The 55,081-nt window shown below is 64.0% G+C and carries 58 protein-coding genes and 1 pseudogene (2 of these 59 only partly in view); 21 read left to right on the forward strand and 38 right to left on the reverse strand.

The genetic code is table 11. The features are described from left to right. From ACSVHC_RS06595 to ACSVHC_RS06605, 3 genes are all read right to left on the reverse strand, one after another. Positions 1 to 273, reverse strand: partial view of a motility protein A gene (locus ACSVHC_RS06595; protein WP_437772540.1) — the beginning only. It extends 555 nt beyond the left edge of the window; 273 of the gene's 828 nt are visible here — the first part of the coding sequence; the start codon lies at positions 271 to 273; its stop codon lies beyond the left edge, outside the window. 3 nt (positions 274 to 276) lie between these two features. Beyond that, positions 277 to 531, reverse strand: coding sequence for a flagellar FlbD family protein (locus ACSVHC_RS06600; RefSeq protein WP_437772539.1), 255 nt, complete (start codon positions 529 to 531; stop codon positions 277 to 279). Between the two features lie 89 nt (positions 532 to 620). Beyond that, positions 621 to 1,370, reverse strand: coding sequence for an ABC transporter permease (locus tag ACSVHC_RS06605; protein WP_437772538.1), 750 nt, complete (start codon positions 1,368 to 1,370; stop codon positions 621 to 623). A 218-nt stretch (positions 1,371 to 1,588) separates the two neighbouring features. Between ACSVHC_RS06605 and ACSVHC_RS06610 the strand changes: the two genes are divergently transcribed. The 3 genes from ACSVHC_RS06610 to ACSVHC_RS06620 are packed head-to-tail and all read left to right on the forward strand — an operon-like array spanning position 1,589 to position 5,425. Then, on the forward strand, positions 1,589 to 2,659 hold the full coding sequence (locus ACSVHC_RS06610) for an iron ABC transporter substrate-binding protein (RefSeq protein ID WP_437772537.1): 1,071 nt from the start codon (positions 1,589 to 1,591) through the stop codon (positions 2,657 to 2,659). A 4-nt stretch (positions 2,660 to 2,663) separates the two neighbouring features. Further along, entirely contained in the window at positions 2,664 to 4,274 is a 1,611-nt protein-coding gene (locus tag ACSVHC_RS06615; protein WP_437772536.1) for an ABC transporter permease, read from the forward strand. Further along, positions 4,271 to 5,425 (forward strand): ABC transporter ATP-binding protein, encoded by a 1,155-nt coding sequence (locus ACSVHC_RS06620; protein ID WP_437772535.1) that lies wholly within the window; start codon positions 4,271 to 4,273, stop codon positions 5,423 to 5,425. Before ACSVHC_RS06615 ends, ACSVHC_RS06620 begins: the two co-directional genes overlap by 4 nt. A gap of 46 nt (positions 5,426 to 5,471) precedes the next feature. On the opposite strand, the gene ACSVHC_RS06625 is transcribed toward ACSVHC_RS06620, so the two are convergent. Continuing rightward, the gene (locus ACSVHC_RS06625) at positions 5,472 to 6,242 is read right to left on the reverse strand and encodes a peptidase M56 family protein (RefSeq protein ID WP_437772534.1); all 771 of its coding nucleotides are present in this window, start codon (positions 6,240 to 6,242) and stop codon (positions 5,472 to 5,474) included. Further along, a complete protein-coding gene (locus ACSVHC_RS06630) occupies positions 6,239 to 6,829 on the reverse strand; it encodes an RNA polymerase sigma factor (protein ID WP_437772533.1) in 591 nt (196 codons plus the stop codon). The genes ACSVHC_RS06625 and ACSVHC_RS06630 overlap by 4 nt, the downstream gene beginning before the upstream one ends. Positions 6,830 to 7,099: 270 nt before the next feature. Between ACSVHC_RS06630 and ACSVHC_RS06635 the strand changes: the two genes are divergently transcribed. Continuing rightward, the gene (locus ACSVHC_RS06635; RefSeq protein WP_437772532.1) at positions 7,100 to 8,014 is read left to right on the forward strand and encodes a patatin-like phospholipase family protein; all 915 of its coding nucleotides are present in this window, start codon (positions 7,100 to 7,102) and stop codon (positions 8,012 to 8,014) included. Between the two features lie 798 nt (positions 8,015 to 8,812). Beyond that, a complete protein-coding gene (locus ACSVHC_RS06640) occupies positions 8,813 to 9,385 on the forward strand; it encodes an MOSC domain-containing protein (RefSeq protein WP_437772531.1) in 573 nt (190 codons plus the stop codon). Between the two features lies 1 nt (position 9,386). Here ACSVHC_RS06640 and ACSVHC_RS06645 read toward each other — a convergent pair whose 3' ends face one another. Next, positions 9,387 to 10,661, reverse strand: a complete 1,275-nt coding sequence (locus tag ACSVHC_RS06645) for an MFS transporter (RefSeq protein WP_437773960.1) — start codon at positions 10,659 to 10,661, stop codon at positions 9,387 to 9,389. A 257-nt stretch (positions 10,662 to 10,918) separates the two neighbouring features. After that, positions 10,919 to 11,164, reverse strand: coding sequence for a hypothetical protein (locus ACSVHC_RS06650; RefSeq protein ID WP_437774113.1), 246 nt, complete (start codon positions 11,162 to 11,164; stop codon positions 10,919 to 10,921). Here ACSVHC_RS06650 and ACSVHC_RS06655 point away from each other — a divergent pair. Beyond that, positions 11,127 to 11,798: pseudogene (locus ACSVHC_RS06655) on the forward strand (HNH endonuclease); the annotation flags it as partial. The gene ACSVHC_RS06650 and the pseudogene ACSVHC_RS06655 overlap by 38 nt on opposite strands. On the opposite strand, the gene ACSVHC_RS06660 reads toward ACSVHC_RS06655, so the two are convergent. The 4 genes from ACSVHC_RS06660 to ACSVHC_RS06675 are packed head-to-tail and all read right to left on the reverse strand — an operon-like array spanning position 11,795 to position 14,973. Continuing rightward, on the reverse strand, positions 11,795 to 12,820 hold the full coding sequence (locus ACSVHC_RS06660) for a sensor histidine kinase (protein ID WP_437772530.1): 1,026 nt from the start codon (positions 12,818 to 12,820) through the stop codon (positions 11,795 to 11,797). The pseudogene ACSVHC_RS06655 and the gene ACSVHC_RS06660 sit on opposite strands and share 4 nt — an antisense overlap. Positions 12,821 to 12,831: 11 nt before the next feature. After that, a complete protein-coding gene (locus ACSVHC_RS06665; protein WP_437772529.1) occupies positions 12,832 to 13,506 on the reverse strand; it encodes a response regulator transcription factor in 675 nt (224 codons plus the stop codon). A gap of 5 nt (positions 13,507 to 13,511) precedes the next feature. Next, positions 13,512 to 14,165 carry a DedA family protein gene (locus ACSVHC_RS06670; protein ID WP_437772528.1) on the reverse strand — a complete coding sequence of 218 codons (654 nt, stop codon included), beginning with the start codon at positions 14,163 to 14,165 and terminating at the stop codon, positions 13,512 to 13,514. Between the two features lie 10 nt (positions 14,166 to 14,175). Further along, a complete protein-coding gene (locus ACSVHC_RS06675) occupies positions 14,176 to 14,973 on the reverse strand; it encodes a phosphatase PAP2 family protein (RefSeq protein WP_437772527.1) in 798 nt (265 codons plus the stop codon). Positions 14,974 to 15,144: 171 nt separating this feature from the next. On the opposite strand from ACSVHC_RS06675, the gene ACSVHC_RS06680 reads away from it, so the two are divergent. Genes ACSVHC_RS06680 through ACSVHC_RS06690 form a run of 3 tightly spaced genes read left to right on the forward strand, consistent with a single transcriptional unit; the run spans position 15,145 to position 17,747 of the window. Continuing rightward, the gene (locus tag ACSVHC_RS06680; RefSeq protein ID WP_439180675.1) at positions 15,145 to 15,930 is read left to right on the forward strand and encodes an alpha/beta fold hydrolase; all 786 of its coding nucleotides are present in this window, start codon (positions 15,145 to 15,147) and stop codon (positions 15,928 to 15,930) included. A gap of 19 nt (positions 15,931 to 15,949) precedes the next feature. Further along, positions 15,950 to 16,846 carry a hypothetical protein gene (locus ACSVHC_RS06685; RefSeq protein WP_437772525.1) on the forward strand — a complete coding sequence of 299 codons (897 nt, stop codon included), beginning with the start codon at positions 15,950 to 15,952 and terminating at the stop codon, positions 16,844 to 16,846. Between the two features lie 58 nt (positions 16,847 to 16,904). Continuing rightward, positions 16,905 to 17,747: an IclR family transcriptional regulator gene (locus ACSVHC_RS06690; RefSeq protein ID WP_437772524.1), complete on the forward strand. Its 843-nt coding sequence runs from the start codon at positions 16,905 to 16,907 to the stop codon at positions 17,745 to 17,747. Between the two features lie 360 nt (positions 17,748 to 18,107). Here ACSVHC_RS06690 and ACSVHC_RS06695 read toward each other — a convergent pair whose 3' ends face one another. After that, positions 18,108 to 19,589 (reverse strand): purine-cytosine permease family protein, encoded by a 1,482-nt coding sequence (locus tag ACSVHC_RS06695; RefSeq protein WP_437772523.1) that lies wholly within the window; start codon positions 19,587 to 19,589, stop codon positions 18,108 to 18,110. A 135-nt stretch (positions 19,590 to 19,724) separates the two neighbouring features. Beyond that, positions 19,725 to 20,495 (reverse strand): FadR/GntR family transcriptional regulator, encoded by a 771-nt coding sequence (locus ACSVHC_RS06700; RefSeq protein ID WP_437772522.1) that lies wholly within the window; start codon positions 20,493 to 20,495, stop codon positions 19,725 to 19,727. A 93-nt stretch (positions 20,496 to 20,588) separates the two neighbouring features. Between ACSVHC_RS06700 and ACSVHC_RS06705 the strand changes: the two genes are divergently transcribed. The 4 genes from ACSVHC_RS06705 (at position 20,589) to ACSVHC_RS06720 (ending at position 25,190) form a co-directional block, all read left to right on the forward strand. Continuing rightward, a complete protein-coding gene (locus tag ACSVHC_RS06705; RefSeq protein WP_439180676.1) occupies positions 20,589 to 21,467 on the forward strand; it encodes a carbon-nitrogen hydrolase family protein in 879 nt (292 codons plus the stop codon). Positions 21,468 to 21,477: 10 nt separating this feature from the next. Then, on the forward strand, positions 21,478 to 22,827 hold the full coding sequence (locus ACSVHC_RS06710; protein WP_437772520.1) for an APC family permease: 1,350 nt from the start codon (positions 21,478 to 21,480) through the stop codon (positions 22,825 to 22,827). Positions 22,828 to 22,873: 46 nt separating this feature from the next. Next, positions 22,874 to 23,656: a carbon-nitrogen hydrolase family protein gene (locus ACSVHC_RS06715; RefSeq protein WP_439180677.1), complete on the forward strand. Its 783-nt coding sequence runs from the start codon at positions 22,874 to 22,876 to the stop codon at positions 23,654 to 23,656. Between the two features lie 82 nt (positions 23,657 to 23,738). Continuing rightward, positions 23,739 to 25,190 carry a purine-cytosine permease family protein gene (locus tag ACSVHC_RS06720; RefSeq protein ID WP_437772518.1) on the forward strand — a complete coding sequence of 484 codons (1,452 nt, stop codon included), beginning with the start codon at positions 23,739 to 23,741 and terminating at the stop codon, positions 25,188 to 25,190. Between the two features lie 28 nt (positions 25,191 to 25,218). Here ACSVHC_RS06720 and ACSVHC_RS06725 read toward each other — a convergent pair whose 3' ends face one another. The 4 genes from ACSVHC_RS06725 to ACSVHC_RS06740 form a co-directional block, all read right to left on the reverse strand. Next, a complete protein-coding gene (locus tag ACSVHC_RS06725; protein WP_437772517.1) occupies positions 25,219 to 26,793 on the reverse strand; it encodes an arylsulfotransferase family protein in 1,575 nt (524 codons plus the stop codon). 90 nt (positions 26,794 to 26,883) lie between these two features. Beyond that, positions 26,884 to 27,741 carry an aldo/keto reductase gene (locus ACSVHC_RS06730; RefSeq protein ID WP_437772516.1) on the reverse strand — a complete coding sequence of 286 codons (858 nt, stop codon included), beginning with the start codon at positions 27,739 to 27,741 and terminating at the stop codon, positions 26,884 to 26,886. Positions 27,742 to 27,766: 25 nt separating this feature from the next. After that, positions 27,767 to 28,177: a (R)-mandelonitrile lyase gene (locus tag ACSVHC_RS06735; RefSeq protein ID WP_437772515.1), complete on the reverse strand. Its 411-nt coding sequence runs from the start codon at positions 28,175 to 28,177 to the stop codon at positions 27,767 to 27,769. A 114-nt stretch (positions 28,178 to 28,291) separates the two neighbouring features. Then, complete coding sequence (locus ACSVHC_RS06740; RefSeq protein WP_437772514.1) at positions 28,292 to 29,326, reverse strand: NAD(P)-dependent alcohol dehydrogenase; 1,035 nt, start codon at positions 29,324 to 29,326, stop codon at positions 28,292 to 28,294. Positions 29,327 to 29,466: 140 nt separating this feature from the next. Here ACSVHC_RS06740 and ACSVHC_RS06745 point away from each other — a divergent pair, with 140 nt between their 5' ends. The 3 genes from ACSVHC_RS06745 to ACSVHC_RS06755 all read left to right on the forward strand — a co-directional run bounded on the left by ACSVHC_RS06745 (position 29,467) and on the right by ACSVHC_RS06755 (position 32,758). Beyond that, positions 29,467 to 30,135 (forward strand): TetR/AcrR family transcriptional regulator, encoded by a 669-nt coding sequence (locus tag ACSVHC_RS06745; RefSeq protein ID WP_437772513.1) that lies wholly within the window; start codon positions 29,467 to 29,469, stop codon positions 30,133 to 30,135. Between the two features lie 7 nt (positions 30,136 to 30,142). Next, positions 30,143 to 31,384, forward strand: coding sequence for an FAD-dependent oxidoreductase (locus ACSVHC_RS06750; protein WP_439180678.1), 1,242 nt, complete (start codon positions 30,143 to 30,145; stop codon positions 31,382 to 31,384). Positions 31,385 to 31,528: 144 nt separating this feature from the next. After that, positions 31,529 to 32,758 (forward strand): S53 family peptidase, encoded by a 1,230-nt coding sequence (locus ACSVHC_RS06755; RefSeq protein WP_437772511.1) that lies wholly within the window; start codon positions 31,529 to 31,531, stop codon positions 32,756 to 32,758. Between the two features lie 124 nt (positions 32,759 to 32,882). Here ACSVHC_RS06755 and ACSVHC_RS06760 read toward each other — a convergent pair whose 3' ends face one another. From ACSVHC_RS06760 to ACSVHC_RS06835, 16 genes are all read right to left on the reverse strand, one after another. After that, entirely contained in the window at positions 32,883 to 34,055 is a 1,173-nt protein-coding gene (locus tag ACSVHC_RS06760; RefSeq protein WP_439180679.1) for a flagellar hook protein FlgE, read from the reverse strand. Between the two features lie 41 nt (positions 34,056 to 34,096). Next, complete coding sequence (locus ACSVHC_RS06765; RefSeq protein WP_437772509.1) at positions 34,097 to 34,534, reverse strand: flagellar hook assembly protein FlgD; 438 nt, start codon at positions 34,532 to 34,534, stop codon at positions 34,097 to 34,099. 16 nt (positions 34,535 to 34,550) lie between these two features. Further along, positions 34,551 to 35,996 carry a flagellar hook-length control protein FliK gene (locus ACSVHC_RS06770; RefSeq protein WP_437772508.1) on the reverse strand — a complete coding sequence of 482 codons (1,446 nt, stop codon included), beginning with the start codon at positions 35,994 to 35,996 and terminating at the stop codon, positions 34,551 to 34,553. Further along, entirely contained in the window at positions 35,993 to 36,679 is a 687-nt protein-coding gene (locus ACSVHC_RS06775; protein ID WP_437772507.1) for a C40 family peptidase, read from the reverse strand. The genes ACSVHC_RS06770 and ACSVHC_RS06775 overlap by 4 nt, the downstream gene beginning before the upstream one ends. Further along, on the reverse strand, positions 36,676 to 37,101 hold the full coding sequence (gene fliJ, locus ACSVHC_RS06780) for a flagellar export protein FliJ (protein WP_437772506.1): 426 nt from the start codon (positions 37,099 to 37,101) through the stop codon (positions 36,676 to 36,678). Before fliJ ends, ACSVHC_RS06775 begins: the two co-directional genes overlap by 4 nt. Beyond that, the gene (locus ACSVHC_RS06785; protein ID WP_437772505.1) at positions 37,098 to 38,429 is read right to left on the reverse strand and encodes a FliI/YscN family ATPase; all 1,332 of its coding nucleotides are present in this window, start codon (positions 38,427 to 38,429) and stop codon (positions 37,098 to 37,100) included. Before ACSVHC_RS06785 ends, fliJ begins: the two co-directional genes overlap by 4 nt. Then, complete coding sequence (locus ACSVHC_RS06790; RefSeq protein ID WP_437772504.1) at positions 38,426 to 39,040, reverse strand: FliH/SctL family protein; 615 nt, start codon at positions 39,038 to 39,040, stop codon at positions 38,426 to 38,428. The genes ACSVHC_RS06785 and ACSVHC_RS06790 overlap by 4 nt, the downstream gene beginning before the upstream one ends. Beyond that, positions 39,030 to 40,058 (reverse strand): flagellar motor switch protein FliG, encoded by a 1,029-nt coding sequence (fliG, locus tag ACSVHC_RS06795; protein ID WP_437772503.1) that lies wholly within the window; start codon positions 40,056 to 40,058, stop codon positions 39,030 to 39,032. Before fliG ends, ACSVHC_RS06790 begins: the two co-directional genes overlap by 11 nt. Continuing rightward, positions 40,055 to 41,689: a flagellar basal-body MS-ring/collar protein FliF gene (fliF, locus tag ACSVHC_RS06800; protein WP_437772502.1), complete on the reverse strand. Its 1,635-nt coding sequence runs from the start codon at positions 41,687 to 41,689 to the stop codon at positions 40,055 to 40,057. The genes fliG and fliF overlap by 4 nt, the downstream gene beginning before the upstream one ends. After that, positions 41,689 to 42,024, reverse strand: a complete 336-nt coding sequence (gene fliE, locus ACSVHC_RS06805) for a flagellar hook-basal body complex protein FliE (RefSeq protein ID WP_437772501.1) — start codon at positions 42,022 to 42,024, stop codon at positions 41,689 to 41,691. The genes fliF and fliE overlap by 1 nt, the downstream gene beginning before the upstream one ends. Further along, entirely contained in the window at positions 42,024 to 42,416 is a 393-nt protein-coding gene (locus ACSVHC_RS06810) for a flagellar basal body rod protein FlgC (RefSeq protein WP_236815521.1), read from the reverse strand. The genes fliE and ACSVHC_RS06810 overlap by 1 nt, the downstream gene beginning before the upstream one ends. After that, on the reverse strand, positions 42,416 to 42,757 hold the full coding sequence (locus tag ACSVHC_RS06815) for a flagellar basal body rod protein FlgB (RefSeq protein ID WP_437772500.1): 342 nt from the start codon (positions 42,755 to 42,757) through the stop codon (positions 42,416 to 42,418). Before ACSVHC_RS06815 ends, ACSVHC_RS06810 begins: the two co-directional genes overlap by 1 nt. Positions 42,758 to 42,892: 135 nt before the next feature. Then, on the reverse strand, positions 42,893 to 43,183 hold the full coding sequence (locus ACSVHC_RS06820; protein ID WP_437772499.1) for a hypothetical protein: 291 nt from the start codon (positions 43,181 to 43,183) through the stop codon (positions 42,893 to 42,895). Beyond that, positions 43,173 to 43,613 carry a flagellar export chaperone FliS gene (fliS, locus tag ACSVHC_RS06825; protein ID WP_437772498.1) on the reverse strand — a complete coding sequence of 147 codons (441 nt, stop codon included), beginning with the start codon at positions 43,611 to 43,613 and terminating at the stop codon, positions 43,173 to 43,175. The genes ACSVHC_RS06820 and fliS overlap by 11 nt, the downstream gene beginning before the upstream one ends. 12 nt (positions 43,614 to 43,625) lie before the next feature. Beyond that, positions 43,626 to 45,005 (reverse strand): flagellar filament capping protein FliD, encoded by a 1,380-nt coding sequence (fliD, locus tag ACSVHC_RS06830; protein WP_437772497.1) that lies wholly within the window; start codon positions 45,003 to 45,005, stop codon positions 43,626 to 43,628. 117 nt (positions 45,006 to 45,122) lie between these two features. Beyond that, positions 45,123 to 45,989, reverse strand: a complete 867-nt coding sequence (locus ACSVHC_RS06835; RefSeq protein WP_284982081.1) for a flagellin N-terminal helical domain-containing protein — start codon at positions 45,987 to 45,989, stop codon at positions 45,123 to 45,125. A gap of 300 nt (positions 45,990 to 46,289) precedes the next feature. Between ACSVHC_RS06835 and ACSVHC_RS06840 the strand changes: the two genes are divergently transcribed. From ACSVHC_RS06840 to ACSVHC_RS06860, 5 genes are all read left to right on the forward strand, one after another. Next, positions 46,290 to 46,790, forward strand: a complete 501-nt coding sequence (locus tag ACSVHC_RS06840) for a flagellar protein FlgN (protein WP_437772496.1) — start codon at positions 46,290 to 46,292, stop codon at positions 46,788 to 46,790. A gap of 65 nt (positions 46,791 to 46,855) precedes the next feature. Beyond that, a complete protein-coding gene (gene flgK, locus ACSVHC_RS06845; protein ID WP_437772495.1) occupies positions 46,856 to 48,292 on the forward strand; it encodes a flagellar hook-associated protein FlgK in 1,437 nt (478 codons plus the stop codon). Between the two features lie 3 nt (positions 48,293 to 48,295). Then, positions 48,296 to 49,183 carry a flagellar hook-associated protein FlgL gene (flgL, locus tag ACSVHC_RS06850; protein ID WP_437772494.1) on the forward strand — a complete coding sequence of 296 codons (888 nt, stop codon included), beginning with the start codon at positions 48,296 to 48,298 and terminating at the stop codon, positions 49,181 to 49,183. Next, a complete protein-coding gene (locus tag ACSVHC_RS06855; protein WP_437772493.1) occupies positions 49,180 to 49,581 on the forward strand; it encodes a flagellar assembly protein FliW in 402 nt (133 codons plus the stop codon). The genes flgL and ACSVHC_RS06855 overlap by 4 nt, the downstream gene beginning before the upstream one ends. A gap of 373 nt (positions 49,582 to 49,954) precedes the next feature. Further along, complete coding sequence (locus ACSVHC_RS06860) at positions 49,955 to 51,520, forward strand: APC family permease (RefSeq protein WP_345452559.1); 1,566 nt, start codon at positions 49,955 to 49,957, stop codon at positions 51,518 to 51,520. 63 nt (positions 51,521 to 51,583) lie between these two features. On the opposite strand, the gene ACSVHC_RS06865 is transcribed toward ACSVHC_RS06860, so the two are convergent. The 5 genes from ACSVHC_RS06865 to ACSVHC_RS06885 all read right to left on the reverse strand — a co-directional run. Next, positions 51,584 to 52,129, reverse strand: a complete 546-nt coding sequence (locus ACSVHC_RS06865; RefSeq protein ID WP_437772492.1) for an AMIN-like domain-containing (lipo)protein — start codon at positions 52,127 to 52,129, stop codon at positions 51,584 to 51,586. Positions 52,130 to 52,547: 418 nt separating this feature from the next. Further along, positions 52,548 to 52,850, reverse strand: a complete 303-nt coding sequence (locus tag ACSVHC_RS06870) for a DUF4193 domain-containing protein (RefSeq protein ID WP_059388261.1) — start codon at positions 52,848 to 52,850, stop codon at positions 52,548 to 52,550. 142 nt (positions 52,851 to 52,992) lie between these two features. Further along, the gene (locus tag ACSVHC_RS06875) at positions 52,993 to 53,169 is read right to left on the reverse strand and encodes a hypothetical protein (protein ID WP_236815494.1); all 177 of its coding nucleotides are present in this window, start codon (positions 53,167 to 53,169) and stop codon (positions 52,993 to 52,995) included. Between the two features lie 56 nt (positions 53,170 to 53,225). After that, positions 53,226 to 54,071, reverse strand: coding sequence for a DUF6454 family protein (locus ACSVHC_RS06880; protein WP_437772490.1), 846 nt, complete (start codon positions 54,069 to 54,071; stop codon positions 53,226 to 53,228). Beyond that, positions 54,055 to 55,081, reverse strand: partial view of an inositol monophosphatase family protein gene (locus ACSVHC_RS06885; protein ID WP_439180680.1) — the 3' portion only. Its footprint extends 518 nt past the window's final position; the window shows 1,027 of its 1,545 coding nt (coding positions 519–1,545); its start codon lies off the right edge, out of view; it ends in the stop codon at positions 54,055 to 54,057. The genes ACSVHC_RS06880 and ACSVHC_RS06885 overlap by 17 nt, the downstream gene beginning before the upstream one ends.

The raw sequence follows: 55,081 nt of genomic DNA on the forward strand, positions 1-55,081 counted from the left end.
TTCGCTCCGCGCCTTCTCGGCAAAGCCGATCAGCTGGTCGATGCTGTCCTGCGGCTTGTCCGTCTTTCCCTTGAACGCTTTGGGGAGGTCCTTGAACGCCCGCACGGTGTCCCGGAACGTGTTTCCGGCCAGGCCTACGGCCAGGGTTGCACCGAAAACCAGGACCATGGGCGCGGGAAGCAGGAGGGCCATGAGGTTGGCGTCTTCGAGGGTCACCATGGCGACCACCGAGCCGAAGGCCAGGAACAGCCCGATTATTGTCGAGGGATCCATGGCTTACCTTCCATCCGGGTCCGGCGTGCGCACGAGGCTCAAGGGATAGCCCGTCACGGTGGGGAGATCCTGTGCCCGCCGAAGAATATAGGCCCGGTAGTTCGCGATCAGTTCCACGACGTCCGCGAGGCTTTCCTGCACCACGTACGTAGCGCCGTCGAGGGTCACCAGATGGGTGTCCGGGCTTTCGTGGATCCGTTCAATGATGTCCGGATTCACGGCAAAGCGGGTGCCGTTCAGGCGGGTGACAACGATCATGGGCCGTTTCTGCTTTAGGTAGGGAGGCGCTTGTAGGAGTGCGGTTCAATTCCTACTGTCGGCCGGCGGCAGGCTCCCGTTAGGCAGTGTCAGCGTAGCGTCGCTGGACGCACACGTACCGGCGCAAGGATTCCGATGATCATGACGGCGGTGATGGAACCTGCCGCCATGATTGCCGCGAGCACCACTATCTGGAAGCGGCCTGCCTCAAAGGGAGAAACCCCACCAAAGATGGCCCCGACGAACGCGCCGGGCAAGGTGACTAGTCCCGTGGTCTTGGTTTGATCGGTTGACGGGATCAGGGCCGAATAGACGGTCCGCCTGGCAAGGTCCAGGGTTGCCTGCCTCGGAGTGGCGCCAAGTGCCAGCCACCCCTCCACTTCCTCCCAGTGCTCGTAAACGGATTCCTTGAAGCGCCGGCCGGCCAGGACTGCGATGGTCATGCCGTTGCCAATGACGATCCCGCCGATCGCGAGCGCGTACCGGGGGGTGAACGCGATGGCTCCCGTCGCGAAAATGACGGCGAGCGTTATTCCGATGCCAGCAGCCATGGAGCCGCTGACCAGGCCCAAATGGGGCAGGCTCCAGCCAATGCGTCGCGTGGCACTCATCGCGGCTACTGCGAACATCACAAGAAGTGCGACGGCCACCCACAGCGGGCTAGTGATCACACCGCCCAGGACAAAACTGATCGCCGCGAGCTGCACCGCTCCGCGGAGGATGGCTAGTGCAGGCGCGAAAGGGTGCGGGATCCGGAACACCAAGAGCAGCGCCAACGTGGCCGCCATCAGAACGCCGACGCCGACGAAGGTCGGCAGGAATTCGGCGAGACCGGGCATGGAGCCAGCTTATCGACTGCCGCAAGGCACTCGCTCAAACGACGACACGCCGCCATTCGCGTATTAGGTCATGTAAATCTTTCGTAATGCATGTGATTCCGGTCACGATGGGGTGTTCTGGATGGAAATTTAGGTATGGCTAACCTAAAGTTTCAAGCTGTGAGCCCGCATTTCCTTCCCCCGGGCTCCCTTGGATTTGCTCGCAGAAAGAAGCCCTCATGAAGATTCGCGCAAATGCGCTGGCCGGCATCGCACTCGCCGCCACTGCAGCCCTCAGCCTGACCGCTTGCGGCAACGGCACCGCCTCCTCGGCAGCCACCGGCTCCGCCTCCGCCGACGCTGCTACTTCCACTAAAGTGGCCGGGGAAATCACCGTCTACAACGCCCAGCACGACACCCTGACCAAGGAATGGGTGGATGCGTTCACCAAGGAGACCGGCGTCAAGGTCACCATCCGGCAGGGGTCCGACACCGAGCTCTCAAACCAGATCATCCAGGAAGGTGCGGCATCCCCGGCCGACGTCTTCCTGACGGAGAACTCCCCGGCCATGGCCCAGGTTGAGAACGCTGGCCTCTTCGCGGACATCGACAAGGCCACCGTGGACCAGGTCCCGGCCGCGTACCGTCCGTCCACCAACAAGTGGACCGGCATCGCCGCCCGCTCCACCGTCCTGGTCTACGACAAGACCAAGATCAGCGACGACAAGCTGCCCAAGTCCATGCTCGACCTGGCCAAGCCGGAGTGGAAGGGCCGGTGGGCCGCTTCGCCGTCGGGTGCTGACTTCCAGGCCATTGTTGCCGCGCTCCTCGAGCAGAAGGGCGAGGCCGCCACCACTGAGTGGCTCAAGGGCATGAAAGACAACTTCAAGGCATACAAGGGCAACAGCACCGCCATGAAGGCGGTCAACGCCGGAGAAGTCGACGCCGCGTTGATCTACCACTATTACTACTACGGCGACCAGGCCAAGACCGGCGAGAACTCCAACAAGGTCACCCCGTACTTCTTCAAGAACCAGGATCCCGGCGCCTTCCTGTCCGTCTCCGGCGGCGGCGTGCTGAAATCCTCCAAGAACTCCGCGGCTGCCCAGGCCTTCATCAAGTTCATCACCGGCAAGCAGGGCCAGGAAGTCCTCAAGAACGGGACCTCCTACGAATACGCCATCGCCTCCAACGTGGACTCGAACGCTAAACTCGTTCCCATCAAGGATCTTCAAGCTCCCACCGTGGATCCGGCCAAATTGAACTCCGCAAAGGTCACCGACCTGATGACCAAGGCAGGACTGCTGTAATTCTGTGACCACTGATCTATCGGCCCGCATCTCCCCGGAAGTTCCCGAGGCTTCGGCGAGCACGACGACGGCGGGCAGGGGCAAGCGCCCCCGCCCGCCTTTCGGCGTTTCTGCAATATCCCTCCTGGCCGTGCTGATCGCACTGTTTTCGCTCATCCCGCTCGGATACGTCGCTTACATGACGGCCGCGACCGGGTGGGACACCGCCGTCGCGCTCATCTTCCGGCCCCGCGTTGGCGAACTGCTCCTCAACACCGTCATGCTGGTGGTCTTCACGGTCCCCATCTGCCTGGTGTTGGGAGTCGGTGGCGCGTGGCTCGTGGAGCGGACCAAGCTGCGAGGGCATCGCTGGTGGGCCGTGGCGCTGGCAGCCCCACTGGCCATCCCGGCCTTCGTCAACAGCTATGCGTGGGTGACTGCAGTCCCATCGCTTGAGGGCATCTGGTCCGGCGTGCTTATCGCCACCCTGTCCTATTTCCCCCTCGTCTACATTCCCGCGGCGGCGACGCTGGGGCGTCTCGACCCCGCGATTGAGCAGTCCGCGGCCTCCCTCGGTTTGGGACCATGGGCCATCTTCTTCCGGGTTGTCCTGCCACAACTACGGATCGCCATGACTGGTGGCGCGCTCCTGGTGTCGCTGCACCTGCTGGCTGAATACGGCGCGTTCGCGATGATCCGCTTCGACACGTTCACCACTGCGATCATGACCCAGTTCCAATCCACGTTCAACGGCACCGCCGGAAACATGTTGGCAAGCGTCCTGGTGTTCTTCTGCCTCATCCTGCTCTTGGCCGAAGTCAGGAGCCGCGGTAACGCACGCTACGCCCGCATCGGTTCCGGTGCCCAGGCCAAGCCGATCAAGCTTCCCCTGCACCACTACCAGATTCCGTCCCAGCTCGCCCTGCTTGCCCTCACCGTTTTGGCCTTCGGATTGCCGATCTTTTTTGTCCTGCGCTGGGTGGTGGCCGGTGGCGCCCGCGTCTGGTCAGCCGACGAATTCCTTCCGGCGCTGCTCCAGACCCTCGCTTATGGCACGGTAGGCGCCGCGGCGACAATCGTCGTCGGCTTCCCCATGGCCTATCTGGCCGTGCGGCACCCGAGCTGGTTCAGCAAGATGCTTGAACTCTCCAATTACGTCACCAGCTCCCTGCCCGGCATCGTGGTGGGCCTCGCCTTCGTGACCGTGAGCATCCGGATGGTTCCAGGCGTGTACCAGACGTCCGGGGTCCTGATTGCTGCCTACGTGCTGCTGTTCCTGCCGCGGGCCCTAGTCAACATCCGCTCCGGACTGGCCCAGGCTCCCAAGGAACTCGACGAGGCCGCGCAATCGCTCGGCAAGGCCCCGCTGGTGTCCTTCCTGAAGGTGACGCTGCGCCTCACAGCTCCGGCCGCCGCCGGCGGGGCCGCGCTTGTGTTCCTCGCCATCGTCAACGAGCTGACGGCAACACTGCTGCTGTCCCCGAACGGCACGCACACCCTGGCCACCGAATTCTGGAGCAAGAGCAGCGAGATCGACTATTCGGGCGCGGCACCCTACGCCCTGCTCATGATCCTGTTGTCTGCCCCCATGACGTACTTGCTTTTCCAACAGTCCAAGAAAGTAGCCGGACAGTGACCGAACAATCCCCCTCAAGGCTTCCGTCACCCCGCGTAGCGGCTTCGGTGGCTCCCACCACCAACACGCATCTGGACATCGCCGAGGTCACCAAGAACTTCGGCTCGCAGGCCGTGCTGAAGGGCGTGAACCTCTCCGTGGCCAAGGGCGGAACAACCGCCATCGTCGGTCCTTCCGGTTCCGGCAAGACCACACTGTTGCGCCTCATCGCCGGCTTTGAGCACCCGGACACCGGCTCCATCAGCCTCAGCGGAAACAAGGTAGCCGGAAACGGGATCTGGGTACCTGCCCACAAGCGGCACGTCGGCTATGTTGCCCAGGACGGCGCGCTTTTCCCGCACCTCACGGTGGGGCAGAACATCGCATTCGGGCTGGACAAGTCAGCGCTCGACGGCGGCCGCCGCGCCGTGAAGACGCGCGTCCAGGAGCTGCTCGACATGGTTTCCCTCGATGCGGACATGGCAAAGAGGCGGCCCCACCAGCTTTCGGGAGGCCAGCAGCAACGGGTGGCACTCGCCCGCGCCCTGGCCCGCGAACCCCAACTCATGCTGCTCGACGAGCCGTTCTCCGCGCTCGACGCCGGCCTCCGCGTGGCCACCCGGCGGGCCGTGGCGAAGGTCCTGAACGAAGCCGGAGTGACCACCATTTTGGTGACCCACGATCAAGCCGAGGCCCTGTCCTTCGCGGATCAAGTGGCGATCATGCGCGGCGGAAAGCTGGCGCAGATCGGCAATCCCTTCGTTGTGTACACGCGTCCTGCAGACCGGGCAACGGCCGAGTTCCTCGGTGACGCCGTCATCCTGGACGCTTGGATGGAAGGCTCCCTGGCCACGTGTTCCCTGGGCGGTATACCCGTGCGCCGTCCCCCGGCACAAGGCCTCGTCCAATTGATGCTCCGCCCGGAACAGATCCGGATTGCCCCCGACGGCCCCATCCGCGGAGTGGTTGTCGATACCGACTACTTCGGCCCCGAGACGACAGTTCGGATCAAGCTCGCTCCGCGCGTTCCCGCCGAAAGTACAGCCCGGACCTACCCGGGAGGCGGCGAAGTCATTACCATCCGCCACTGGAACGCTTCCATCACCAGGCCAGGCACTGAACTGTGCCTCCGCGTGGTGGGCGAAGGCGTGGCGTTCCCTGTGGAGGGTTAGGGAATCGGCGTGATGCCGACGCCGCCATTGGACCCGATGGCTGCCTTCACTTAATCACGAATTCCCCGATGATGGTCTTGCCGTCGGACTCGTAAACAGGTACGGGAAATGACTTTCCCCGTCGGGCCTCTTGCCAGGCGAGTGCATCCTCCGGGCTCTTGAAGGTCTTCATGGCCGCCGTCCCGTCGGCTTCGTCGAGGTCCGTTTTGTAGGCGTACCCGGACTGACCATTGCTTGCCATCACGGCAACAAGGTCAGGACTGCCGTTCTGGTTCTCCGCACCGAACGTGTTCCCGCCAAGGTTCACGCCCCACCCTGTTGCTTCCCGCTTAATGTATTTGGCTGTGAGGCGCCAACTGTTTGCCGGATCTGTCTTGATCGTCACGCTGCGTTGGCCTGGGAGGAGCTTGATCGTGTAGCCGGACCAGCTGGCGCTTGTTCCGACGTCGGGGGCCGCGCAAGTGCTGCTTGCTCCGTCTTCGTATTCAAATCTTCCCGGCGTCAGGCATGTTAGTTCCAGCCCAACTGCATTGGCTCCGACCGGTGGAACGCCAAGTGTCACGGATGCCGTTCCGGTGTGCGTTTCGGTCACGGCAGGGGCGAGCGTGGTGATGCGGTCTCCGCCGGGAATTGTGAGGAATCCGGCGGCCGCAGCACCGACGCCGCCCAGGACTCCTGCGCCAGCCAACGCGACTCCCCCGATCCACAGGCGCCGGGTTCGTTTCCGAGAGCGGACGGGGGACGCAGTCTGCACCCGGGAAACCAGTTCTGCACGCAATGCTTTGCTGAACGCTTCGTCCAGAGGGAGTCCGTTCATCGTTTGCCTCCTTCGAAGGCTGGAATGGATTTCGCATCAACTGGCCCGGTGATCGCACTTTTCATCCGCTGACGCGCCCGGTGCATCCGAACTTTGGCGGTCCCAGGAGTCATTTTCAGGATCCCTGCAGCGGCAACAACCGAATACCCCTCGAAAATCACCAGACTGACCAGTTGCAAATCGACTTTGCCGAGCGTTCCCAAGGCTTTGGCTGCATCCCCGGAGATGTCCTTCTGCAAGTACGCCGACTCACTGGACTCAGCGGGCTCCGGTGTTCGCTCGATTGACGCCAAGAGCTTTCGGTACCGAGCGGTGGCTCTCGCCGTGTTCCTGGCCGCGTTGGTCGTGGTCACGAGCAGCCATGGAAGAACTGAACCATCGACGATGCGCACCCGGTGCCTCTTCCGCCACAATTCCAGGAACGCTGCGGCAAGAACGTCTTCAGCATCATGACGGTTGGCGGTCAGCCGATAGGCGTGACGGAAGACTCTCTCACGGTATCGGTCGAACAATTTCCCAAAAGCGTCTGCGTTGCCCTGTACGCTTTCCGCCCAGAGCGCCCGCTCGTCAGATTCAACGTTCCCCATGCACTGTATTGTCCGCGACGGGCCAAAAGGTTACGTCGAACAGTGAGATCTCGGGAAAGCGGCTGCTACGGATGCATCGGAAACTGACAGGCCGACGATTGCGCACCGCAAGCGGGCGTGCTACCGTGGCGGCGATCGTGATCTATCAGCAGGAGGTGAGTCCCATGAACGCAGTATCCGCAATGGGTGCTCCCCTGCAGTCCACGATCGCGCGACTGACCTAGTCGCCACCGGGAGCGCCAAACAGGCAATTCGCGAAAGGCGACTCCCATGAACACAAACCCTTCTTTACCTCTGCACTCCCGCGAACGGGCGTTGGTCCTCGGCGGCGGCGGATCGACAGGCAATGCCTGGCTGATCGGCGTCGTCGCCGGCCTCTTTGATGCCGGGCTCGATGTGACCGACGCCGATCTGACCATCGGTACGTCAGCCGGATCGACGGCCGCGGCCCAGATAGCTGGCGCGACCCCAACCGAGCTGCTCGCCAACATCCTTGACGCTGTTCCACAGCAACGGTCCGCTCCGGTCGGGTCCGGACCGGGACGCGCACCGGCCAGGCCGGTAGTGAACCACCTGGAGCGGATCAACAAGATCATCGCTGATGCCCAGGACGTGGCTGACATGCGCCGGCGACTGGGCGCGGCAGCGCTCGAGATGGATGCGGCGTCGGATGGCTCCTGGTCAACACAATGGCGCAGTACCGTCGCCACCCGGCTACCCAACCAGCACTGGCCGGAACGACCGGTGCTCATCACGGCGGTCGATGCCCGTACCGGAGAACCGGTCGCGTTCGACCGCCATAGCGGGGTCGACGTGGCGGACGCCATCGCCGCCAGCTGTTCCAGCGGGTTGCCTTACAGGATCGGAGACAAGCGGTACCTCGACGGCGGTTACCGCTCCAACGCCGAGAACGCCGATCTGGCAGCCGGATACGGACGGGTTCTGGTGCTCTCCCCCTTCGGTGGCAGATCATTGCAACCGCTGAAGTGGGGCACGCATCTGGCAACGCAGGTCGACGAACTCCGTGCACGCGGCAGCAGGGTCGAAACGATCTTCCCGGACGGCAGCTCCGAGCACATGTTCGGCGCCAATGCCATGGATCTGTCACTGCGTCCGCCTGCGGCTCGGGCGGGTTACGAGCAAGGCAGAGCCCTTGCCGGGCAGCTCTCCGGGTTCTGGAGCTGACGCCGGCGAAACCTCCAGGAGGTCGACCGAGGCGATGAAGAGCCGCCTCGGTCGGCCATCGCGGCTCAGCCTTCGGCTGCATCATCGATCATAAGAGTCGCATTAATGTCAAGAGTTTTTGCTCCTATTGAGTGATGGATATCTGAAATTGAGTGGTCAAAAGTCAAAAATTGAGTGGCGACTGACTGTGGATTGAGTATTGAGACATACGAGAGGAATGTAATCCGTGATTCCCATTTTGGAATATCTAAATAATTCCCTCGACCTGTTTAATAAAAACTCTTGCCCCAATTTGCTTCATATGCATAATTTGATTATGAAACGCCTATCGCTCACTGAAGGGTGATCCATGTCAAACGCGTCGAAGCTAGGTTCAATCGGAAGGGCTCTACTCGTCGGACTTGTCGTCGGTGGGGTCACGGCGTCGAGTGCGGGGGTTGCCCAAGCATCGCCAGCTCCTTTAGGTGAAGGGGTTCATTCGCCAAGTAAAGTCAGTACTGTTGCTGTCCCCGGAACAAACGATTCTAGGCATCTCCGCGATCAAGGAAGCATGCTTTGACTCCTAAACGTACTCGTGACATTCCCATTTCCCTGGTTCTATTTGCGCTAGTAGCAGTCCTGCTATTCATAAAGGCTGCCGGAAGCATGCAGCCATGGTGGGCAATACTTGCCGGCATCGCCCTTGTGGGAACCGGCATCGGAGCGTTCGCTGATTTCCAGCGTCGCAAGAATTAGCTTTAAAGACTGAGGTTTGAGTGGGCCGGGGTTACTGACCCGGGATAGGCATAGCCTTATGGCATGACCGCAAGCTACAGATACGACGTGGAGATCCTGCATCTGCTCGTGTCCTCCGGCCACGCCTACTTCGGCCGTGCACGCGATGGTGCCGCCGAGGTGCCCACCACGGATGCCGAGCAGGTCGACGTCGTAAGCGGAAAGGGCATCGTCGGCGACCGGTTTTTCGGCAAGGCCGCGCACATGGATGCAGCAGTCACCCTGATGGCCATCGAGTCGCTCGAAGCGATGGCCGCCGAGTTGGGCGTCGCACCCTTTGACCCGCTCCTCACGCGCCGGAATGTAGTCCTCCGGGGAGCCCATCTGGCTCCCCTGCTGGGCGGGGAGTTCGCGTTGGAGTCCGGCGGCGGCCTTATACGGTTCCGGGGCGGACGGCCTGCCCACCCCTGCGCTTGGATGGACCAAGTCCTGGCTCCGGGCGCGCATGCCGCCATGCGAGGCCGCGGCGGCGTGCGCTGCCAACCGCTTTCGGATGGCACTCTGCATCGTGGCCCAGCTGTGCTAATTAGCCCTGTACCGCTTGATCCTGACAAGGCCGGCCAACCCACGCTCCTCCGGGCTTCACGGCTTCCGTAGGTCAATTCCTACGGGGTTCCGCGTCCGATGCAGCGATCGAGGCGTTGGCCTGATCGGCCAAAGAGCCCTGCCGACGACTCGCCAAGAGGAACGGCACCGCGATCAACTCGATGACGCCGCTGATCGCCAACGAAATGGAGTAGCCGTACACATCGGCCGCCCGGCCGAGCAGCGGCTGCACCACCACTCCGCCGCTTGATCCCATCAGCGAGTCGAAGCTAAGCACTGTTGCCCGCTGCTTCGACGGGATCATGTCGTTAACGTAGGCCTGCCGCACCGGTGTGGCGGCCGAGTCGACCATGGCCCAGAACGTCAATAAGGCCAGCGCCACCCAGAAAATATTCGTGAACCCCAGCACCACCAGAATCGATGCGCTCACCCCTCCGCTCAGAATCAACACGGTGGTGCGTTTGCGCACGAGACGCCGGATACGCGGTGCAAGCCACCCGCCCAACACCTGCGCTCCGGCCACGATGGCCGCCGCCAGCCCGGCCGCGGAGTACGCGTGCCGGTCACCGAAGAGCTGAAGCAGGTACGGCTGCAGGGCATAGAACACATAGATCCCGACGCCGGCGCTGAACGGCGCTGCCAGCATCACGTACCGTACGGGTGGATTTTTCAAACCGTTCTCGATCGAGGCGTCGAGGACGGCGCGGGTCGCCTTGAGTGGATGGGCAGAGCGTTCGGGGGTGAACCCGACGTCGCGCATGAGCAAGAAGGCCACGACGAACATCGCGAGGAGCACGCCGACGCGGATCAGGAACGGCACTCCCAGGTTGGTGGCCTGCGCGATCACCCCGCCAGCCACTGAGCCCGCAAGCATGGCGGCACCCGACACCATCTGTCCGCGCCCGAGCACCGTCTCCAAGCCGCCCTCATATCCAGTGAAGCGCAACGCGTCGACGAGCCAGGCCTCCACGGCACCCGAGAAGAAGGTGAAGCCCAGACCGAGCAATACCGATACCACGGCCCACCACCAGAACGGGGCGGAAAGCTGCCAGAGCAGAAAGTAGAGGTAGGTGGATCCGGCCAGCGTCACAGTGCCAAGAAGGAACGAAACGCGGCGTCCCCACCCATCGGCCACCACTCCTGTCGGCACTTCGAAGACCACCATGCCGGCTGTGAAGAAGGCGTTCGCTGCAAAGGCCTCGAGGTTGCTGAGTCCCGCATCCAGCAGGAAGAGGGTATTGATCCCCCAAATGAACGAGGCCGCAAGGGTATTGCCAAGGGTCAACGTGAGAAAGATGCTTTGAATCTTTCTGGCAGCGGGGTTCATCAAGGTGCTGTCCCCGCTAGGACGAGGGGGAACCACGAAGCCATTCTCGTCTGCTTCGGCGACGCACGCCAGAGCTGGGCGGGAGCGGTCCGCTATGAAAAAGTTCTGCCGATTTCCGGGTTTTTTGGCTGCCAGACGATCTTCGACCTAATACTGTCGTAGGTCCCTGAAATGCTTTGGTTATGGCCGGGAACCGGGGAACGCAGCTGATCGGAGCAGGCGCGCCGTTCGGCGATGCGGTTCCGGAGGCTCGGGTGTCAGGTGCCTGGGTGCGGGAATTGATCGATACCGTTGCCTCGTTCAGGCCATACGCCGGCGGCACCGAACCGGCCGACCGCGCAGAGTTGATTGACCAGTTGCGTGCTCTGGAGGATCTGAAGTCCGCGGCCGCAGCCCCGCAGGCCCGGATCGCCGTCGCCTTCGATACCGCCCAACGCAGCGCCGACGCGGCCGCCGGTGTACCGGCCGACAGGCATCAGCGGCGTGGAAGTCCAGCTCGTCATGACCGACCGGGCCCTGTTCCAGGGCGATGCCGAACCGGCACGCCTGCCCGGCTACGGCATCGTCCCCGCCGCCTGGGCCAGGACACTGCTCAACGGCGGCAGCGGCAAGACCAAACGCGGCCAGTCCGAGGATCACGATTTGAAGGTCTGGCTCCGGCGCCTCTTCACCGCCCCCGCAACCGGGGACCTGGTCGGCGTCGACTCCCGCGCCCGGCTGTACCCGCCCGGGCTGCGGCGCTTCATCGAGGCCCGGGACGACACCTGCCGGACACCGTACTGCGACGCGCCGATCCGGCATTTCGACCACATCATCCCTTGGCACGACGGCGGCTCCACCAGCCTGACGAACGGGGCGGGCGTGTGCGAAGCCTGCAACCACACCAAAGAGCTCCCCGGCTGGACAGCAAAAGCCGGGTCGGCACGAACCGGAGCAGCATAAACCGGCCCCGGGACACGGCACGTCCTCGACATCCGCACCCCGACCGGCCACCTGTATCGATCAACAGCGCCGCACCTGCCCGGAACCCAGGAACCGGAAATTCAACCTGCGCGTTCCAGGCACCACCGCCGCAGGCTACGACACCACGCCAAAGCTCTCAAATACGCCCGCGTCACCAACCTGCAGGCCGCCTAAGAAGGCAATGCCGAGCCTGGCGCCGTGTCATTCGGAGCCGTGTCCTTCGGGGCGAGTGGCAGCGTGATCCTCATGACCGTTCCCCTCGGACCGCTGCGCTCAACCTCCACAGTGCCGCGGGCCCCGGTGATGATTTCACGGACCAACGCCAAGCCGATTCCGAAGCTGCGCTGGCCCGGTGCGCCGTCGGGGCTGTGTGTCCTCACGAAGCGGTCGAAGATCCGTGTCTGGTCAACTCCGTTGATCCCGGCCCCGGAATCCGAGACGGTGACCACTGCGCGGTTGCCGAGCACCGCCGTCGTGATCCCCACTTGGCCGCCAGCGGGGGTGTGCGCCAGAGCATTGTCGGCCAGGGCAAGGAGGGCGCGGCGGAAGCCATTGGCGTCAATGAGTGCGAAGGGGCGGTCCTTTTCCGTCAGGGCGACTCGGACGTTTTTCTCCCCTGCGAGCTGCTGCAAGCTCTCGACGACGGCGCCTGCCACCTTGGCGAGATCGCTCGGCTCTGCGGCAGCATCCGGACGCGAGCCGGTGGCCGCCACAAGCAATTCGTTGACGATGCCCGTGAGGGTCGCAGTGTCATTGCGGATGCGGGCGAGCGCTTCCCCGGTTTTGGAGTCCGCCGGGGCATCGCGCTGGGCCAGCTGGACCCGTGCATCCAGGATGGCCAGGGGTGTGCGCAATTCGTGGCTGGCGTCCTGGACGAAGCGTCGCTGCAGTGCGAGCGCTTCTCCCAGGGGCCTGATGGCACTCCGCGAACTGAGCCAGCCGATGGCCCCGGCAAGGAAGATCCCTGCCACGCCCGCAACGATCATGGCCTTGAGGAGGTCCTTCAAGTCGAGGTAGGCGAAGACAGAGTCGGCCTCTTTGGATCCTGGTAATCCGGGCTGGAGCGGCTGGTTGAAAAGATAGAACGCCGCGGCCGCCAACAGGCAGAGCACCAAAACCGCGCATGCCGCGCTGATCCGCACCGCGATCTTCAGGGATGCTTTGCGCAGTGTCGCTTGGTCCGGGTTCTCACTCATGGGAATTTTTCTTAGTCATGGGGGTCGCCGATCTGGTATCCGAGGCCGTGGACCGTCCGGATCACCGTTTTGGAGATCTTACGGCGCAGGTGGTGGACGTAGGTGTCGATCACGCCGGGCTGGTCCGTGGGGTGGAACAGGGTGTTGATGAGGTCTTCACGGGTAAAGACACGTTCCGGCTCACCGGCCAAGGTTTCGAGGAGCCCGGCTTCCTTCGCCGTCAGGGTGACCACGGAACCGTACACGGAGCGCATGGAGCGGGCGCCGGCGTCGAGCTCCCAGTCCCCGATTCCCAGAGTCGTGGGCAGATGGGCATACGTTCTGGTCAGGGCTCGCAAGCGTGCGGCCAGCTCCATGGCGTCGAACGGTTTGCTCATGTAGTCGTTAGCCCCGGCGTCGAGGCCCCGGATCTTCTCATCGGTGGCACCGAGCGCCGTCAGGATGAGGATCGGGGTGGCGATCCCCTTGGCCCGAAGGGCTTTGATCAAGGCGATGCCGTCCATGATGGGCAGCCCGCGGTCAATAACCATCGCATCCCAACTCCGGGTCAATCCGAGGTGGAGGCCGTCGTGCCCATTGACTGCCAGGTGAACGGAGAAGTCCGGCTCCAGGAGTTCGCTGATGAGCGGCCCCAGGGCCGCGTCGTCTTCGACCAGGAGGAGGGACGGCCGCTCAGCTGTTGTCATGCTGTCTATTCTTCCCCGGCGTGCCCGTTCGCGGCGCCCACCTTGGCCTTGCGCCGTTTTTTGAGGAACTCGGCTCCCCACGGCAAGACGGAGACCAAAACCATGATCACGGCGATGGCGTCAATGTTGTTCGCGATGAACTCGTAGTGTCCCAACCAGGAGCCGAGGAGCGTCACGGAGGTTCCCCAAATGACGGCGCCGGCGATGTTCCACAGGGTGAACGATTTGTAGTTGTAGCGGGCGATGCCTGCGCTCAGCGGCGCAAATGTCCGCACGATGGGGACAAAGCGGGCCAGGACAATCGCGGGGCCGCCGCGGCGCTTGAAGAATTCCTCGGCCGTATCCAGGTGCGCGGTCTTCAGGACCCTGGCATCATCCTTGAACCAGCGCCGCCCGAACTTGCGCCCGAGCATGTAGCCGATCTGGTCTCCGGCGATTGCAGCGGCGGAAACGACGGCGATCAACACCGGCAATTCGAGCTGCAGTTGCTGGTGAAGCAGGCCGGTAGTGAATAGCAAAGAGTCCCCGGGCAGGAACGGGAAAAGGAGACCGGATTCGATGAAGACGATCAACGCCACGACGCCGAGCGCCGCGGGTCCCAAGCCCTGAAGGAGGGTGGTGGGATCAAGGAATGCGGGCATGGCAGATAGTACGTGCATGGGGTCCTCCTCAGGATCCGTGTGCTTGGGTTGCGGCCGCGTCCGAGGCGGTTGCTTCTGACGAGGTTGCTTCTGAGGCAACGCCAAATGGCAGCCGCCCGATGACTCGCGGTACGTACCGGTTCCAGAGCCCGGCCAAAACGATGACTATGGCGGTGGTGGCCAGGAACGACGCCACAACGTCGCTGGGGTAGTGGACTCCGATATAGATCCGGGACCACGCCACCACCACGGCCAGGACGGCGCCGGCCCACGCGGTGATGACGCCCCATCGTGTGCCCCTGACCAGGAAGTACAAGGCGAAGGCGAGCGCTACGGCGAAGGCGGTGTGGCCGCTGGGAAAGCTGTTGGAACCCGTTTCCGGGGCCAGTGGGTCGAAAAGAAGCGCAGGATTGGGCCGGTGGCGGGCAACGATAAGTTTGAACACCTCGCTGGCAACCCAGCCCGAACATGCGAAGAGCACAAACATGACCGCCCGTACGAAGGACTTCCGAACCAGGAAAACGAACAAGCCGATCACCAGGACAATGCACGCTCCGGCTACCGGGGCGAAGAGGAAGTTCAGTGCCATGGCCACGGTGGTCAGTGCGCCCACGTGATGGCGGCTGAGTTCCTGGTCAACTCCGAATTCGCTGGTGGTCACGCCTGCTACCGACTGCACGCTGAAGCCAATGGCAAGGACTGCCGCGGCGAGCACAATGCCCCACAGGAGCCAATACCGAGGCTGTGGAAGCAACGGCACACTGTGACCGACGACGGCGGAAGTGCGGACTTCCGCGGAAGTGTTCTGCTTGGCGTGCGATGACATGAAATCTCCGGTTCGGGGTGTGGAGGCCGTTGTGCGGTCTGCTTCCACTCTCGCGTGCGGCATTTAAGAAGCTCTTAAGAACTCCTGCTAAGAGCCCCTCTCCCCTTGACCCGCAAGTGGCTGAGCCCCAGAGTTTAGGAACCTACTGTCAGCCAAATCAAAGGATCTGGGATGTCCGAAATTGCGATCTCGAAAGACGGTACCCGCATTGGGTATGACCAATACGGCGAGGGACCTGCCGTGATCCTGGTTGGCGGTGCGATGCAATTCAGGGGTTTCGACCCCAACACCGTGGAAATGGCCAAGCTCCTGGCCGCCAAGGGGTTCACGGTCCTCAATTACGACAGGCGCGGCCGCGGGGAAAGCGCTGAGGCTCCGTCATTCAGCCTTAAGGACAACATCGACGATCTCGCAACGCTCATCGACATCGCAGGAAGCAAGGCTGCGCTCTTCGGGAGCTCTTCCGGTGGCTCGATCTCCCTGGCAGCGGCGGCGGCCGGCCTACCCGTCACGAAGCTGGCCCTGTGGGAGACTCCCTTGAGCGACGAACTCGGGACCGGCGGGGCTGAATTCTTCGCAGGGCTCCAGGAACGGATCGCATCCGGCGACAAGGCCAGCACCATCGAGTACTACATGAAGGACATGCCGCCGGAGTGGCTGGCCGGCGCCAAGAACAGCCCAGGATGGCCCATCATGCTCGAAATGGGCCCCAGCCTTTCAGCCGACGCCGAATCGCTCGCGTGGACCCAGTCCGCGCCACGCGCCCAGCTATGGTCCGGCATCACCCAGCCCACCCTTGCGATCGTCGGCGAGCAAACCATCCCGATCATGCCGAAAGCGGCCGACTCCATCGTGGCCAATATCCCGAGTGCCCGGAAAGCCACCATTCCGGGCGCCAACCACGGCTGGGAACCTGGAGTCATGGCTGACGCACTCGCTGAATTCCTCGCCGAGTAATACGGCACACGCTTCCACTATGGAACTAGCCGCGATCGCCGTCGAACTTTACACACTGGTTCCCTCGGCCTTCACGGCGGCCCGCACCGCGCGGGCCAAGGAAGCCAAGTCCGCGGGGGACGCCGAACTGGCGAAACAGATCGCCCAGTTGCCCAAGCCTTCGACGGCGGCGTGGGCCGTCAACATGCTCGTCCGGCACGGCACCAAGGAATTCGCGGGCGTCCTGGAGCTTGGGGCATCGCTCGGGAGCGCCCAGGAGCAGCAAGATCACGAGCGCCTCCGTACGCTCGGCCAACAGCGCCCGCGCGTCCTGGGCGCCGCCGTCGAGCAGGCCCGGGCAGTCGCGGAAGGCCTCGGCGTCAAGGTCAGTGGCGCCGCCGCGATGGAGATCGAGGCCACGCTGAGGGCCGCAATGACCGATCCCGGCGCTGCGGCGGCGCTCCGCAGCGGGCAGCTGGTGCGTTCGCTCGCCACGAACGGATTGGAACCCGTGGACCTCACGGGCGCGGTGGCGATTTCCGGCGCACTTCCCGCGGCGGGTACCACGAACGAAGAGCGCGACGACGGCGGGCGGCAGCGCGGGCGGGCAGGATCGGAGGGCGCACGCGCCGACTCGGAGCGCGAACGTGAGAAGGCACAAACCGCGCTCGTGGAGGCTGAGCGCAACGCGGACAAGGCTGACCTGGAACTCGCCCAGGCCGAGCGCGAAAAGTCCGAGGCCGTGCGCCGGAGCGAGCAACTCGCCGTCGAAGTCAAAGCTGCCAAAGACAAGCTGGCGGCGCTGCAGCAGGAACTCGCAGCGACGGAGTGGGCGATCACCTTGGCTGAGCGGAACCGCAAACTGGCAGCCCGGCTAGCCGTCCGGGAACGCCGGACCGCAGAAACGGCACGGGCCCGCTTGGCGGGATTGTCCTAGAACGGGGCGTGGCATCAACGTCCGGTATACCGGACATTCCGCCGCGTATTCTAGGAGAATGTACAGTCAATCCGTGCGGCCCAAGGCACCGGCTGCGGCCCAGGTGCTGGCGGTTCTCAGATACGTCGCAGGCCAGGCCGGCCCGGTCAGCGCGTCCATCATTGCGCGCGATGTTGGCTTGCCCCGATCAACCACGTATCAGCTCATCTCCTCACTGATCGATGACGGCTTTCTGGTCCACCTTCCCGAGGAGCGCAAGTACGCCCTGGGAGTGACCGCCCATGAGTTGGGGACAGGGTATTCGCGGCAGGCTCCGATCCAGCGGATTGCCCGGTTCCCTCTGTCCCGGCTCGTCGCCCGCACCCGTCGGACTGCCCATCTTGCCGTGATGCACGGGCGCGACGTCGTATACGTGATCGAGGAGCGGGCTCCGCGGCAAAGCCCCCTTGTCACAGACACCGGGGTCCGGCTTCCGGCCCACCTGACGGCCAGCGGCAGGGCGATGATGGCCCAGATGGATCCCGCCCAGGTGGCTGCGCTTTTCCCTGGACCGGAGGCGTTCGCCGAGCGCCACAGCAAAGGCCCGCAGTCCTTGCCCGCGTTGCAGGATCTGTTGGCTCGGGCGCGTTCACTCGGATATGCGTGGGAGCAGGACGAAGTCACCGAGGGGTTTTCCTCTGTTGCCGTCGCTGTCCTCGACCGGCAGCGCTATCCGGTGGCCAGCGTGACATTGACGGTGTCGAACCGGGCGTTTCCCGGCGGAGGCACCCGGCACCGGGCCAAGGACGCCGAGACCGCCGAGGAACGGGCCGTCCGCATCGAGGACGTCGCCCGGGAGTGGATTCCTGAAGTGACCAGATGCGCCAGGGAGATTTCCCGCAGGCTGGGCACCCAGGCCTGATGCCGACGTCGTATCCTACATGGCGGAGACGCGCGCTCACATATATGGCCAAAAGCCGGGACGCGCGCTCACCTCAAGTGAGCGAGCGTCTGCCGAAAACACCCCAAAGGTGAGCGAGCGTCCGAGGGGGAACGGCGCAAACGCTCGACGACGGCGCAACAGGACTGCCGCCGTCGGAACCTAAAACCAACTGTTCCCGGGACGTCGACAGGAACGCGCGCTCACATATATGGCCAAAAGCCGGGACGCGCGCTCACATATATGGCCAAATGCCAGGACGCTCGCTCACATGATGTGAGCGAGCGTCCGCCGAAAACACCCCAAAGGTGAGCGAGCGTCCGAGGGGGAACGGCGCAGAGACTAAACTGCTGCGGTGTTCGGCACTGAGCCGGCCAGCGGAGCTACTGCCTCCGAGCCGGGTTCAGTCGGGTAGACCATCTCGGCCGGAGCGTTGGAGTTCCTCTTTGCCAGCGGGTAGAACACGATTGCCGTGACCACGAGGCCTACGAGCCAGGAGATATCCGCCCCGCCCAGAAGGTCGGTCATCGGTCCGGTGTAGAGGGTCTGCGCCAGGAATGGGATCTGGACGACGATGCCGATCGCGTAGCTGAACAGCGCGGTCTTGTTCCAACGTCCATAGCGCCCGTTCAGGTCGTACAAGGCCGGAATGTCCACCTTTTCCTTGGAAACCAGGTAGTAGTCCACCAGGTTAATGGAGCTCCAGGGGATGAATACCATCAACAGGAGAAGGACGAAGTTCTTGAAGTTGGCGATGAAATCGGGAGAAGCGAGGACTGCTATGAGTACTGAGAGTCCGATAAAGCCGATCACATAGGCGAACCGGGTCCATGACGCCACCGCAGACTTGCGGGTGAACGCCGTGACCGAGGTAAGCATGGTCATGTAGCCGCCATATGCGTTCAGCGTGTTGACGGTCAGTTTTCCGGTCACGATGACCAGGTAGATGACCACCGCGATCAGTCCGCCACCACTCAGATTCCCGAGGAAAGCGACTTGGCCGTCCAGGAAGCGTGCGCCTTTGGGCAATGCGAGGGCAGCGAAGAGCGCGCCGAGAGTCATGGACCACTGGGAACCAATCACCGTGCCGAAGTACGCCGACAAGAAGGTCTTGCGTGTTGGGGTGTTGGAAGGCAGGTACCGGGAGTAGTCGGCCACGTACGGACCGTACGTCAGCTGCCATCCGGCGCCAAGCGAAATGGCGAGCAGGAAGGTGGGGAACTCGAAACCGCCGGCTCCCAAGAGCGCGCCGACGTCCTGGCTGGTCAACAACCGGATGCCCAGGTAGGTGAAGCCGAGGATACCCACGACGGTCGCAATGCGGCCCAACATGTGGATGTACTTGTAGCCCAGGGTCGCCACGATGATGGTGAGCACCCCGAAGACGATCATGCCGACGGCAGGGGTGCCCGTGTGGAGGATGAGGCTGATTGCCTGTCCGGAGAGGACAGTACCGGTTGCGGCGAAGCCGAGGTACATCACGACCACCAGTACCAAGGGAATCACCGCCCCGAAGATTCCGAACTGCGCCCGGCTGGAAATCATCTGAGGCAAGCCGAGCTTCGGCCCCTGGGCCGCGTGAAGCGCCATGACTGCGCCGCCCAAGAGGTTTCCGACCAGGAGGCCGATGATCGCCCACAGCGCATCCGCGCCGAACAGTACTGCCAAAGCGCCGTCGACAATGGCCGTAATCTGCATGTTCGCCCCGAACCAGAGCGTGAACTGCTGGCCAGGCGAACCATGGCGTTCATTTTCCGGGACAAAGTCAATGGAACGACGCTCAACGCGCGGCCCACCCGTTCCCGCTTTTCCTGTGGCCTGCATGCCTAATCCTCACTTTGACAACCGAAGTCCGATGTCCCCAACTGAGAATCAATCAGAGCACGCAAAGTGACAGTGATCACGAAAAGGCGTCCATCTTTAGTCCGAAATCCCGGACGATAGCGCAGGAGCTGTCGTTTACCCCTTTTTGTCCCTCTTAGCGCCGTCGCCGCCCGCCAGGCCCATGAACATCGTCTTGTGCAACACGTCCACGTGCCGCCGCGACACCTCCACCGCGCCGCGATCGTCGCCCGCCCGCAGGGCATTCACGAGCGCAATGTGATCCCTATTGGACTCATGGAGGAACTCGATCGGGTAGGGGATGAAGTAGGCGTAGAGCTCCGCCAATGCCTCGTTGTAGACATCGACCGCCGGACCCAAGCCCGAGGACGCCGCGACCAACCGGTGAAACTGCTCGTCGGCCTGGTGATACTCGGACCAATTGGTTGATCCGGCCATTTCGTGGGTAAGCCGCTCCAGCTCATCAAGTTGCGCTGCCGTGGCATTGACCGCGGCGAAGTGGGTGACCGCGCATTCGAACAGCAGCCGACGGTCCACAAGCCGGTTCACGGCAAGGGATTCGGCGGGTGACGCAGCGAGCTTCTCGAGCACGTTCTGCGGCGGCTCGTCAGCGACAAAGGTTCCGCCGCCACGTCCACGACGGCGGACAACGACGCCCTGATCAGCCAGGCTCGCCAGGGCCCTGCGAGCGGTGATCGGGCTGACCGATAGGCCCAGCGCGACGTCTTGCTGGTCGGGCAGCCTCTCTCCCGGCTGAAGCAGCCCCAAGGATATCGCCATGCCGATCCGCAGCCGCACGGCGTCGATTGCGCTCCTGCGGTCGATTCCGAGCAAAGGGGCAGCATCGATGGGTGAGTCGCCGGTGGTGTCCTCGAGCTGACGGGTCATATCCGCTACTTTACGGGGCAAAATCCACCTTCCTTTTATTTGATCATTATGATCTAATATGAGGCGAGTCACAACGACAACGTGGAGAAACCAGTGCAACGCATCCTTCCCCTCATCGCCGCCCAAGCGTCACCCCGGCTGATCGGCGAGCCCACCGAGGCCTTCGCAGCCGAGGTCGCCGCCGCCGTCGCGACCCAACCGCACAGCAAGCTCGTGGTCTTCCCCGAACTGCACCTTTTCGGGGATTCCAATCCGGACCTGCAACGTACGGAAGTCCTGCAGGATTCAGCCGAGCCGCTGGACGGTCCGCGCGTCAAGGAACTTCGGCAACTCGCCGCGGACCTGGGTATCTGGCTGGTTCCAGGCAGCGTCTGCGAACGCGGCCCCGAGGGGCAATTGTTCAATACCCAGGTGGTCCTCTCCCCGGAAGGCGACCTTGCCGGCTACTACCGCAAGGTCTTCCCTTGGCGCCCCTTTGAGCCCTACGATCCCGGCGATCGATTCACGACCGTTGACCTGAAAGGGATCGGCAGGGTCGGCCTGAACATTTGCTACGACGCGTGGTTCCCCGAGGTAACCCGCCAGCTGGCGTGGATGGGCGCCGAAGTCATCCTCAATGTCGTCAAGACCACGACGCCGGATCGCAAGCAAGAACTGGTCCTGGCCAAGGCAAATGCCATTGTGAACCAGGTCTTCATGGTCAGCGTCAACTGCGCGGGTCCCACCGGCAAGGGCCTCAGCCTGATCGTCGACCCCGAGGGGAACACCATAGCGGAGGCCGACGACGACGCCCCCACCCTTCTCGCCGCGGAACTGGATCTCTCCGCCGTCGAGCACGTCCGAACGCACGGGACCGAAAACCTCAACCGCCCCTGGTCCCAATTCCGTCCCGGCGAACCGGCCATCGAACTGCCCGTCTACGAAGGCCGCATCGACCCGACTACTTGGACCCCGCGGTCCTCCAACTCCTAAGGAACCACCGGTGACTACACAACCGAGCCTCGCGCGCGCCCTGAAACTGCCCTCGCTGGTCCTGTTCGGGCTGGCGTACCTGACCCCGCTCATCGTGCTGGCGATCTTCGGCGTGATCGCCGAAACCACTGGCGGAGCATCGCCGTCGGCCTATTTGGTGGCGATGGTCGCGATGCTCTTCACCGCGCAGAGCTATGGACGGATGGCTGTTGCCTATCCGGTGGCCGGCTCCGCGTACACCTATATCCGGCGCTCCATCGATTCCCGGATCGGATTCCTGGCCGGTTGGGCTGTCCTGCTGGACTACCTGTTCCTGCCGATGGTCATCTGGCTCATCGGGGGTTCCTACCTCACGGCGCAGTTCCCCGACATTCCCATCGGGGTCTGGATCGTCGCATTCATCGCCATCACCACGCTGCTCAACGTGGTTGGCGTCAAGGTGGCGGACAAGGCCAACTACCTCCTGATGGCTTTTCAGCTGCTGGTGATAGTCCTGTTCGTTGCCCTGTCCGTGGGAACCTTGGTCTCAACCTCCGGCGCGAGCGCCCTGATCAGCACCGCTCCGTTCTTCAACGACACGTCGAGCTTCGACAAAATCACCGCCGGCGCTGCCATCGCGGCGTACTCGTTCCTGGGCTTCGACGCCGTGTCCACCCTCACTGAGGAGACCATCGAGCCGAAGAAGACCGTGCCGAAGGCGATCATGCTCGTGGCTCTCATCGGCGGTGCGATCTTCGTCGTCGTGTCCTACACGACCCAGTTGATCCACCCCGGCGGGGTGTTTGACGATTCGGCGTCGGCGGCGTCGGACATTGCCTTGAAGATCGGCGGGCAATTCTTCGGCGCGGTTTTCCTGGCGGGACTCGTGGTGTCCCAGTTTGCCTCCGGGCTCGCGGCACAAGCCAGCGCCTCACGGCTCCTCTTTGCCATGGGTCGGGATTCAGTCCTGCCGAAGAAGGTCTTCGGGGCGTTGAACAAGTCCTTCCACACTCCGGTATTCAACCTCGTCATTACCGGCGCGGTGGGGCTCATCGCCATGTTCCTCGACGTTGCCACTTCGACGTCGTTCATCAACTTCGGCGCGTTCACGGCCTTCACGCTCGTCAACATCTCGGTCATTGCCTACTACCTGCGCCAGCGACGCTCAGGGCACCGGCTCAGCGTATTGTTCTACGTGGTCATGCCGGCAGTGGGCGCGATCATCGACGGGTTCCTACTCTCCCAGCTCGATTCGAACGCCATCACGCTCGGGCTGATCTGGCTCTGCGTCGGCGTCGTGGTACTGGGCATCATCACCAAGGGGTTCCGGAAGGCGCCGCCGGAAATGGTGATGGAGGAAAAAGAAGCCGCCCTGGTATGACGACGGACCACAGTGTGCTGCCGGAACACTGAGAAATGAGGACTGCATGCGCATCACCCTGGCCCAGATCGATTCCGGCACTGACGTCCGCCGTAACCTCGACCTGATGGCGGATTTCTGTGCCCGGGCCGCCCGCGAGGGCTCCAACCTCATTGTGTTCCCTGAGTACTCGACGTACGAGAAAAGCCGGGTGGACCGGAGCTTCGTGGACATGGCCGAACCCCTTGACGGCCCGGTGGCTGCCAAGCTCCAGGCGACGGCGGCGCGTTACGGGATCGCCGTCGTCGCTGGCCTCCTGGAAGCATCCGGTGAGCGGAATCGGGCCTTCAACACCTTGGTGGCCATCGCTCCGGACGCTTCGCGCCTTGCCAGCTACCGGAAGATCCACCTGTTTGACTGCCAAGGGTTCCGGGAATCGGATTACATCAAAGCCGCGCCGGAGCCAGTGCCTGTCACTTTTTCCTGCGGCGGCATGACGTTCGGGTTGATGACCTGTTACGACCTGCGCTTCCCCGAGTTGGCGCGCCTTCTGGCCGATGCCGGGGCCGAGGTGCTCCTCGTCTGCTCTTCCTGGGTTCCCGGCACAGCCAAGACCGAGCAATGGGCCACGCTGGCCAAGGCCCGGGCAATAGAAAACGGCGTATACGTGGCGGCCGTCTCCCAGACCCCGCCTGTGTCCATCGGCTACAGCATGCTCGTTGATCCCCTCGGGACTGTCCTGCATAGCCTCGGCGCGGAGCCGGGGACAGCGACGCTGGACCTCTCACCGGAGGCTGTCCGGGTGGCCCGGGACCAGTTCCCCACGTGGCAGCACCACCGGCTCGTTTAGGAATCCTGCGAGCTCTTCTAGGCCGCCCCACTCTGTGCTAAACCAAAGTCAAGATGCCCAGACGCTTCGAAGGAGATCCACCATGAGCACTACCACGGACAAAGGATCGGGCCGCGGGCTGGAGGTCCGGTCGATCGACTACGTTCCCTTGGACGAGAGGCACGGCAAGGTTTCGCACATCGGACCGCTGTGGTTCGTCAGCAACGCCCAGATCGCGACGTTGGCAGTGGGGTTGATCAGCATCACCACCGGTGGCAACCTGATCTGGTCACTGCTCGCGATCGCCATCGGCGTGCTCGTCGGGACGCTGTTCATGGCGGCGCACTCCTCGCAGGGCCCGCAACTCGGCCTGCCGCAGATGATCCAGTCCCGTCCGCAATTCGGCTACATCGGCGCCCTGCTGGTTTGGCTCTTCGCCTATCTTCAGTACGCGGGCTTCAACATCTTCAACACCATCCTGGCCGGCCAGGCGATCTCGGAGTCGGTGAACTTCGGATCTCAAAACCTGTGGTTCTGGGTGGTCACCATTGTCGCCGTGGTCATCGCCCTTTTCGGCTACGACCTCATCCATGCCTTTGAGCGCTACCTGACGTACCTGACAATCGTCATGCTGGCGCTGCTCACGATTGCAGCCGTAAAGCTTGCCATACCCACGGGCGCATACAACCTGGCCGATTTCCATCTGGTACCGTTCCTGGGCCAGCTGGGGGTTGCGGCCGGCTACCAGATTTCCTGGGCCATCTATGTCTCGGACTATTCCCGCTACCTCCCGCCGTCCAGCGGACGCGGTACTTTCCGGTGGACGTTCTGGGGCAGCGCCCTCGGCGGCATTTGGGTGATGTTCCTCGGCGCGTACATTGGCGCCGCAGCCGGGGAGAACTTCGAAACCATCGGCTCGATCAAATCCACGGCCGACCAGCTCTTCGGCGGATTCGGTGGCATCGCCTTGTTCGTCGCCGCCTTGGGTTTGCTTTCCGTGACGGCACTGAACATGTACGGCGGTTCGCTCACCCTCATATCGTCCATCGACAGCGTGCGACAGATCCGGCCGACCCTGAGGCTCCGGATCATCACGATCTCCATCACAGCCCTCATTTCCGTGGTCTTGGCGAACCTGGCCTCGGCCGACTTCCTCGCCAACTTCAACGACTTCCTGCTGCTGGTGCTGTACTTCTTCATTCCGTGGACGGCCGTCAACCTCACCGACTACTTCATCGTCCGCAAGGGCCACTACGCCATCGCCGAGATCTTCAAGCCGGACGGGATCTACGGACGCTGGGGCTGGCCCGGCATCATCTCCTACCTCGTCGGCTTTGTGGTGATGATCCCCTTCTTCTCTGCCGGAAAGCTCTTCGTCGGGTTCATTGCCCACGCCATCGACGGCGCCGATATCTCATTGTTCATCGGACTCCCCGTCTCCGCTGGGCTGTATTGGTTGATGACCCGGCGCGTCGACGTCGACGCGGAGACCCGAATGGCCGAGGCAGAAGCTGCCGCCGTGGAGGCGGCCGCGCACGAACACCTGCTGCCGTAACGCCGCCGGAAGGCCGAATGGCCTGGACTCAGGCTGTTGCGATGACCGTGGACGTCGCCAAAACGTTTCCGGACTTGTCCAAAGCCTCGACGGCGGCCCTCGGAGCGGCGGCCACCGCCGTCGAGGTTTCAAAGCCCCGACGCGGAACCGTCACTGCTTCGGACAGGGACCCGGGGCCGGTTCCGGTGAGGAACCTCCACTTGGCAACCTCGGTTGCGCCGTTCCAGCTGGTGTATAGCTGCATGGTGGAACCATTGCCCGGGACCGCGGCCAGGTCCGGGACGGTGTCCGGCCGGCCTGTCCATGGCGAGCGGTAGGTGCGGTAGGAGGCGTCGCCGATGCCGGTCGCCTCGAATACTGCTTTCCCATCGGGAGTGAATTCGGTTGCGGCGGGGTCCGCTCCCCAGCCCACCAGCACGTGCCCGTTATCCAGGAACTGCACGTTCCCTTCGGCGTCGCCCCGGTGGCCGCCCCTGCTGAACTCCTGCTTGACGACGGCGGTGTGCGCCTTTTCGTCGACGGCGAGGAGCAGCCCCCGCGATGTGCCGGTGGTGCCTTGGTTGTAATGGTTGTCGAACATGCTGATGATGCCGTTGGGCCGGCGTCGAACATCATGCTGCCAAGCGAAGACGGATTCCGGGGTCATCGAGAAGTCGCTGTGCTTCCCGCCAAGGCGCCAGCGGATCTTTCCGTCCGGACGGCCGATCAGATAGGCGGTGTGCGTGTGGCGGGACGAAACGAGGAGCGCGTCCCCGCTCTCGTCCACGGAATTGAGGTGGAACGGATCGAACGCTTTCGTGGCATCGGAACCGTCGGCCTTGGGGTTATCGGACGAGCGTAAATAGGACTCAGTCAGGTCTATGTGGTCCGAGGCCGTCCAGTCGAAGAGGACCTTTGCGGAACGGATGGTGATTTCCTGGACATGGCAGTCAAACATGTAGCCCTGCGCGGGTCCTCCCACCGACGTCAGGTCATGCCGGACGGTCGGGTAGGAAATCATCAACGCCGTGCCGGCGGGGGTAATGGTGAACTCGTGCAGATCTGCCTGCAGCCCGTTGCCTGTGTTGACTTCGGCCACGGTGCGGTAGCGGGCGTCCTTGATGACGCCCTTCCCTGCACCGTGGCCACCCGTTCCAATTCCAGTCCAGTAAGTCAGCACTGCTTGGCCTTCGAAGGCTTGCACGCGAAGGTCCGTGACGCCGGAACCTGTGGGTTCCATCCATATCGGTTCTCCGTGGTTGTCCATGATCAGCCCGTTGGTGCCGTGGCCCATCGGTCCCACGAACAAGAGGCCTGCGCCCGTCGGCCCGGTAGCCCAGCTGGCAACGCGGGCAGCGGTCAAAGCAGTTGAAACGAAGCTACGGATCGCAGGGCCGGAAGCCGTGCCGCTGGCCGACGGCGAGGGTGACGCCACCGGCGTCGGGGTAGCTGCGCTGACCGGGGCCGTTCCCCCGGGCAACACGCCTGCCTTGGCGATCCCGAGTCCGGCAAGCAATCCGGCCCCTGCCATTCCCGCCCCGCTTAGGAACCTGCGCCGGCTCACCCTGAAGCGTGATTCGCGGTCTTCCCGCTCGCCACTCCCAGACTCCGTATGCTGCTCCACCCCCTCAGGATAGAACCGGAACTCAGTGCGGGAACCGGACAGAAGCTGCAAGTTTGCTGTAAGAGGGCGGGGCGGGAACTCATTGCTGTCTCAGGCGATCCTGCGTCCGCCCAGCCAGCTCACCATGGCGGGATCGCGATGGTCGAAGAAGAGGCTGGCACCGGTGTCGAGGGTGGCGATCTGGTTCATCTGCTCGTCCGTGAGGGTGAAGTCGAAGACGTCGAGGTTCTGGGCCATGCGTTCCGGCCGGACTGACTTGGGGATGACGACTACTTCGCGCTGGATGAGCCAGCGGAGCACGACCTGGGCGACGGACTTGCCGTGCGCTTCGGCGATGGCGCTGAGGAGCGGATTGGTGAACAGGTCATTCTTGCCTTCGGCGAATGGTCCCCAGGACTCGATTTGGACGCCGCGTTCGCGCATCAGCGCCTGGTCGGCGGCGCGCTGGTGGAAGGGGTGGGTCTCGATCTGGTTGACGGCCGGGACGATCTCGTTGTGGTCGATGAGGTCCACTAGCCGGTCGAGGTGGAAGTTCGAGACCCCGATCGCGCGGGCGAGGCCGTCTTTGTGGATGTCCTGCATGGCGCGCCACTCGCTGTAGTAGTCCCCCAGCGGCTGGTGGATCAGGTACAGGTCGAGGTAGTCCAGTCCGAGCCGGCTCAGTGAGTTGTCGAACGCGCGCTTCGTGTCTTCTTGAACGCTGCCGGCAGGGGCATGCTGGATCCAGAGCTTCGTGGTGATGAAGAGTTCGTCGCGGGCGATGCCGCTCGCCTTGATCGCGGCGCCGACGGCGGCCTCGTTGCCGTAGGAGGCGGCGGTGTCCAGGTGCCGGTAACCGGCGGCGAGGGCGGCTTCCACCGCTGCCTGAGTTTCCTCGTCGGGGATCTGGAAGACTCCGAAGCCGAGGATCGGCATTTCGACGCCGTTGTTCAGGGTGACGGTTTTCATGGGGCTTCTTTCGCTTGGGTGTGGGTTATCGGCTGGCTTGGGCATGCGCGGCTTCGTAGGCGTGCTCACTGACGGGTTCAAGCCACGTGGCGCTCTCCCCGTTGTCGTGCTCCACTAAAGCCAGGTGGCACATCATGTTGTCCTGGGTGGCGCCGTGCCAGTGTTCCTCGCCGGGAGGTGTGTGGACCGTGTCTCCTGCGCGCATGAGGATCACACTGCCGTCCCGGGTAGCAACGAACCCGATGCCATCGGTGCAGTGCAAGGTCTGGCCAAGGGGGTGGGAATGCCAGTTCGTACGGGCGCCGGGGGTGAAGCGGACCATCGCCGCCACGAGACGCGAGGGTGCCTCGCCGTTGTGGAGGGGATTGAGGTAGACATCTCCCGTGAATCTCTCCGTGGGGGCTTTGACCGTGGGAGTAGGGGGTACGAGTTTCATCGTGCGTTCCTTTCGCTAAACGGGGACTGATTCAAGAAAACCAGTCCCCGCGTCCGCGTGGGAGTGCCTGTCATACCGTGTACTGCCAGTACCTGTTTCAGTTGCCCCCGGCGCCTAGATGGTGATCGCGATTTTCCCGCGCACTTTGCCGGCGTCGAAATAGCGCATGGCGTCCGGAACCTGCTCCAGGGGATAGCTCCGGTCGATAGTCGGGGTGAGGGTTCCGGCGTCGATGAGCCCGGCAAGGTATTCGAGGTCTGCCGCGCCCTGTGTGGCCATGACCATGGCGAACCGCTGACTGATGAACGGGGACAGCGCCAGGGCCCTGAATTGCCTGTCGATACTGCCCGTCCAGGGGCCGCCTTCTTCACCACCGGTGATAACGGCCATGCCCGAGGGGGTGAGGGCCCGGCGCAGGCGAGCCAGAGTGGGGTTCCCGGCGATATCCAGGATCAGCTCGTAGTGTTCAGTGCCGTCGGCGAAGTCCTGCGTGGCGTAGTCGATGACGTGGTCGGCGCCGAGCGAACGCACCAGGTCCGCTTTGGCCGTACTACAAACGCCTGTAACCTCGGCCCCGGCTGCTTTGGCGAGCTGAACAGCGTAACTGCCTACTCCGCCCGAGGCGCCAAGGATCAGCACCTTCTGTCCCGGCACTATCTGGCCCGCGGCGCGAAGAGCCTGCAGCGCAGTGCAGGCGGAAACCGGGACCACCGAGGCCTGTTCGAAACTGATGTCCGCCGGCTTGAGCGCGAGTTGGCTTTCGCGGGCCGTCGCGTACTCGGCGAAAGAGCCCTTCCCGACGCCGAAGACGTGATCCCCGACGGCGAAGCGGGTCACCGCAGCTCCGACCGCCACGACGGTGCCGGCCAGGTCCATCCCGGGCACAGGGTTTTTGGGGGCGCGAACGCCGAAGGCCAGACGCAATGCGTAGGGCAGGCCCCGGGTCACGTGCCAGGTCCCCCGATCCAGTCCTGCAGCGTGGACCCGGACCAGCACCTCGTTCCCGGCGATGTTCGGTTTCGGAATCTGCGCCATGTGCAGGACGTCGGCGAAGCCATAAGCCTCCTGCACGATGGCCCGCATCGTGATCGGCGGCGCGGACGAGCCGCCCGAAATCGGAGTCTTCGCAGCATGCTGACCAGCGGTCATGGCCGTTCCTTTCCAGTCAATGAGGGTGCATAACTTTTCGTACGCTGTACTAAAAGAGATTATCGTACAATGTACTAAACTGCTAGACCCCTGCACTAAATCGCTAGAGTGCTGTACTAACTAGAGTCCAAGGAGTCCCGATGCCGGACACTGCACAGCCCCTCCCCCAGCGGCGCCTTCAGCTGAGCCGCAAAAGGGTGCTCGGCTGCGCTGTGGATCTCGCTGACGAGTCCGGAATCGCAGCACTGACCATCCGCTCGCTCGCCCAAAGCATGGGAACCAAGCCCATGTCGCTGTACTACTACGTGGCCAATAAGGATGAGATTCTGGATGGCATCGTGGACATGGTCTTCAGCGAAATCGAACTGCCCTCCCCCGCGGGCGATTGGCGGGAGGAAATGTACCGACGGGCGCACGGCGTGCGCAGCGCTCTCAAACGCCATCCGTGGGCGGTCGGACTGCTGGAAAGCCGCTCTTCCCCGGGCGAAGCCAACCTTCGCCACCACGAAGCGACGCTGGGGACGTTGAGGGCAGCAGGCTTTTCCGTTCAGATGACGGCCCATGCCTACGCCCTGCTCGACAGTTACATTTACGGATTCGCCCTACAGGAGGCCGCCCTGCCTTTTGACGGCCGCGACACTGCCTCGGAGATCACAGCGCCGATCGTTGAACGCTTTTCGACCGGGCAATACCCCCACATGATGGAGATTGCCACCGAACACGTCCTCAAGCCCGGCTACGACTTCGGGGACGAGTTCGACTTCGGGCTGAACCTCATCCTTGACGGCCTCGGCCGCTCGATGAGGTGAGCTAGAGATGCCCGGCGGACCCGAAGCCACACCCGCTCCACGATCTTGGAACACATCCTGTTGTGTGGTCGGCGGTGGACCGGCCGGAATGATGCTGGGCTACCTGCTTGCCCGCGCGGGAGTCGAGGTGACAGTGCTGGAGAAACATGCCGACTTCTTCCGGGACTTCCGCGGCGACACCATCCATCCAGCAACCACCGACGTACTGGGCGAACTGGGTTTGTTGGAGGAGTTCCTGCGCCTGCCCCACACAGAGATACCGGAACTGCGCCTCGGCATCGACGGACAGACCTTCGGGCTGGTGGACTTCCGGCATCTGCCCACCCGCTGCAAGTTCATGGCGTTCATGCCACAGTGGGATTTCCTGAACTTCCTGGCCAGCCAGGCCAGGCAATATCCCGCCTTCCGGCTGGAAATGAGTACCGAAGCAACCGGCCTGCTCCGCCGCGGCGAGCAAGTGATCGGCGTACGGGCGCGCACGAACGACGGCGAAATAGAGATCCGCGCGGATCTCACCGTGGCGTGCGACGGCCGGTTCTCCCTTATCCGGGAACACACGGACTTGCCGCTAAGGGAGTTTGCGATGCCGATCGACGTGCTGTGGTTCCGCGTGCCACGCAGCCAGGATGCGCCGCCGACCCTGGGCTACCTCGGCGGCGGGCAGGTCGTACTCGCCATCGACCGCGGCGACTACTGGCAGTGCGGCACGATCGTTGGGAAGGGAACGCTCCCGCAGATTCAGGCCGCGGGTCTGGCCGCCTTCCGAGAGCGGGTGGCACATGCCGCGCCGTTCCTAGCTGCGGGCCTGGCCGCGCTGACCGACTGGGACCAGGTCAAGCTGCTCTCGGTGCGCTCCAATCGGCTGAGACGCTGGTACGAACCCGGACTGTTGTGCATCGGCGACGCAGCGCACGCCATGTCACCGGCCGGTGCCGCAGGGGTGAACTACGCCATTGCCGATGCCGTCGCCACGGCCAATCACCTCGCGGTACCACTGCGTACTGGAACCATCGCCGTCGCCGACCTCCAGCGACTGCAACGACGACGCGAACCCGCGGTACGCCGAGCACAGGCCTTGCAGCGACAGCAGACCCGCCAGCTCGCCCGCCTCTCCCAAGGAAACCCACCCATCCAACTCATGCGGCTCATCAGCAACACTCCGCCGGTCAAACGCCTCTTGGGCCGGATCGTGGGCCTCGGCTTCCGGCGCGAACACATCCACGGCCCTCTTCTCACCAACCACCAATAGTCCAACTGCGAATCTCCCCAGTGGCTCATGAGACCGCGGGGATGGATGTGACGTGGGTGACAATAGTGGCGTTTGGTGCGAAGCTTGTCACGCTGAGTTGACCGTTCTGTCAACTCGGATCTTATTGATCCTCAGGGAGGTTTCGTGAAGAAGGTTCTTAGCGTTTCCGGGGCGTTGTTGCTCTTGCTGAGTGCGGTCTCAGCCACTGCGCCGGCGGCAGTTGCCCAACCAGCTCCGTCAGCCAATTGGCATGCGGAGAGGGTCTGCGCGGATGTCCCGGCCGGCGATGCGTCGTGTTTTGCGCTCAAGTACGTCGATGATTCAACGAGCCCGGCCAAGGCGCTGCCGCAGGGAGGACAAGCCAAGCCCGCTTCGAGCACGCCGCCCGCCACGGGCAAGACCCCTGCGGATATCCAGGGCGCCTACAACATCACGGGCCTCGCGTCCGGCGGCCGCACCGTAGCAGTCGTAGATGCCTATGGCTATCCGAACCTTGAACGCGATCTCGGCGTTTACCGCGCACAGTTCGGCCTTACGGCATGCACGGTCAGCAACGGCTGCCTCACCATCAAGGATCAAAACGGCGGCAATAAGCTTCCCAGGTTCAATTCCGGCTGGGCCGACGAAACCGCCCTCGACGTCGACGCTGTCTCGGCAGCCTGCCCGGACTGCAAGATCCTCGTTGTGCAAGCGACAACAGCCAGTATCACTAATCTTGGAACAGCCGTGGCGACGGCCGCCAAACAACCAGGGGTCGTCGCGATTTCCAACAGCTACGGCGGTGGGGATTCGGCAGACTCCAGCTACGGCACGTACTACAACCACCCGGGCATCGCGGTGACAGCGTCAACCGGTGACAACGGGTATACCGGCTCGTCATACCCCGCTTCCTCGAGTTACGTCACCGCGGTGGGAGGCACATCGTTGGTCAAGAACACCAGTGCACGCGGGTGGGGCGAGTCTGCCTGGTCCGGCTCTGGATCCGGCTGCTCCAGTGTCAATGCCGCGTTGCCTGCGGCTGCCACGTTCGGTACGGGGTGTGGCAAGCGCGCCTCGGCGGACGTCTCCGCCGTCGCAGATCCGCAGACGGGATTGGCAGTGTATGCACCGAGTAGCAGCACCACCTCGTCATGGGCCCAGTATGGAGGGACCAGCCTGTCCTCACCACTGATCGCGGCAATGTACGCGCTTTCCGGGAACTCCGGCAGCTCGACGACGCTGGCCAACTCGCTTCCGTACACGAACTCCGGGAAATTCAATGACGTCGCCTCGGGTTCAACGGGCACGTGCTCCACGAGCCAGTGGTGCCTTTCCGGCACCGGATGGGACGGACCCACGGGCGTCGGCACTCCGAACGGGGTCGGCGGACTCTAAAAATGCAGTAATTGCCTGAAGAGTGGCCAGCGTCCAAGGATGCCGGCCACCCTTGTGTCTGTGAACGGGCAGCGTCACGCAGAGCAGACTTTCAGCGCCCCCAACAGACGGCCAGCCCGGAATATTAGTGCTTCAGGTTCGTCAGCTCCTGCAGGACCTCATCCGACGTCGTGATGATGCGGGCGTTGGCCTGGAAGCCTCGCTGGGCCACGATCAGGTTGGTGAATTCCTGGGAGAGGTCCACGTTGGACATCTCGAGGGCTCCGGCGGTCAACGTGCCGAGGCCGGCGTCGCCCGGTGCGCCCAACTGGGCCGTGCCGGAGTTGGCGGTTGCCACGTATGTCGAGCTACCGGATTTCTCGAGGCCGCCCGGGTTGGTGAAGCGGGCAAGGGCCACGCGTGCCAGAACCTGCTTGCTGCCGTTGCTGAACGAGCCGATGAGCGAGCCGTCGCCGCCGAGGGTGAAGGACTCCAGTTTTCCTGCCTCGGATCCATTCTGGCTGCCGACCGTGAGTGTGCTCATGGCGGCGAAGCCGGTAACAGTGGACATGTCCACCGTGATACCGGCGACGGTCATGGCACCGCCCGAGGTCAGTGCACCGTTCGTGAACGTGAGCGTCGAAGCCCCTGTGGCACCGTTGGCATCCGCCCCGGCCACATCCCAGCCGCCCGCAGAGCGGCTGAACGTCAGGTTCAGGCTGCGGGAGGCGCCGTCGGCGTCGTACACCTTGACCTGGCGCTCGACGCTAGTCCCGACGGCAGCGTCGGACGGGAGGTTGCCGTCCAGCGACGCCTTGGTGGTGGCGACTGCTGCCGACGTCGTGTTGGGCGAGAGGGCGATCGGGCCAACGGGACCTCCCAGGTTCACTGCCCCGTTTGCGGCGGACCAGCCCTGCAGGATGCCGCCGTCGGGGCTGACGAGACGTCCGGCTGCGTCCATGTCGAAGGCGCCGGCTCGGGTGTAGAGCTGCTGGCCGGCCTTGCTGGTGATGAAGAACCCGTCGCCGGAGAGCATCATGTCAGTTGCTCGCCCGGTGTTCTGCGATGAACCCTGGCTGAAGTTGGTGCTGACTCCCGCCACGCGAACGCCAAGGCCGATTTGGGCGGGATTGGTGCCACCGGTTTCGGCCTGCGGGGCGCCGGCGCCCTGGGTCATCTGCGAGAGCGTGTCCTGGAACTGGGTGGAGGAAGCCTTGAAGCCGGCTGTGTTCACATTGGCGATGTTGTTTCCCGTGACGTCCAGCATGGCCTGGTGGGCACGGAGGCCGGAGATTCCGGAGTACAGCGAACGAAGCATGGTGTTGCCTTTCTTCGGGTGGTTCAGGGGGGTGTAGAGCGTCAGGCGGCGGGCGAAGTAGCGGCCGTCATCCCGTTGATGGAGTCGAGCGGAACGTTCACTCCTCCGACCGCCACAGTGGGGGTTCCGGGCGCAAAGGAAACCGAGCTCGCGACGCCCGATCCCTTTGTCCCGTCCGCGAGCGCGTAGCTGACGTTGTGCCCGATGATTTGTGCCGCGGCACTGCGCATCTGGAGCGAAAAACTCTCCTTGGCGTCTGCGGTGAGCTCCGTCATTTTCTCCATCATGGACAGCTGGACGGTCTGGCTCATCATCTGGTTCGTGTCCATGGGGGCACTCGGATCCTGGTTTTTCAGCTGAGTGACCAGGAGGGACATGAACATGCTCGAGTCCATGGTCTGCGCGGGTTTGGGCGCGGCGGCTCCAGCCGTGGTTCCGGGCTGGACTCCGCTGCTTGCCGCGATGGCTTGGATGGTCACTATTGGCGCTCCTTCATCAAACGAGAATGTCCAGGCTGCTGGTAATGCTTCGGGGAAGTACGACGGCGGTCCGCGCCAGGCGAACCACCTCGCCGTCCCTGCCCCGTGGGAAAGCAGGGCTTTCCGCCGGGCGCCGGTCCCGGGGGTCCGAGCCGCCCGCACCGGCATCGGCCGGAGCGTTGTGCTCGGACAGGTCGAGGCTGGCGCCGAAGCCTGATTCCCCCAGTCCGCGCCGCAGTTCCGGCAGGATGCAGCGCACTGCCTCACGGCCGGCTTCCCCCGGGGCGAACAATTCGATCCGAACCCCTGCGCCCTCGATATGCGCCCGGACAGTCAGCGGTCCGAGGTCTTCCGGGGACAGCTTCAAGGTCATCACGTGCGCGCCGGGCGCCGCCGATGCAAGCGAGAACAGCGGCCGGGACACTTGTGGCAGCAGTTTCGCCGGGTCCGCCAGGGACGTGGGCGTTGCCATGCCAGAAGGCGCTGTCGTAGGGGCTTGCTGGAGGGGCGACTCTGGCTGCGCCAGCACCGGAATTCCGGCCTGAATCCCCGCGGGAAGCCCAAATGCCGGGGCGGCCGGGCCGTCCTGCCCGAGGACCCGCTGCGTATCCTGTTGCGTCGCTGGTTTCCCGGTGGGAAGTACGACGGCGGTCCCGGAATCGCGTGGCTGCGCTTCGGTCACCCTGACCGCTGGTTCGAGGCCAACGGGCAGCTTGCTGGTGGGCAGGGTGCCTGGCAGGGCGGAGGGCAGCGGGCTAGTGGGCACGGTGCCAGCCGGCCGTGGGCTGGCGGGCAGAGCGGAGGACGGCTGCGGGCTAGTGGGACGTGAGCTATTGGGAAGTGGGCTGGCCGGGATGGGACCAGCTTGGGTGGGGCTTTGACCAAGGCTCCGGAGTGGCAGCGCTGCCGGCACAGCATCGCCTACCCCCGATTCCGCCGGCGTCGCGTGAGTGCTGCCCGCGGGCATCCCAACGACGAGACTCCCTGTTTCGGGGATGCCGGCAATCGCTTTGGCCGGGGCCGTACCGTCAACGACACCGTCTTTGACCGGCGCAGCGATGCCCGGCCCAATCGCCTGCGGAGCAGCGGTTCCGACTGCTACTCCGGCGGCCGCAAGCCCACCCGCAACAGCGGCCGCACCGGCAAAAGCACCCGCATCAACCGCACCAGGCGAACCAGGCGCACCAAGCGAACCCGGCGCATCAACCGTGTCCTTGGCGACCTTCGACCCTTCTGGTTTGGCGACCAAGGCGACCGTCCCGGGGCCGCCTGTGGCAGGCTTTTCCTGAGCGCCGTCGTCGAGCGCTTGTTGTGCGGTCCCGTCCAAGGTCTTCTCGTTGGACGCCAGCACGCCGTTCATCACGGCATCAAAACCGGCAGCCGCGCCGGACTGCGGCACAGGCAGAGAGCCCGCAACTACCGGACGCGGGGCAGCCACACCGGCCGAAGGCAACTGCATCATGAGCCTCCCGCTGGGACGATGCGGCGGATGGCGGTCAAGTTGGACTGCTGTTCCCACGCATCGCGGATCTGGATCGTTTGGCCGGGAACGGGTGCGTCGATCGCTTTGCCGTTGCCTAGGTAGATGGAGATGTGTTCGCCGCCGAAACTAACCAGCAGATCGCCGGGCTTGGCCTGCGCCAGGGACGCCACGGGAGTACCTTGCCGCATTTGATCGCTGACGACGCGCGGCAGGCCGACGCCGAGATCCTTAAACACGCGCTGCACGAAGCCGGAGCAATCCATGCCCACTGCCGGGTTAGTGCCGCCCCAGACGTAGGGCACACCCACGTATTTCTTGGCGTCGGCCACCACGGCATCGCCGGTGACAGCTCCGGTGGCCGTGCCTGTACCGGCACTCGAAAACGCGCCCGCTGCACCGGTAAGGCCCGCAATGCCGGAGCGCGCGGCGGTGCCGCCGAGTCCCAAAGAAGAAGCGAGCTGGCTCGCGTCCGGCGTCGTCGAGCTCCCGACGGCGGAGCTCAGCGCTTGCGCGAAGGATGCCGAGTCCGTGGAAGTGGCCGCGCCTGTGTCAGTGGAAGCGGTGGTGCTCGCGGAAGATGCCTGCGGACGGACCCCCTGGCTGAGTTGCTGCAACATCGACTCGATGCTCTGGATGCGCCCGATGGCCTCGGTCATGCTCATGAGGTTGCCTTCCGGTGCCACGCGGAGGACGCGATCTCGTCCAGCACGCTTTGTTCGGCGTGCAGCGCGAAAGCCTCGAAGGCGGCCCCGTGCCGGGTTTCTAGCTTCTCGAGTCCTACCGCGCGGCGTTTGGCTTCGGTGTATTCCGCGCGGGCCTCTTCGGCCTCGGCCTCCGCACTGGCGGCCAAGGCGTCAAGCTCGGCCAACATGCTTTGCGCGGACGCGCGGGAGGCCGCAATGGCCAAGAGCGACGCGGAGCTTCCGGCGGCTCCGGCGGACTCGGCCAATTCCTCCCGGGCGGTGGCTCGGCGGGATCGCAAGGATGCGGTCCGGGAGTTGGCGCGGGCCAGTCCGCTGGCGGCGGCGTCTTGTTGTGTTTGGCGCAGGCGCAACAGCCCGGCCAGGGAGAATTGACGGTTCACGCTGCTCCTTCGAGGCTTGCCGAGAGGCGGAAGAGTTCCGGCCAGGACTCGCTGTACGGGGTGGATTCGTCCATGCTTTGCTGCAGGAACCCGTTGATGGCGGGTTCGTGGTCCAGGGCTGCGTCGACCAAGGGGTTGCTGCCACGGTGGTAAGCGCCGACGTCGATCAGGTCCTGGGCGTTGCGCCGCGCGGCGAGGACCCTGCGCAAGGATGCCGCGAGCGCCGTGCGATCGGCTGAATTCACCTTGGAGGCCACGCGGGACACCGAACCAAGCACGTCCACCGAAGGAAAGTGCCCCGTGACAGCGAGCTTCCGGTCCAGGACCACGTGTCCGTCAAGGATCGAGCGGGCGGCGTCGGCAATCGGTTCGTTGTGGTCGTCGCCGTCCACTAGGACCGTGTAGATGCCGGTCACGGATCCGGTTTCGGCGGTCCCTGCGCGTTCCAGGAGCCGGGCCAATAAGGAAAAGGTCGACGGCGGGTAGCCGCGGGTGGCGGGCGGCTCGCCGGCGGACAGGCCTATTTCCCGCTGGGCCATGGCCACGCGGGTCAGCGAATCCATCATGAGCACCACGTCCTGGCCGGCTTCGCGGAACGATTCGGCAATCCGGGTAGCCGTGACCGCGGCACGCAGGCGCATGAGGGCTGGCTCATCGGACGTGGCAACAACCACCACGGAACGGGCCAGGCCTTCGGGGCCAAGGTCGTCCTCCAGGAACTCGCGCACTTCACGTCCACGCTCCCCCACCAAGGCAATCACGGACACTTCGGCGTCGGTGCCGCGGGCGATCATGGACAGCAGCGAGGACTTCCCGACGCCCGAGCCGGCAAACAACCCCATGCGCTGGCCGCGGCCAAGAGTGGCCATGGTGTCCAGGACGCGGACCCCGGTCTGAAGCGGGGTGTCCACCCGGGCGCGGTGCATCGCCGACGGGGCTTCGTTGTCCAAAGGGACCATGGGGCTTGCGGGCAACGGGCCCTTGCCGTCGATCGGACGCCCGAGCCCATCCAGTACCCGCCCGAAGAGGCCACGGCCGGTGGGGACCAGGATCGGAGCGCCCTTCGAACGTGCCGGGTCTCCCGCGGCCACCCCGGTCAGCCGTCCCAGCGGCATGCATCGCACGGCGCCACTGACCGAGGCGACCACTTCGGCGTCAAGCCCGGGTGCCTCGCCAACGGTCACCAGATCGCCCACCGCGCAGTCCAACCCGGAGACCTCCAGGCCAAGGCCGAGCACGGACGTCACGGTGCCCACGCGCTGCGGCGCCGCGGCGGCGAGGGCTCCGCGGAAACGGCCGGCGTGCGGCCGGTACCCGGTACTGCTCATGCGTCGTTCCCCAGCAGGGCTGCCCTGGCCCTGTCCACGGCTGTGCTGAGACGGGCGTCGAGCCAGCCCTGCGGGTATTCCGCGATCGCATCGCCGGGGTTCAGGTTCGGATCGGCCTTAAGTTCGACGCCGGCCACGCTCCCGACGTCGACGGCGGCCAGCGCGGCAAGGTCCACCGGGTGGAGGCGCACGCAAGTCACGGTTTCCGATCCGGACATGGCACCAAGGGCACGGGCCAAGGCTGCGCTGGCGGTGTTCCTGCCGTCGTTGAGTTCGTAGCCCAGGATGGCTTCGGCAAGCTCCATCGTGCCGGCTGCCAACACGTCCTGTGCTTCCTCCAAAACGGCGCCGCGGCGCTCCTGGGACGCGGCGGCCGCCGCTTCGAGCACGCGGACAGCTTGCGCCACAGCCAGGCGTCCGGCGTCGAGCATTGCGCGGTGTTCGGCGTGAAACTGTTCGCGCAGCCGACGCTGTTGCGCAGCCGCGGCCTGGATCCCGGCGGCGTAACCTGCCGCGTGCCCCTGGGTGAACCCCCGGTCCTCCTTGCGCGACCTCGCAGCCGGCTGGATGTCCGGAAAGACCACTCTCTGGAGTTCAGCCTCAGTAGACATAGTCGTCCTCTTCGCCGCGCCGGACAACGATGGCACCTTCGGCTTCCAGCTCCCGGATGGAACGGACAATCTCTGCCCGGGCCTCTTCAACCTGGGAGGCGCGCACGGGCCCGGCGGAAGCCATTTCGGCTTCCAGGATTTCGAGGTTGCGGCCGGACACGTTGGTGCGTACAGCCTCGAGCACCACGGCAGGGGCACCCTTCATGGCGACAGCGAGCACTTCGGCATTGACGCCACGCAGGATCTGTTGGATGTCGCGTCGCTCCAATTTCACGATGTCCACGAAGGTCAGCATGCGGGCGCGCACTTCCGTGGCCAGCTCCGGATCGAGCGTTTCCAAGCCTTCCAGCACGGAGCGTTCGGTGTTGATGTCCGAGCGGTTGATGATGTCTACGAGGGGCTGGATGCCGCCGACGATCTCGCTCGACTTCCGTTGCGACATGACCGCCCCGGCGCGAACCTTGAGGGTTTCGGCCACGATGCCCACGGCCTCCGGCGAAGCCATTCCCATCGTGGCGATGCAACGGGCCACCTCGCTCCGTTGCACGTCGCCCAGTCCGGCCATGACCGCGGAAGCCTTGCCCGGCCGCAAATGCGCCAGGATCAAGGCAATGGTCTGCGGCATCTCGCCGTCGATGAGGGCCAGCAGCTGTCCGGAATCCATCATTTCCAGGAACTCGAAGGACTTCCCGGCCATCGTCGAGGCGAGACGGTCCATGAAACCGGCCGCTTTGTCCGCACCGAAGGACGCTTCCAGGAGCCCGACGGCGAATTCCTGGCCGCCGCGGGCCGTGCGGCGTCCGCTGACCGCAAGGTCGTGGAACTCGGTCATCACGTGGTCCGCGACGGTTGAGGAGACGCGGCGCAAGCGGACGATCTCAGCCGCGATGTCTTCGGCCTCGGATTCGGAGAACTGGGTCATGACGGAGGCTGCACTGGCCGGGCTCATCTGCATCAGCACCACGGCCACCTTCTGGGCACCGGTTAAGCCGCCGACGTCCAACTCCCCGGCCCTCATACGGACTGCCTTTCATCCATGAGGCCGCGCAGGTAATCGGCAGTCCGGGCCGGGTTTTCGGCAACCATGGCCTCAATCTGGGCCCGACGCCGCTCGCCGTCGAGAGCCTCGGAGCCTGGTGTCGGCAAACCGGACATCGGTAAGGCCGGAACGGGATGCACAGGCGGCAGTTCGATCGCCGACGTGGCGGGCGGTCCTTCGAGCGCCGGCGTGGAGACGCCTTGCGGCAGCATCTCGTAGTCGAGGCGTTCGCCAAGGTCAACCGGTTCTCGTCGCTGCCTGCGCCGCAGGAGGATCAGCACGAGCACAATCAGCGCTACCACTGCCAGCAGGATGCTGCCGGCGAGGATGAGCGTGTTCATCAAATCCGACTGTTGCTTGGCCTCGGCTTGCGCTTTGGCCGCGCCCAGTGCCTGAGCTGCCGCGTCTGCTGCCGAGGTACTGAAGGGCAGCACCTCAACCGTCACGACGTCGCCGCGGGTGGGATCGACGCCCGCCGCGGACGTGACGAGGGCCTTGACCGAGTTGACGTTGAGTCCGGCCGCCGCTGACTGGTTGATCGCCACGGAGATGGTTTGGCGTTTCACGGCGCCTTGCGGAATGGTGCGGTCTTCCGTGACCTTGTTGACGGCGTTGTTCTTGGTGGTGTCGCTGGAGTCGAACGTTCCGTTGCCGTTGGTGCCGCCGGGCACGGCGATGTTGTCCGGGCCAAGGACACCGGAGGCGCCGCCGCCGGTTCCCGTGTACTTCTCGGTCTTGGTGGTCTCGCTGAGCGGAGCGGCATCCTTGGCCGTGGAGAACGTCTCGCTGCGCTGCTGCGCGGACTCGGCGGTCACGTCGGCCGCGACGGCGACGGTGGCGTTGCCCGGTCCCACTACCCGGTCCAGCACGGCCTTCACCGAATCGGAGGTGCGCTGTTGGTAGTCGGCGGCTTGCTTGGACGAGGAACCCGTGGCTCCCCCACCCACCGTGGAGAGGACGTTGCCTTGGGAATCCACCACGGTCACGTTGGTCGGCTTCAGGTTTTCTATCGCGGCGGACGTCAAGTGCACGATCGCCTGGACCTTATCGGCAGACAGGGTGGTGCCTGGCTGCGTTTCCACGAACACGGATGCAGTGGCGTCGGGAGCCTTATCCACGAAAACTGTCTTGGCCGGGATGGCCAACTGCACAGCGGCCGTCTTCACGCCGTCCATAGCCTGGATGGTGGTGGCAAGTTCGCCCTCCAGCGCACGCTTGTAAGTCACGGACTGCTGGAACTCGGAAGTGGTCACCCCGAGTTTGTCGAGCAGCGAATAGCCCGTGGCCGCGGCCGCCGGAAGGCCCGCCGCGGCGGCTTTCAGCCGTTCGTCGTTGACCTTGTTATCGGGAACCAGGATGGTGGAACCGCCATTGCTGAGCTCATACGGGACATTGTCCTTGCGCAGCTGCTCCACGATTCCGTTGGCATCCGTGTCTTTCAATCCGGAGAACAACGGCGAGTAGGACGGCTTGCCCAACCATGCTGACAGGGCCACCCCGCCGAGCACGAGGACGGCGATGCCGATGATGGCGATGGTGCGCTGCCCGGCGGTGAACCCCTTGAACCCATCGCCCATCTTGCGGAAGAAGGCGGCAATCTGTGGAGGCATCAGGCCTGCATCCTCATGATCTCGTTGAACGCGTCAACGCCCTTGTTCCGCACCGTAGAGACAAGCTCCATGGTGATCTGGGCGCGCGTCGCGGCGATCGTCGCCTTGTGGATGTCGTCAAGGTTGCCCGTCACCGCAGACACGGCCAGCTGGTTCGACGTCGACTGCAGGGACTGGAGGTTGTCCACGGCACCGGTCAGCGCCGTCGCAAAGCCGTTGCTGCCCGAGGTTCCCGCGGCTCCGGCTACGTTGCCGCCCAGGTAACCGGTGCCGGTGACGCCCTGCACGGAGAGTCCCCCGCCGCCTTGAACTGCGCCGATCGGGTCCAAAGCCATCAGGATTTTCCTATCTCAAGCGCTGCCTGGTAAGTCTCACGGGCGCGGTCCACTACTTGGGCGTTGGCCTGGTAGCCGCGTTGCGCCACAATCAGGGCACCCATCTGTTCGGCGAGGTCGATGTCCGGATAACGGACATAGCCTTGGGCGTCGGCAAGCGGATGGTCCGGTTGGTACACGAGCCTGCCGGTCGCACTGCCTTGGGGGGTGCTCTTGACGTACACGCCGTTTCCGTTGCTGCCCTCGGCGGCTTCAATGTAGCGGGCTTGGAAGGCTTTGCCGCTGGTGCGGGTTGCGGTATTCATGTTGGCCAGGTTGTCCGAGACGGCGTCGAGCCATTTGCGGTGGACAGTCAGGGCGGAGCCGGCAATCCCGATCGCATCGAAAGTCATCAGCTGGTCCTCAAGGCTGTGCGGAGGGCGGTGAATTGCTCGCCGATGGCACGGGAGGCGAACTGGTAGCGCAAGACGGTGTCCACATTCGAGAGCGTTTCGGTGTCCAGGTTCACGTTGTTGCCGTTGAGCTGGGTGGGTTCCTGGGAGGTAGTGACGGAAGCCGCGGCCTGCCCGTCTCCCGCGCTCACCGAGGCCGCAAGCGCGTCTTCGAACTGGACCCTTTTGGCGTGGTAGTTCGGCGTGTTGATGTTGGCGATGTTGTTGGCGATGGTGCGCTGGCGCAACGACAGCCCGTCCAGGGCGCTACCAAGGGCAACGGAAGTCACTGACTCGAACACGACGGCCTGCCTTCGCGAATAGGTATGAAGAGGCCGATCCGTGGCCGTGCATCGAGCAATCCCTGCTCAACTTCCACCATCGGCAAGGATGGGGCATCCGTTAGCCGATTGCAGGATTGTTTTCGATACTTCTCTTCAGCCCTGCACGTCGAGGAACAGCGGGCGCGCTGAAGATTGGCTGTCCGGGACGGCACCGAGGGCGTCCAAGTGGGCGAGGGCGTCGTTGCGGACCTTGCCGAGCATCGCGATGGACTCCAGTTGGGCGTCCAGGATCCTGCGCGCCCGGTCCGCCAGCTCCTCAGGAACTGGTCCGGCCGCGGCAGGCGGATTCCATGGCTCGGCCTCGCCGCCCGAGACGGCCACGGCGATGTCTGCTTCAAGCCGGTCCAGGAGGTCAGACCATTCCTGGACCGGATCAGCCGACACCGAGGGTGCCGTTCGTCCTCGCCATGCCGGATACCGAGGCCTGGACCGGCAGCTGCGAAGCGGCGTCGTGCCAGCCTTGCCGAAGCGGCTCCAGCAGTGCGATGCATTCCTTGGTCCGGTTGACGTCGCGGTAGATGTTGGCCCCGATCATGGCTTCCATCGCGTACTGATAGATGCTCAGCAGCCCAGGCGCACCATCCCACGCATCGGTCTTCAGGGTAGAGGACAGCTCGGTGACGATCGACTGGGCATGCAGCAGGTTTTCGCTTGCGACACCCCAGTTGGCATTCTCCTGGGCGAACTGGGCGCGGTTCAGGTCCAGGAGCAGCCGGTCATAGAGCATCGTGAGGAGCCTGGCCGGCGGGGCCGAAAGGACGGCGTCGTCGTTGTACCGGGAAAGCTGGCTGGCGCGGAGGGCTGTGGAGGTCATGCTTTACGCTCCTTACTTCGTCGAGCTCGAAAGGCCGGCAATCTGGCCTGTGAGCCATGATTGCTGGGCGTTGAGTTGGCCAAGGGCCACTTCCATGGCGTTGTACGTGGTTTGCAGGGTCTGCCGCCTGGTGGCCAAGCGCTGGTCCCAATCGGAGATCTGGCTGCCCAGGTCAGCCACTTCGGATTGTTGCCCCTTGATCAGGGCGGTCACCGAACCAGTGAACGGATCGGTAGCGCTGGTGGCCGCGTCGGACACCCGGGAAGCAATGGTCTGGAGCGCTGCCTGCGTCCCGGCCGGATCCGAAGCCAGGGACGATTGGAGCTTGGCCGCGTCAAAAGTGAAGTTTCCATCCCGGGTGACGTTGATTCCGTATTCGGAGGGGGACTTCCCGTTCACGGGCATCGACATGGCTGAGAAGACCTGATCGTTGACCGAGCGGACACTGCTGTTGCCGCTGAAGATGCCGCCACTGGCCACGGAGGCGCCGTTGGCGTTCGTCGTCTGGGTCACGGCGCTGTAAATGGATACGAAGCCGAGGACGTCATTGACCGCGTTCACCAAATCCCCTGCCCTTTTGGTGATGCCTGCCGAGTCGCTGGCAATGTTCACGGTCACCGGTCCGGCAGTAACGGCGGAGGCGGTCACTGATACGCCGGGAAGCAGATCGGTGAAGGTGTTGGTTCCGGACGTGATTGTCTGTGCTGCCGGGGTGCCTGCGTACAGGGTCGCTTTGGCGTCCTGGGCGGCCTTGACGACGGCGGCGGAGGGGTCAGCCATCAGGTCGATCGCGGTGCCCGCGCTCACCTGCGCTGCCGTGCCCTGGTAGACGCTGAAGGCTCCAGCCGCGCCGGAAGTGGCTGCGGTCAGTTGCAGGCGATAGGTTCCGTTGCCTGCCGGGACCTTCACAGCACGGGCCGGGCCGGACGCCGCGTTGATCGCCGTCACGACGTCGTCAAGAGAGGTGGATGCCGGCGTGATCTCTGTCTGTTTTCCCGTGGAGTCGACGAGCGTCAAGTGTGCGGGTGCCCCCGAGGCGTCGGTGGGCCAGCTGGTCATCGCGGCAGTGACGTCCACCTGGCTCTGGGCCAACTGGGTAACCGTGACGTCGATTGAGCCCGCGGTTGCGGAGGTGGTCGCCGTCGCGGTGATGGACGGCGCACTGGTGGTGGCGCTAAACAAGTTCAAGGCGTTCACGGCCGAGTCGCCGCTCGCGAGGTCCTTCAGCGATGACAACTTCGAGTTGAGCGACTGAAGCGTCGAAACCATCGTCTGGTCTGACGCAAGCTTCGTCTTCAGTTGTGTTTGCGGTTGTGCTTCCACCGCCATGAGTGAATCAATGATGGAGGTGGTGTTCAACCCGCTGGCGAGGCCGTCGATCGAGCTTGCCACGTCTGGTCCTTCCGGAGGTATTGGTCTTGTCGGCAGGATCCGGACGCGAATGGCGGCCAGGGGTGTGTTCCCGTCCTGGCCGCCATTCACCGATTACCGGTCAGCTACCGGAAGGTCTTAGCGCAGGAGCGAGAGAACGCCCTGGCCGGACTGGTTGGCCTGGGCCAGCATTGCCGTGCCGGCCTGGGACATGATGTTGGCCTTGGTGTACTTGACCATTTCCGAAGCCATGTCCGTGTCCGTGATGCGGGACTCGGCTGCCTGCAGGTTTTCGCCCGAGACCTGGAGGGTCTTCGTGGCGTGCTCCAAACGGTTCTGGGTTGCGCCCAGGTCCGCACGCTGAGCCGAAACTGCCGCGATGGCGGTGTCAACGGCAGCGATGGTCAGCTGGGCGTTGGCGCTCGTGTCCACCTTGAAGCCTGCGGCACCAGCTGCGCCGGAGAGGCCCGTCGCGCCGGTTCCGACGGCGGTTGCGACGTCACCGAGGTTCACGGCGATCTTGTCGTTGGCGCTGCCGCCGGTGCCGACCTGGATGTTCAGGGCCGCGCCGCTGTTTCCAGCCGCACCCTTGAGCAGGTCGATACCGTTGAACTGGGTGGACTGCGTAAGACGATCCAGTTCCTTGCCGAGCGAGTCACCTTCACCCTTGATCGCGGAGCGGGATGCGGCGTTGTTGGTGTCGTTCGAGCCCTGGACAGCGAGGTCACGCATGCGCTGGAGGATCGAGTGGACTTCAGTCAGTGCGCCTTCAGTGGTCTGGATGACCGAGATGCCGTCCTGGGCGTTGCGGGCGGCGACTGCCGAGCCGCTGACCTGGGACTTGAGGCCTTCCGAAATTGCCAGCCCTGCTGCGTCGTCAGCTGCACGGTTGATGCGCAGGCCGCTGGAGAGCTTCTCCATCGACTTGGACACGTCGTTCTGCGTGCGGTTGAGGTTGCCGTAAGCGTTGTTCGCCATCAGGTTTGTGTTGATTGCCATGCCCATGATGTATTCCTCCGTGATTGGGTCTGTTGGTACTTCCAGGCCGTCCGTGGCCTGTCACTTCTGGTTATCGGAACAACGGTCACCTTTGGTTAGCAAAAAACCGCAGGAAAATTTGCCACGGGCCACACGCTTCACCGCGCGTCGCTTGACTGGACAAAGCGAATAAATCATGCGTAAACAACGCCTAACGCATGGGCCGCGGCAGCCGATAGTTGTTTTCAGCGCGGCGAAGGCACGGGGGAAGTGCTTTCCCGCGGCATCGCACCCGAAAAAAGAACCCGGAACTGGAGTTGACCCGACATGGCCATCCATGAACTGTCGGCCCTGCTGTGGCGAGAACGTGAGCTACTGGATCTGCTGACATTCAAGCTGGAGGAAGAGCAACTTCTCCTCACTGCGGGCAAATCCCGTTGGTTGCCGCATGGCACCCGGGAAGTGGAACAGGTACTGGGACACCTGTCCAAGGCCGGGCTTGCAAGGGCGGTGGAAGTGGCGGCGGTGGCAGAGCAATGGGGCTTGCCTGCGGACTCTTCACTGGGCGAGCTGGCCTCGTCGGCTCCGGAAGAAGCCTGGGCCGATGTCCTGTCCTCGCACCTGAACGCGATGCAGCAGCAGACCGCCACCATCAAGGAGCTGCGTGATTCGAACGAGCAGTTCCTTCGCGCGGCCGTCCGTTCCACCCAGGAAACCATGGCGGATCTGAAGCCGGCGGCCGGGACTTACGACTCCCACGGCCGGACAGGTTCCCACGGCAGGACAGCCGACTCAACCCCGTCCCGCCTTTTCGACCAGCAATTCTGACCGGAACACGGCGGACAACCAAAGGCCGGACCACTCAGGGCCCGGATCACCCAAAGGACACAGCAGTGAGCACATTCGGCGGACTCAATACGGCCTACCTGGGCCTGACCGCGGCGCAGCAGGGCATCAACGTTGCCGGACAGAACATCGCCAATGCCGGCACTGACGGCTACACCAGGCAGCGGATCGAGCAATCGGCCGTCGGGGCACCCGCACGCACGGGCCTCTTCGCGGCGGGCGCCCAGGCTGGTCAAGGCGTGTCCGTGGACGGGATCTCCCGGTTGGGCAACAGCTTCCTCGATGCCGGGGTGCGCTCCAGCGCGGCCCAGGCCGGTTACGCCAACTATCGGTCCACCCAACTCCAGCAACTCGAAGGCTCCCTGAACGAGCCCGGGGCCGCCGGAATATCGACGGCGCTCCAGACTTTCTGGTCGTCGTGGCAGGGCGTCTCCAACCACCCGGGAGAAGCAGCCCCCGCTGGCGTGCTGCTGCAAGCTGGCACCACCCTCGCCAATACAGTGTCGGCGGGCTACAAGGCCTTGGATTCACAGTGGACACGGATTCGCGGCGAGGCCCAAAGTACCGTCGCCACCCTGAACGATGCCGCCGCCCGGGTGGCCGGCTTCAACGCAACCATCCGTTCCGTCACGGCCTCGGGCGGTTCCGCCAATGAGATCATCGACGCCCGCAACAAAGTGAGTGAAACCATCGCTTCCTTGGCCGGTGGAACTGTCCGGGACAACGCCGACGGCACGGTGGATGTCTTCGTCGGCGGCAACGCCATCGTCTCGGGTACTTCCCACCGCGACATCAATTTGAGCGGCCAGGCAAGCATGGGCGCTCCGGTTTCGACATTGCCGTTGGGGGGACCAGTGCAGTTGGAATGGGCTGATCGCCCGGGTGTGGCGGTTCCCCTCGACGGCGGAAAGCTCGCGGGCGCGGTCTCGCTTCTTGCCCCGGCTGCGGGAGGCGCGGGAGGCGCCATCTCGGAGGCCGCTGCGTCGTACAACGCCTTCGCCACCAAGCTCATGAATGACGTCAATGCCGTGCACCGCACTGGGCAGTCCACCACCGGCGCCTCAAACCTCGATTTCTTCGCAACCACCCCTGGCGCCCCGGCGGCCCTGTCCCTCAGCGTTGTCCCGACGAGCGCCGCAGGAATCGCCACCGGCGCTCCAGGTTCGGGCGCCCTCGACGGCAAAATCGCGGACGCTGTTGCCCAAATCGGTAACGGGCAGGGTTCCCCTGACGCGCTGTGGTCCGGGATCGTCACAGGGATCGGCACGGCGTCCCAGTCCGCGCAGCAGCACCAGCAGCTCGCCGACGCGGCGAGCACCGCCGCCGTCGGGCAGCGTTCCTCCGGCGCGTCCGTCAGCCTCGACGAGGAGAACATCAGCCTCCTGAGCAACCAGCACGCATACCAAGCGGCCGCCCGGGCCATGACCGCCGTGGATGAAGCCCTCGACGTCCTGATCAACCACACCGGATTGGTGGGAAGGTAAGCCATGCTGAACCGTGTCACGACCCAGACAATGTCCGCGGCCGCACAATGGAACCTGCAGGCCGGGCAGGCAAAGCTCGCCGCGCTGCAGGACAAGGCCAGCAACCTCAAGAACATCACCAGGCCCTCGGACGATCCCGCGGCCACAGCGAACCTGCTCGCCACGAAAAGCCAGCTCAGCGCCGTCGGACAGTATTCGAACAACATCAACGACGGCAATGGCTGGCTGACCACCGCCGATTCGGCCCTCGGCCAGGCCACCAACATCCTCAACCGGGTCCGAGACCTCACGGTCCAGGCTGCCAATGGTTCCCTGAACAGCAACGCCAAGGAGGCGATCGCCGTCGAAATCGAAGGCCTCAACAAGGACCTCCTCGCCCAGGCGAACACCCAGTACCTGGGCCGCAACGTCTTTGCTGGAAGTTCCGATTCCGCCGGCGCGTTCAGCAATGCCACGCCACCTGTCTTCAACGGAACACCGGGCGGCACGGTGGAACGGCGGATTGACGCAACGCAGACAGTGCGGGTAGACGCCGACGGCGGTGCGATCTTCGGTGACGGCGCCGGCTCAGTTTTCGCTTTGGTGAGCAACGTCGTCGCCGATATCCGCTCCGGCGCGGATATCAGCGGCCGATTGGCGGCGATCGGTGACAAGATCAAGTCGGTCGTCAACGGACGTGCGGACGTCGGCGCCAGGCAGACCAAGCTCATGCGCGCCCAGGACTCCGTCGACGGGCTCAAGGCCTCACTCGACGCACAGCGCTCCGGAATTGAAGACGCTGACATCGGAAAGGTCGTCATGGACTTGAAGCTGCAGGAAACCAACTACCAGGTTGCCCTCGCAGTCACCGCCAAGACGCTCCAGCCCACGCTCATGGATTTCCTCAAATGAGCTCGGCACAGGCTTCCCGGGAGCTCAGCTTCACCGCGCCCATGCCGGGGCTTGAAGCTTCCGACGGCTTCGCTCTGCGGGAAATTGACGGCGCCCCCGGACTCTACGCGATGGAGTCGGCCAGCCCGCGCATCCGGATGTTCCTGGCCGAGGCCGCCGTTTACGTTCCGGGCTACGCGCCCACGATCCCCCGCTCGACGCTGGAGGATCTCGGCCTGGACCGGGCTGGGTTGGACCGGGCTGGGCTGGCAACCATCCTGGTCGTAGTGAACCCGACTCCGCAAAAGACCACGGTCAATCTCGCGGCCCCCATCGTGCTGAACCCGGAAACCGGACGCTGCACGCAGCTTCTCCTCGACAGCAAGGAATACCCGCTCCGGGCCGAACTGAGCGCCTAAGCAGCGCCCAGACCCCGACGCTCGCTCACTTTTGGGCCGTTTCCGGCAGACGCTCGCTCAGATGATCTGAGCGGGCGTCTGCCCTTTTGGCCGCATATGTGAGCGAGCGTCCCTTCGTGAGCCGTGGGATCGGGGCTCTTTCAACCTGCCGGCCTCCCGACGCTCGCTCACCTTTGGGCCGTTTCCGGCAGACGCTCGCTCACTTGATCCGCTTCGAACCAAATTGTTTCGCCAAACCACTTGCGCCAAGGCTTCTCCGCGTCCATACTAAATGAACGTCATTCATTTAGTGACTCCCGTCTCATACCCCGCTGACGGCTTCACGGCATCACCCAGCAACAAACCTTCGGCCCATTTAGAAAGAGCCAAGCACATGACTCAATTAACCCGCCCAAGCGCCAGGAAAACCGTGGAGGCCCACGATCCCGCTGGCACCGAACACGGCATCAGCGGCAAAGGACTCAAGACGGGGCAGCTGGGGCTCCTCGCCGTCGTCGTCCTGGGTATTTCCTCGGTGGCACCCGCCTACAGCCTGACCAGTTCCCTCGGCCCGGCGGTCAACGCGGTGGGCCTTCAGCTGCCTGCGATCTTCATCGTCGCCTTCATCCCGATGATCCTCGTGGCGTTTGCCTACAGGGAGCTCAACGCAGACTCCCCGGACAGCGGCACCACCTTTACGTGGGCCACCAAGGCCTTCGGCCCGTTCATCGGCTGGATGGGCGGCTGGGGGCTGCTGGCCGCGAACATTATCGTCCTGTCCAACCTGGCGGGCGTTGCGGTGGACTTCTTCTACCTCTTCCTCGCGCAGGTTTTCGGCAATCCCGATCTTGCCGACCTCACCTCCAACAAGGCCTTGAACATCGCCACGTGCCTGGCCTTCGTGGCACTGGCCGTCTGGGTCAGCTACCGGGGCCTGCACGCCACCAAACTCGTACAGTACGCCATGGTGGGATTCCAGGTAGTGGTCCTTGGCGTGTTCATCGTCATGGCCCTCACCCACGCCTCCTCCGGCGACACCCCCACGGCCATCGCCTTCAGCTGGGACTGGTTCGACCCCACGAAGATCAGCAGCTTCGAGCAGTTCGCTGCGGGCATGTCCCTGGCGGTCTTCGTCTACTGGGGCTGGGACGTCTGCCTGACGGTCAATGAAGAGACCAAGGGCGGCAAGGGCACCGCCGGCAAAGCCGGAACCACGACGGCGATCGCCGTCCTGGGACTGTACGTCGCAGTGATCGTCGCAACGATGATGGTGGCCGGCATTGGCGGCGACGGCATCGGCCTCAACAACCCGGACAACCAGTCCAATATCTTCGCTGCTTTGGCTTCCCCGGTGATGGGTCCTTTGGCCATCCTGATGTCCTTGGCCGTACTCGCAGGCACAGCGTCGTCCCTGCAGTCCACCATGGCCTCCCCTGCCCGAAGCCTTCTCGCCATGGGTCACTACGGCGCCCTGCCGCAGAAGTTCTCCACCGTAAGCAAGCGCTTCGGTTCCCCGGGATACGCCACCATCATGGCCGGGGCTATCTCCGGCGGGTTCTACGCCATCATGAAGGTGGTCAGCGAGAACGTTCTCAACGACACCATCCTGGCGCTCGGCTTGATGATCTGCTTCTACTACGGAATGACTGCTTTCGCCTGCGCTTGGTACTTCCGGCACAGCGTGTTCAGCAGCGTCCGCAACTTCTTCATGCGCCTGCTCTTCCCGGTGGTCGGCGGCATCGTGCTGACGCTGGTCTTCATCCAGACGGCGGTGGACAGCTGGTCCCCGGACTTCGGCAGCGGTTCAGAGATCTTCGGCGTCGGCCTCGTGTTCATCATCGGAGTGGGCATCCTGGCCCTCGGAGCGGTGGTCATGGTAATCATGGCCCGCGTCCGGCCCGGCTTCTTCCGCGGCGAAACCCTCCGGAAGGACACCCCGGCCCTCGTGGTACCGGAATAAAACTCAACATGTCAGAAGCCCTGGTCCGGAATTACCCGGAGCAGGGCTTCTGTGTTGGTTGCTTCACCACATGTGGGCGACGTCGATCACCAGCCGCGATCCTGTTCCCGGGCCGGCCAGCGTGAAGACCCTGAAGGGGAGCCGCGCGCGGACACCGAGGCCAATGCTCGTGTATCCCTCGAAGCTGCCCGCGAAGGCCACTTGCCGGAAGGTTTTGTAGTCCGAGACGTTCGTCAGCTCGTTCTTGTCGGCGGGGTTGTACGTGGCATTGCCGTTGGAGTTGTACGCGGGGGCGTTGACCGTGATCTGCAGGAACGCATTGCCCCTCAGCTCGACCGGAAGGCCCGAACCGTCCTGCAATACTTGTGGAACGTAGCGGATTGAATAACCGGCAACAGCGCCGTTCAGGTCGATCACCAGGCGGTCATAGCAGGGTTGCTCGCCCGTCCGGACATTGACCACTTGTGCCTGGGTCAGCGCCGGGTTGGACTTCGCCAACGATCCCCAGACGATTCCGCAATACGGCGCTGCGGACGCCTCCACTGGAGCCACGAGACCAAGCCCGGCGACCACTAGCAAAGCCGCGAACCAGGCATGAAACTTTCTCACTTGGGCCCATCCCCTTGAGTGCTTGAGCGATCCGATACCTCAAGCGTAGGAGCGTCGGGGCCCTTTCAGGAGCTTCGTATCCGCTTCGGCGCCCAACTGTTAGCGGGCTTTGAGAAGGGTCACGGGGACGTGATTCAGCGGCTTGGTTTCCGCGGTTTTCCAGGGTTTCCGGGCCGCATCGCGCCTCTGTTCGTTATCACGGATAACGACGCCGGAGTGGTGCTTCTGAGGGGTCGCGCGGTGGAGGTAGGCACCACGTCACAGAACTCCAAGCCGCCTAAGCAGCTCCGCGAGCGCGACGCCCGTTACGGGCTAGCCGCGCCGCGGGGCCGTCGGTACCTCGGACATGCAAAAGCCCCACCCGGCTGGTTTGGCGTTGCTGGTTTCCAGTCGAGAGGGGCTGCATTGCGTGCGGGGTTTAGCCTTCGCAGTCGCGGCAGTACTTGAGGCCGTTCTTTTCCAGCGCGATCTGCGACCGGTGACGGACCAGGAAGCACGATGAACACGTAAATTCATCGGACTGCTCCGGAACAACGATGACGGTCAGTTCTTCGCCGGACAGATCGGCGCCCGGAAGGTCAATGCCCTCGGCTGTGTCGTTCTCGTCGATGTCGATGACAGCAGTCTGGGCACCGGAGCCGCGCGACGCCTGAAGGGCCTCGAGCGATTCGGCGGGAGACTCTTCTTCGGTCTTGCGTGGGGCGTCGTAATCGGTAGCCATTGATTGGTTCACTTTCGTTGCTGCATAGTGCCATTTCAGGCACCTCAGTGAAGCAGTTTAGGGCATAGTACACGCCATCAACGAATAGTGTGTTCAACAAGACATCTGGCAATTCAAAAACCCCGGAATCCCGGGGTTTTAGTTACTCCGCGGCCCGGATTTTCCGCGCCTGGGCGTCGGCGATGGCCACACCGCTGAGGGCCGGGAGCCAGCCGTAGCGGGTAGTTTCAGTGGCACCGGAGGCCCCCAGCTCTGCGGCGTCGTAGAAGTAGGCGGCTTCGATCCAGGCACTGACCTTGGACATGATGGATACGATCATGCGGCCACGCTATCGAGGCCCCGTTCAGGACCGGTTTCCGGTCTGTCACGGCCGTGTTAAATGATCCTGTAGCTCAGTATCCGCGTGCCGCCGTCGTCGTCGCCGTCATCCGGCGCAGCGTGAATCAGCAGCCCGGATTCATCCACGGTGACGGTGACAGGGTTGCGTGTGATGACGTGACCGGCACTGCTGAACTCACTGATGGGCAGGTCCCCTGTGATTCTTTGCCGAAGCGGTTCAACCAAGGCCAGTCCCCCGAGTTCAAGGACACCGCCATCAACCTGCGGCAGCAGTGAAATCCCGCTGCACAGCAGCAGTCCCGGACCCAGGAGCTGGGCATCCTGGTAGTCGACGAAGTGGCTTGGATTCTCCCACTGATCCACCAGTTGGCCTTCCGTGTCCCAGGTGTAGAGCTGCCGGGAACCCCAGCTCCCGCCGAACACCAGGTCCAGCCCGGGATCGCGGGCGATCCAACCGACGTGGTCGTCCACACGGAACCGCTCACGGACCTCGAAGGTGCCCGGATCGATCGTGTAGACGATGCTTCTGCTGCCGGCCCGGTACTCGGCGACGGAAACCCACACGTGGTCGCCGTCGAAGTCGATACCACCGGGGTGATACGCCAAGCCCTCGCCCACGGGGATATCGCGTAGCAGCCCGCCTGCGTCAAGGACGAACACGTGCCCGCTCCCCCGTCCGGGAGTGCGCAGCGCCGGATCCGCGGCAGGGCGCGGCGCCTCGAGGATCTCAACGGACGACAAGAACGTCAGCCCTTTGGCGAACGCCATGCCCTGCGGGTGGTGCGTCGGAAAGTCGAGGCGGATCTCCTCAACCAGTTCGAAGCGGCTCCGCCGGTCAAGTGTGGAAACAGCGTCGGAGAGGAGCTCAATTGCCGGCTGCATGTGCCTGGCTCCACAGTTCGTAAAGCTCAGCCGAGTATTCCGGACGGGCAGCAAGCACCCCGCCCTGTTCCGGGAACGTGTCCATCTCGCCTTCGGAATTGAGGACAATGCCACCGGCCTCTTGAACAACGAGCGTCGCCGCCAGGTGGTCGATCGGACTGAAACTCCCGATGATTGCTCCGGCACCGCGCCCGGCAGCTACGCCCACCACCGTCATGGTCGCCGAACCCATGATCCGCATGATGCTGTGCCGCTCGCCAAGCTCCGCGAGAAGTTCCAACATTCCGGGCCACGGCAAGTGCCCCGCGAGTTCGGTCGCCACCACGGTTCCGGCCAGGGCCGCCGTCGAAACTCCCGCCGGAGCCAGCGACAGCGGCTTTCCGTTGAGCCAGGCACCATGACCGGACCACCCCTCGAAAATCTCGCCACGCCAAGGATCTGCGACCACGGCCACCGCGGGCTTGCGGTCAACCGCCAAGGCAAGCGAGAACGCCGTCCAGGGAATGTGGTTCACGTAGTTGGTGGTTCCGTCGACCGGATCAAGGTACCAACACGGTGCGCCGGGCACGGAGACTCCGCCCATTTCCTCGCCCACCACCGTGTGGCCGGGAAGGCGGGCGGCAATCACTTCGCGGACATGGCGCTCGACGGCGACATCGACTTCCGTGACCAGATCAGCAGGGTGCGCCTTGGTCGAGACCTGGCCACGATCGGCGTCGCGCATGTACCCGACGGCCCATTCGGCCAGCTCAAAGGCGACTTTCCGGGACTCAAGAACCTCATCGCCGGCGAGTCCCCCGGGAGCCTGGGCCGAAGCCCACACCTGAGGGTCTTCAGCGATGGCGCTTTGCAACAGATCCAGTTGGTTGCTCGTGATCGAATCCACGCCGAGTCCCAAGGCCCAGCGCATTGTTTCGAGATCATCAATGGTCCAGCACGCAACTTTGGCCCCCGCGGCGTGGATCTGTTCGACCATGTGCTTGCTGAGAACCACGTGCTCGGAATTGACG

The sequence above is a fragment of the Arthrobacter sp. KNU-44 genome (assembly GCF_051843155.1).
Taxonomy (GTDB): Bacteria; Actinomycetota; Actinomycetes; order Actinomycetales; family Micrococcaceae; genus Arthrobacter.

Coding starts and splice junctions, on each gene's coding strand:
- ACSVHC_RS06600 (WP_437772539.1), bottom strand. CDS start 531: ATGATCGTTGTCACCCGCCTGAACGGCACCCGCTTTGCCGTGAATCCG.
- ACSVHC_RS06605 (WP_437772538.1), bottom strand. CDS start 1,370: ATGCCCGGTCTCGCCGAATTCCTGCCGACCTTCGTCGGCGTCGGCGTT.
- ACSVHC_RS06610 (WP_437772537.1), top strand. CDS start 1,589: ATGAAGATTCGCGCAAATGCGCTGGCCGGCATCGCACTCGCCGCCACT.
- ACSVHC_RS06625 (WP_437772534.1), bottom strand. CDS start 6,242: ATGAACGGACTCCCTCTGGACGAAGCGTTCAGCAAAGCATTGCGTGCA.
- ACSVHC_RS06630 (WP_437772533.1), bottom strand. CDS start 6,829: ATGGGGAACGTTGAATCTGACGAGCGGGCGCTCTGGGCGGAAAGCGTA.
- ACSVHC_RS06635 (WP_437772532.1), top strand. CDS start 7,100: ATGAACACAAACCCTTCTTTACCTCTGCACTCCCGCGAACGGGCGTTG.
- ACSVHC_RS06640 (WP_437772531.1), top strand. CDS start 8,813: ATGACCGCAAGCTACAGATACGACGTGGAGATCCTGCATCTGCTCGTG.
- ACSVHC_RS06645 (WP_437773960.1), bottom strand. CDS start 10,661: ATGAACCCCGCTGCCAGAAAGATTCAAAGCATCTTTCTCACGTTGACC.
- ACSVHC_RS06650 (WP_437774113.1), bottom strand. CDS start 11,164: ATGACGAGCTGGACTTCCACGCCGCTGATGCCTGTCGGCCGGTACACC.
- ACSVHC_RS06660 (WP_437772530.1), bottom strand. CDS start 12,820: ATGAGTGAGAACCCGGACCAAGCGACACTGCGCAAAGCATCCCTGAAG.
- ACSVHC_RS06665 (WP_437772529.1), bottom strand. CDS start 13,506: ATGACAACAGCTGAGCGGCCGTCCCTCCTCCTGGTCGAAGACGACGCG.
- ACSVHC_RS06670 (WP_437772528.1), bottom strand. CDS start 14,165: ATGCACGTACTATCTGCCATGCCCGCATTCCTTGATCCCACCACCCTC.
- ACSVHC_RS06675 (WP_437772527.1), bottom strand. CDS start 14,973: ATGTCATCGCACGCCAAGCAGAACACTTCCGCGGAAGTCCGCACTTCC.
- ACSVHC_RS06680 (WP_439180675.1), top strand. CDS start 15,145: ATGTCCGAAATTGCGATCTCGAAAGACGGTACCCGCATTGGGTATGAC.
- ACSVHC_RS06685 (WP_437772525.1), top strand. CDS start 15,950: ATGGAACTAGCCGCGATCGCCGTCGAACTTTACACACTGGTTCCCTCG.
- ACSVHC_RS06690 (WP_437772524.1), top strand. CDS start 16,905: ATGTACAGTCAATCCGTGCGGCCCAAGGCACCGGCTGCGGCCCAGGTG.
- ACSVHC_RS06695 (WP_437772523.1), bottom strand. CDS start 19,589: ATGCAGGCCACAGGAAAAGCGGGAACGGGTGGGCCGCGCGTTGAGCGT.
- ACSVHC_RS06700 (WP_437772522.1), bottom strand. CDS start 20,495: ATGACCCGTCAGCTCGAGGACACCACCGGCGACTCACCCATCGATGCT.
- ACSVHC_RS06715 (WP_439180677.1), top strand. CDS start 22,874: ATGCGCATCACCCTGGCCCAGATCGATTCCGGCACTGACGTCCGCCGT.
- ACSVHC_RS06720 (WP_437772518.1), top strand. CDS start 23,739: ATGAGCACTACCACGGACAAAGGATCGGGCCGCGGGCTGGAGGTCCGG.
- ACSVHC_RS06730 (WP_437772516.1), bottom strand. CDS start 27,741: ATGAAAACCGTCACCCTGAACAACGGCGTCGAAATGCCGATCCTCGGC.
- ACSVHC_RS06735 (WP_437772515.1), bottom strand. CDS start 28,177: ATGAAACTCGTACCCCCTACTCCCACGGTCAAAGCCCCCACGGAGAGA.
- ACSVHC_RS06740 (WP_437772514.1), bottom strand. CDS start 29,326: ATGACCGCTGGTCAGCATGCTGCGAAGACTCCGATTTCGGGCGGCTCG.
- ACSVHC_RS06745 (WP_437772513.1), top strand. CDS start 29,467: ATGCCGGACACTGCACAGCCCCTCCCCCAGCGGCGCCTTCAGCTGAGC.
- ACSVHC_RS06750 (WP_439180678.1), top strand. CDS start 30,143: ATGCCCGGCGGACCCGAAGCCACACCCGCTCCACGATCTTGGAACACA.
- ACSVHC_RS06760 (WP_439180679.1), bottom strand. CDS start 34,055: ATGCTTCGTTCGCTGTACTCCGGAATCTCCGGCCTCCGTGCCCACCAG.
- ACSVHC_RS06770 (WP_437772508.1), bottom strand. CDS start 35,996: ATGATGCAGTTGCCTTCGGCCGGTGTGGCTGCCCCGCGTCCGGTAGTT.
- ACSVHC_RS06775 (WP_437772507.1), bottom strand. CDS start 36,679: ATGAGCATGACCGAGGCCATCGGGCGCATCCAGAGCATCGAGTCGATG.
- ACSVHC_RS06785 (WP_437772505.1), bottom strand. CDS start 38,429: ATGAGCAGTACCGGGTACCGGCCGCACGCCGGCCGTTTCCGCGGAGCC.
- ACSVHC_RS06790 (WP_437772504.1), bottom strand. CDS start 39,040: ATGTCTACTGAGGCTGAACTCCAGAGAGTGGTCTTTCCGGACATCCAG.
- fliG (WP_437772503.1), bottom strand. CDS start 40,058: ATGAGGGCCGGGGAGTTGGACGTCGGCGGCTTAACCGGTGCCCAGAAG.
- fliF (WP_437772502.1), bottom strand. CDS start 41,689: ATGCCTCCACAGATTGCCGCCTTCTTCCGCAAGATGGGCGATGGGTTC.
- fliE (WP_437772501.1), bottom strand. CDS start 42,024: ATGGCTTTGGACCCGATCGGCGCAGTTCAAGGCGGCGGGGGACTCTCC.
- ACSVHC_RS06810 (WP_236815521.1), bottom strand. CDS start 42,416: ATGACTTTCGATGCGATCGGGATTGCCGGCTCCGCCCTGACTGTCCAC.
- fliS (WP_437772498.1), bottom strand. CDS start 43,613: ATGACCTCCACAGCCCTCCGCGCCAGCCAGCTTTCCCGGTACAACGAC.
- ACSVHC_RS06835 (WP_284982081.1), bottom strand. CDS start 45,989: ATGGGCATGGCAATCAACACAAACCTGATGGCGAACAACGCTTACGGC.
- ACSVHC_RS06840 (WP_437772496.1), top strand. CDS start 46,290: ATGGCCATCCATGAACTGTCGGCCCTGCTGTGGCGAGAACGTGAGCTA.
- flgL (WP_437772494.1), top strand. CDS start 48,296: ATGCTGAACCGTGTCACGACCCAGACAATGTCCGCGGCCGCACAATGG.
- ACSVHC_RS06855 (WP_437772493.1), top strand. CDS start 49,180: ATGAGCTCGGCACAGGCTTCCCGGGAGCTCAGCTTCACCGCGCCCATG.
- ACSVHC_RS06860 (WP_345452559.1), top strand. CDS start 49,955: ATGACTCAATTAACCCGCCCAAGCGCCAGGAAAACCGTGGAGGCCCAC.
- ACSVHC_RS06870 (WP_059388261.1), bottom strand. CDS start 52,850: ATGGCTACCGATTACGACGCCCCACGCAAGACCGAAGAAGAGTCTCCC.
- ACSVHC_RS06875 (WP_236815494.1), bottom strand. CDS start 53,169: ATGATCGTATCCATCATGTCCAAGGTCAGTGCCTGGATCGAAGCCGCC.
- ACSVHC_RS06880 (WP_437772490.1), bottom strand. CDS start 54,071: ATGCAGCCGGCAATTGAGCTCCTCTCCGACGCTGTTTCCACACTTGAC.